Annotated in this window: 43 protein-coding genes and 1 pseudogene (1 of these 44 cut by a window edge); 10 read left to right on the top strand and 34 right to left on the bottom strand. The window is 40.3% G+C overall.

Annotated elements, in window-relative coordinates; translation table 11 throughout:
* Positions 1 to 44: 44 nt before the first annotated feature.
* The 7 genes from HT720_RS06350 to rpsL form a co-directional block, all read right to left on the bottom strand.
* On the bottom strand, positions 45 to 275 hold the full coding sequence (locus tag HT720_RS06350) for a GlsB/YeaQ/YmgE family stress response membrane protein (protein WP_000901572.1): 231 nt from the start codon (positions 273 to 275) through the stop codon (positions 45 to 47).
* Positions 276 to 284: 9 nt separating this feature from the next.
* Entirely contained in the window at positions 285 to 1,526 is a 1,242-nt protein-coding gene (locus tag HT720_RS06345) for an aminopeptidase (RefSeq protein WP_173274987.1), read from the bottom strand.
* A 21-nt stretch (positions 1,527 to 1,547) separates the two neighbouring features.
* Positions 1,548 to 1,700 carry a hypothetical protein gene (locus tag HT720_RS06340; protein WP_000776626.1) on the bottom strand — a complete coding sequence of 51 codons (153 nt, stop codon included), beginning with the start codon at positions 1,698 to 1,700 and terminating at the stop codon, positions 1,548 to 1,550.
* Between the two features lie 18 nt (positions 1,701 to 1,718).
* The gene (locus tag HT720_RS06335; RefSeq protein ID WP_173274986.1) at positions 1,719 to 6,110 is read right to left on the bottom strand and encodes a PolC-type DNA polymerase III; all 4,392 of its coding nucleotides are present in this window, start codon (positions 6,108 to 6,110) and stop codon (positions 1,719 to 1,721) included.
* A 103-nt stretch (positions 6,111 to 6,213) separates the two neighbouring features.
* A complete protein-coding gene (gene fusA / locus HT720_RS06330) occupies positions 6,214 to 8,295 on the bottom strand; it encodes an elongation factor G (protein ID WP_000090345.1) in 2,082 nt (693 codons plus the stop codon).
* A 424-nt stretch (positions 8,296 to 8,719) separates the two neighbouring features.
* The gene (gene rpsG / locus HT720_RS06325; protein ID WP_000087873.1) at positions 8,720 to 9,190 is read right to left on the bottom strand and encodes a 30S ribosomal protein S7; all 471 of its coding nucleotides are present in this window, start codon (positions 9,188 to 9,190) and stop codon (positions 8,720 to 8,722) included.
* A gap of 19 nt (positions 9,191 to 9,209) precedes the next feature.
* The gene (gene rpsL / locus HT720_RS06320; RefSeq protein ID WP_001142332.1) at positions 9,210 to 9,623 is read right to left on the bottom strand and encodes a 30S ribosomal protein S12; all 414 of its coding nucleotides are present in this window, start codon (positions 9,621 to 9,623) and stop codon (positions 9,210 to 9,212) included.
* A gap of 273 nt (positions 9,624 to 9,896) precedes the next feature.
* Here rpsL and HT720_RS06315 point away from each other — a divergent pair.
* Positions 9,897 to 10,057 (top strand): annotated as a pseudogene (locus tag HT720_RS06315) (helix-turn-helix domain-containing protein); the annotation flags it as partial.
* A gap of 265 nt (positions 10,058 to 10,322) precedes the next feature.
* Here HT720_RS06315 and HT720_RS06310 read toward each other — a convergent pair.
* Positions 10,323 to 12,320 carry a thiol-activated cytolysin family protein gene (locus tag HT720_RS06310; RefSeq protein ID WP_173274985.1) on the bottom strand — a complete coding sequence of 666 codons (1,998 nt, stop codon included), beginning with the start codon at positions 12,318 to 12,320 and terminating at the stop codon, positions 10,323 to 10,325.
* Positions 12,321 to 12,900: 580 nt separating this feature from the next.
* Here HT720_RS06310 and HT720_RS06305 point away from each other — a divergent pair.
* Positions 12,901 to 17,025, top strand: a complete 4,125-nt coding sequence (locus HT720_RS06305; RefSeq protein ID WP_240156325.1) for a pullulanase — start codon at positions 12,901 to 12,903, stop codon at positions 17,023 to 17,025.
* Positions 17,026 to 17,377: 352 nt separating this feature from the next.
* On the opposite strand, the gene HT720_RS06290 is transcribed toward HT720_RS06305, so the two are convergent.
* From HT720_RS06290 to ruvB, 9 genes are all read right to left on the bottom strand, one after another.
* On the bottom strand, positions 17,378 to 18,427 hold the full coding sequence (locus HT720_RS06290) for an Atu2307/SP_0267 family LLM class monooxygenase (RefSeq protein ID WP_173274984.1): 1,050 nt from the start codon (positions 18,425 to 18,427) through the stop codon (positions 17,378 to 17,380).
* Between the two features lie 118 nt (positions 18,428 to 18,545).
* Positions 18,546 to 20,354 (bottom strand): glutamine--fructose-6-phosphate transaminase (isomerizing), encoded by a 1,809-nt coding sequence (glmS, locus tag HT720_RS06285; protein WP_173274983.1) that lies wholly within the window; start codon positions 20,352 to 20,354, stop codon positions 18,546 to 18,548.
* Positions 20,355 to 20,545: 191 nt separating this feature from the next.
* Positions 20,546 to 21,925, bottom strand: a complete 1,380-nt coding sequence (gene bglA / locus HT720_RS06280) for a 6-phospho-beta-glucosidase (protein WP_173274982.1) — start codon at positions 21,923 to 21,925, stop codon at positions 20,546 to 20,548.
* Positions 21,926 to 22,023: 98 nt separating this feature from the next.
* On the bottom strand, positions 22,024 to 23,877 hold the full coding sequence (locus tag HT720_RS06275) for a proline--tRNA ligase (RefSeq protein WP_173274981.1): 1,854 nt from the start codon (positions 23,875 to 23,877) through the stop codon (positions 22,024 to 22,026).
* A 12-nt stretch (positions 23,878 to 23,889) separates the two neighbouring features.
* Positions 23,890 to 25,149, bottom strand: a complete 1,260-nt coding sequence (rseP, locus tag HT720_RS06270; RefSeq protein ID WP_173274980.1) for an RIP metalloprotease RseP — start codon at positions 25,147 to 25,149, stop codon at positions 23,890 to 23,892.
* Between the two features lie 21 nt (positions 25,150 to 25,170).
* Positions 25,171 to 25,974, bottom strand: a complete 804-nt coding sequence (locus HT720_RS06265; RefSeq protein ID WP_000189851.1) for a phosphatidate cytidylyltransferase — start codon at positions 25,972 to 25,974, stop codon at positions 25,171 to 25,173.
* Between the two features lie 8 nt (positions 25,975 to 25,982).
* Positions 25,983 to 26,741 (bottom strand): isoprenyl transferase, encoded by a 759-nt coding sequence (locus HT720_RS06260; RefSeq protein ID WP_173274979.1) that lies wholly within the window; start codon positions 26,739 to 26,741, stop codon positions 25,983 to 25,985.
* 334 nt (positions 26,742 to 27,075) lie between these two features.
* Positions 27,076 to 27,648: a nucleotidyltransferase family protein gene (locus HT720_RS06255; protein WP_173274978.1), complete on the bottom strand. Its 573-nt coding sequence runs from the start codon at positions 27,646 to 27,648 to the stop codon at positions 27,076 to 27,078.
* Positions 27,629 to 28,627 (bottom strand): Holliday junction branch migration DNA helicase RuvB, encoded by a 999-nt coding sequence (gene ruvB / locus HT720_RS06250; protein WP_078748265.1) that lies wholly within the window; start codon positions 28,625 to 28,627, stop codon positions 27,629 to 27,631. Before ruvB ends, HT720_RS06255 begins: the two co-directional genes overlap by 20 nt.
* Positions 28,628 to 28,760: 133 nt before the next feature.
* Here ruvB and HT720_RS06245 point away from each other — a divergent pair, with 133 nt between their 5' ends.
* Positions 28,761 to 28,853: a type I toxin-antitoxin system Fst family toxin gene (locus HT720_RS06245; RefSeq protein ID WP_000970382.1), complete on the top strand. Its 93-nt coding sequence runs from the start codon at positions 28,761 to 28,763 to the stop codon at positions 28,851 to 28,853.
* A 341-nt stretch (positions 28,854 to 29,194) separates the two neighbouring features.
* Entirely contained in the window at positions 29,195 to 29,287 is a 93-nt protein-coding gene (locus HT720_RS06240) for a type I toxin-antitoxin system Fst family toxin (protein WP_000970294.1), read from the top strand.
* 848 nt (positions 29,288 to 30,135) lie between these two features.
* Here the strand turns inward: HT720_RS06240 and HT720_RS06235 are convergent.
* The 11 genes from HT720_RS06235 to HT720_RS06185 form a co-directional block, all read right to left on the bottom strand.
* A complete protein-coding gene (locus HT720_RS06235) occupies positions 30,136 to 30,552 on the bottom strand; it encodes a GNAT family N-acetyltransferase (RefSeq protein ID WP_173274977.1) in 417 nt (138 codons plus the stop codon).
* An 11-nt stretch (positions 30,553 to 30,563) separates the two neighbouring features.
* A complete protein-coding gene (locus HT720_RS06230; RefSeq protein ID WP_173274976.1) occupies positions 30,564 to 31,259 on the bottom strand; it encodes a GNAT family protein in 696 nt (231 codons plus the stop codon).
* Between the two features lie 103 nt (positions 31,260 to 31,362).
* The gene (gene leuS / locus HT720_RS06225) at positions 31,363 to 33,864 is read right to left on the bottom strand and encodes a leucine--tRNA ligase (RefSeq protein ID WP_173228904.1); all 2,502 of its coding nucleotides are present in this window, start codon (positions 33,862 to 33,864) and stop codon (positions 31,363 to 31,365) included.
* Between the two features lie 457 nt (positions 33,865 to 34,321).
* The gene (locus HT720_RS06220) at positions 34,322 to 35,410 is read right to left on the bottom strand and encodes a glycerol dehydrogenase (RefSeq protein WP_164226681.1); all 1,089 of its coding nucleotides are present in this window, start codon (positions 35,408 to 35,410) and stop codon (positions 34,322 to 34,324) included.
* 17 nt (positions 35,411 to 35,427) lie between these two features.
* A complete protein-coding gene (locus HT720_RS06215) occupies positions 35,428 to 36,096 on the bottom strand; it encodes a fructose-6-phosphate aldolase (RefSeq protein ID WP_173228902.1) in 669 nt (222 codons plus the stop codon).
* A gap of 18 nt (positions 36,097 to 36,114) precedes the next feature.
* Positions 36,115 to 38,553, bottom strand: coding sequence for a glycyl radical protein (locus HT720_RS06210; protein WP_173228900.1), 2,439 nt, complete (start codon positions 38,551 to 38,553; stop codon positions 36,115 to 36,117).
* A 150-nt stretch (positions 38,554 to 38,703) separates the two neighbouring features.
* The gene (locus HT720_RS06205; protein ID WP_173274975.1) at positions 38,704 to 40,002 is read right to left on the bottom strand and encodes a PTS sugar transporter subunit IIC; all 1,299 of its coding nucleotides are present in this window, start codon (positions 40,000 to 40,002) and stop codon (positions 38,704 to 38,706) included.
* A 16-nt stretch (positions 40,003 to 40,018) separates the two neighbouring features.
* Entirely contained in the window at positions 40,019 to 40,327 is a 309-nt protein-coding gene (locus HT720_RS06200) for a PTS sugar transporter subunit IIB (protein WP_173274974.1), read from the bottom strand.
* Between the two features lie 33 nt (positions 40,328 to 40,360).
* Positions 40,361 to 40,681 (bottom strand): PTS lactose/cellobiose transporter subunit IIA, encoded by a 321-nt coding sequence (locus tag HT720_RS06195; protein WP_000402908.1) that lies wholly within the window; start codon positions 40,679 to 40,681, stop codon positions 40,361 to 40,363.
* Between the two features lie 195 nt (positions 40,682 to 40,876).
* The gene (locus HT720_RS06190) at positions 40,877 to 41,857 is read right to left on the bottom strand and encodes a sugar-binding transcriptional regulator (RefSeq protein WP_001070838.1); all 981 of its coding nucleotides are present in this window, start codon (positions 41,855 to 41,857) and stop codon (positions 40,877 to 40,879) included.
* Positions 41,858 to 41,869: 12 nt separating this feature from the next.
* On the bottom strand, positions 41,870 to 42,616 hold the full coding sequence (locus HT720_RS06185) for a DeoR/GlpR family DNA-binding transcription regulator (RefSeq protein WP_173274973.1): 747 nt from the start codon (positions 42,614 to 42,616) through the stop codon (positions 41,870 to 41,872).
* A gap of 121 nt (positions 42,617 to 42,737) precedes the next feature.
* Here HT720_RS06185 and HT720_RS06180 point away from each other — a divergent pair, with 121 nt between their 5' ends.
* The 6 genes from HT720_RS06180 (at position 42,738) to HT720_RS06155 (ending at position 50,014) form a co-directional block, all read left to right on the top strand.
* Positions 42,738 to 43,514: a glycyl-radical enzyme activating protein gene (locus tag HT720_RS06180; protein WP_000406170.1), complete on the top strand. Its 777-nt coding sequence runs from the start codon at positions 42,738 to 42,740 to the stop codon at positions 43,512 to 43,514.
* Between the two features lie 174 nt (positions 43,515 to 43,688).
* Positions 43,689 to 45,338: a histidine kinase gene (locus HT720_RS06175; protein WP_084928772.1), complete on the top strand. Its 1,650-nt coding sequence runs from the start codon at positions 43,689 to 43,691 to the stop codon at positions 45,336 to 45,338.
* Positions 45,331 to 46,104 carry a response regulator gene (locus tag HT720_RS06170; RefSeq protein ID WP_173274972.1) on the top strand — a complete coding sequence of 258 codons (774 nt, stop codon included), beginning with the start codon at positions 45,331 to 45,333 and terminating at the stop codon, positions 46,102 to 46,104. The genes HT720_RS06175 and HT720_RS06170 overlap by 8 nt, the downstream gene beginning before the upstream one ends.
* Positions 46,105 to 46,215: 111 nt before the next feature.
* Positions 46,216 to 47,262 carry an ABC transporter substrate-binding protein gene (locus tag HT720_RS06165; RefSeq protein WP_050242606.1) on the top strand — a complete coding sequence of 349 codons (1,047 nt, stop codon included), beginning with the start codon at positions 46,216 to 46,218 and terminating at the stop codon, positions 47,260 to 47,262.
* A gap of 12 nt (positions 47,263 to 47,274) precedes the next feature.
* A complete protein-coding gene (locus tag HT720_RS06160) occupies positions 47,275 to 48,366 on the top strand; it encodes an ABC transporter ATP-binding protein (RefSeq protein WP_023939666.1) in 1,092 nt (363 codons plus the stop codon).
* Entirely contained in the window at positions 48,356 to 50,014 is a 1,659-nt protein-coding gene (locus HT720_RS06155) for an iron ABC transporter permease (protein WP_100104102.1), read from the top strand. Before HT720_RS06160 ends, HT720_RS06155 begins: the two co-directional genes overlap by 11 nt.
* 102 nt (positions 50,015 to 50,116) lie before the next feature.
* Here HT720_RS06155 and HT720_RS06150 read toward each other — a convergent pair whose 3' ends face one another.
* From HT720_RS06150 to rpsK, 6 genes are all read right to left on the bottom strand, one after another.
* Positions 50,117 to 50,809, bottom strand: coding sequence for a histidine phosphatase family protein (locus HT720_RS06150; RefSeq protein WP_166731303.1), 693 nt, complete (start codon positions 50,807 to 50,809; stop codon positions 50,117 to 50,119).
* 245 nt (positions 50,810 to 51,054) lie between these two features.
* The gene (locus tag HT720_RS06145) at positions 51,055 to 52,392 is read right to left on the bottom strand and encodes a PFL family protein (protein ID WP_173274971.1); all 1,338 of its coding nucleotides are present in this window, start codon (positions 52,390 to 52,392) and stop codon (positions 51,055 to 51,057) included.
* Between the two features lie 9 nt (positions 52,393 to 52,401).
* Complete coding sequence (locus HT720_RS06140) at positions 52,402 to 52,668, bottom strand: ACT domain-containing protein (protein ID WP_000644126.1); 267 nt, start codon at positions 52,666 to 52,668, stop codon at positions 52,402 to 52,404.
* Positions 52,669 to 52,932: 264 nt separating this feature from the next.
* A complete protein-coding gene (gene rplQ / locus HT720_RS06135; RefSeq protein WP_000331493.1) occupies positions 52,933 to 53,319 on the bottom strand; it encodes a 50S ribosomal protein L17 in 387 nt (128 codons plus the stop codon).
* An 11-nt stretch (positions 53,320 to 53,330) separates the two neighbouring features.
* Positions 53,331 to 54,266: a DNA-directed RNA polymerase subunit alpha gene (locus tag HT720_RS06130; protein ID WP_000568988.1), complete on the bottom strand. Its 936-nt coding sequence runs from the start codon at positions 54,264 to 54,266 to the stop codon at positions 53,331 to 53,333.
* A 42-nt stretch (positions 54,267 to 54,308) separates the two neighbouring features.
* Positions 54,309 to 54,631, bottom strand: the 3' portion of a protein-coding gene (gene rpsK / locus HT720_RS06125) for a 30S ribosomal protein S11 (protein ID WP_001118385.1). It continues 61 nt past the right edge of the window; only the last 323 of its 384 coding nucleotides appear in the window; its start codon lies off the right edge, out of view; the stop codon is at positions 54,309 to 54,311.

Below are 54,631 nucleotides of genomic sequence, written 5' to 3'. Positions count from 1 at the left end.
CCTAGTTTGCTCTTTGATTGTCATTGAGTATCAGATTTAGGAAATTAACTTCCTCGTCTCCAAAAAATCGCTAAGACAATCATGGAACCTAGTACTGCCGGAATGATGGCAGTTCCTGCTATTATCGGTCCCCAAGTCCCAAAAAGCAAATGCCCTATAAAGGCACCAATCCAACCGAGAAACATTTTCCCAAAGCAACCCATTCGCTCTCCACGATTGGTTAGAGTACCTGCTAAAAATCCCACTAGGAGACCAACGAACATACTTCCTAACATATTATCTCCTTAATTTGCCCAATCTCCCTTACGGAAGAGTGGTACACGTGTCCCATCCTCACGGATACCATCGATATCCATTTGACTAGATCCAATCATAAAGTCTACGTGAACATCTGAACGGTTAAGCCCCGCAGCTTCAAGCTCCTCTTCGCTCATCTCCGCTCCACCAACAACGCTAGTTGCATAGGCTGCACCGATAGCCAAGTGATTTGACGCATTTTCATCGAAAAGAGTGTTAAAGAAGGTAATGCCTGACTGAGAAATTGGGCTTGGATCTGGTACCAAGGCACATTCACCCAAGGCACGCGCACCCGCATTTTCAAAGACAAGGTCTTTCATGACCTGATCACCCTTCTCAGCAGTGATATCTACGATTTGTCCATCCTTAAAGGTCACCTTAATACCTTCGATGATATTTCCGTTATAACTAAGCGGTTTTGTAGAGGTTACATAACCATCTGCACGACGAAAGTCAGGCGCTGTGAAGACTTCCTCTGTCGGCATATTTGGCAAGAATCCTTCGCCCTGTGCATTGATTGCACCAGCTGATTCCCAAACGTGGTTCTTCGGCAAGCCAAGGGTCAAATCGGTCCCTGGAGCTGTGTAGTGAAGAGCTGAAAATTGCTCTTTATTAAGCATATCAGCCTTGCTCTTGAGGATAGCTGCATGCTCTTCCCAAGCCTTAACAGGATCTGCTTCGTAGACACGGCAAGTTTTGAAGATTTGGTCCCAAAGGAGATCGACTGCTTCTTCATCGCTCGCAGCATTTGGAAAGACTTTCTTAGCCCACTCAAGTCCAGCAGCGGCTGCTACAGTCCAACTAACCTTGTTGGATTGCGTTGCGATGCGCATTGGCTTCATAGCGAGTCCCATAGCTTTAGCAGAAGCTGAAAGCTTGTCAGCGTCCACACCGTTCAAAGCACCTGGGTCAGAAGAACGAACTCCGAGACGGCTAGCCTTGTTCTCCAAGAGATAGTTCATCTCGGCAATCTTGTATTCTGGTACATTGTCCAGACGCTCCATCGGTGCGTGGAGGAATTTCTCACGGTTAATGACATCATCTGTCCACTGAACGATGACCTCATGCGCACCCAAGGCATAAGCTTCTTTGACGATTAAGTGAGCCAACTCACGTTGCTCCACATCGATAGAGAGAGCCAAAGTATGACCAGGTTGCACGTTAATTCCGTTCGCAACCAACAATTTCGCATATTTTTCTAGATTTTCTTTAAAATTTGGTAAAACCATGTAATTTTCTCTTTTCTATTTTTATTTTTCTTTCAAAGCAGAGAATAATCCTGCTAAAGCAATAGCACCTGACAAGAGTGCTGTTGATAGAAGAATTGTCTGATCAGCAAGTTCTAATTGATATTCAAATACCTTCTCAGCCGGCTTATCTTCCGCAAAAATTCTTAGTTTCATTTTTTTCCCTCCAAGGCCTTAAAACAACTCATCAAACAAACTCAACTGGTTATCCTCTGGCATATTGCCAAGAATACCCATTTCATCCATCTTTTCAACCAAAGTTGAGGAAAGTCCACCACGCTTGCGCAATTCTGTTTTAGAGAGGAATTCTCCCTCTTCACGCGCTCGCACCAACTGCTTGGCAACGTTCTCTCCCAGACCATCCATTGCTACAAATGGCGGAATGAGAGTATCCCCGTCGATGAGGAACTCTGTCGCCTGACTACGGTAGAGATCGAGTTTGCCAAACTTGAAACCACGCTCCCACATCTCATTGACAATCTCAAGAGTTGTATAAAGATCGATTTCCACATTAGAGGCTTCATTGTTCTTCCGTTTTTCAGAGATTTCTTCCATTCTGCGCTTGATAGCATCCAAGCCTGCACCCATAGTCTTAATATCAAAAGCCTTAGCACGAATGGAGAAGTAAGCACAGTAGTAATAAATGGGATGATGAACCTTGAAGTAAGCTACACGCAAGGCCATCATAACGTAGGCTGCCGCATGGGCTTTAGGGAACATGTACTTAATTTTCCCACAGGATTCGATATACCACTCTGGTACCTTATTGCCCTTCATGGCTTCGATATAGCCATTTCTCTCTTCTTCAGAAATCTTCAGCCACAAGCCCTTACGTACGCGTTCCATGATGGTAAAGGCCATCTTAGGTTCAAGACCAGCATGCATGAGGTAAACCATGATGTCGTCCCGACAACCGATAACAGTCGATAGGTCCGCTATTCCTTGCTTAATCAGATCTTGGGCATTGCCCAGCCAAACGTCGGTACCGTGGGACAAACCAGACAGCTGAAGCAATTCTGCAAAAGTTGTCGGATGGGTCTCGTCTACCATTCCACGTACAAAGTTGGTCCCAAACTCTGGAATCCCCAGCATACCCGTCGGTGTTCCGATTTGCTCAGGAGTCACCCCTAGCACATCAGTCCCTGAAAAGAGGGCCATCACACCTTCATCATCCATAGGAATTTCATTAGGATCAATCCCTGACAAATCCTGCAGTTTCCGAATCATGGTCGGATCATCATGTCCCAGTACATCGAGTTTGAGGACGTTCTCGTCTATATCATGGAAGTTAAAGTGAGTGGTCTGCCATTCAGCCGTCACGTCATCCGCTGGATACTGAACAGGCGTGAAATCATAGACATCCATGTAGTTCGGAATAACAACGATTCCCCCCGGGTGTTGGCCTGTCGTTCGTTTGACACCAGCAGCTCCCTGGGCTAGACGTTCCACCTCTGCATCACGATAAAACTTGCCATAATCTCGCTCGTAGCCCTTGACAAATCCATAAGCGGTCTTGGCAGCCACCGTACCAACCGTTCCTGCACGGAAGGCATATTCTTCACCAAAGATATCACGCACATCCAAGTGGGCGCTAGGCTGATCTTCCCCCGAGAAGTTCAAGTCAATATCGGGAACCTTGTCTCCATCAAAACCAAGGAAGGTCTCGAAAGGAATATCCTGTCCGTTTTTACTGAGTTTATAACCACAGTTTGGACAGTCCTTATTGGGCATATCAAATCCTGAACCATACGAACCATCGGTGATAAATTCGCTGTACTGACACTGACCACAGACATAGTGAGGAGAGAGAGGATTGACCTCTGTAATCCCAATCATGGTCGCAACAAAACTAGATCCGACAGACCCACGAGAACCAACCAAGTAACCCCGTTCATTGGAACGTTGCACCAGCATCTGCGATGCCAGATAAATCACGGCAAATCCATTCCCCAGAATAGAGGTTAATTCTTTTTCAATCCGCAAATCAACGATATCTGGCAGCGGATTTCCATAAATCTCAAAGGCCTTCTTGTAGGTCAATTCAGCGACCGTTTCTTCCGCCTTGTCGATGAAAGGCGTGTACAAATCCCCCTTAACAACTTCAACAGGTTCAAAGATTTCTGCCAAGGCATTGGGATTTTCAATAACCAGTTTACGAGCTAATTCCTCTCCCAAGAAGGCAAATTCATCCAACATCTCATTGGTCGTTCTAAAATGGGCTTTTGGCATAGGAGCTGGTTGGGCATGTTCTCCATGACCAATGGTTCGGTTAATCATAGCCCCCTGTCCCAAACTACGGACGATAATTTCACGGTAAATCTCTTCTTCCGGTTCGATATAGTGGACATTTCCCGTAGCCAGAACAGGCTTGCTAAGACGTTCTCCAACCTCTATCAAACTTTTGATAATGGTCTGGAGTTCTTCCATATCCTTGACCTGCTCCTTGGCAATCAAGGGAGCATAGATAGCTGGTGGCATGACCTCGATAAAGTCATAATACTTGGCCACCTCAACCGCCGCATCTACACCTTGAGAAACGACCGCATCAAAAACTTCGCCTTCTGCACAGGCTGATCCTAAAATCAAGCCCTCCCGATGGGCATCTAGAACCGTTCTCGGAATCCGTGGTACCCCTTCAAAGTACTTGGTATTAGACAAGGAAACCAGCTTAAAGATATTTTTTAGCCCTACTTGATTCTTGACATAGATGGTCGCATGCTTAATCCGAGCTTTCTTATAAGAATCTGGACTAATCAAATCAATGTTGAGTCTAGCTAGATCGGTCACACCATGTTTTTCTGCTACTTCTTTGATAAAGATGAAAAGCAGGCGACCAGTAGCTTCCGCATCGTAGTTGGCCATGTGGTGATGTTCTAAGGCCACACCAAAACGCTTGGTCAAAGGGCCCAAACCATGACGTTTATACTCAGGATAGAGGTTTCTAGCAAACTCAAGTGTATCAATAACCGGCTGACTAATCCTTGGAAGACCATGACGCTCATAGTTGGCATTCATAAAGCCAACGTCAAAGGTCGCATTGTGGGCAACTAGGACCGTATCTTTACAAAATTCTTGGAATTCTTGCAAAACTTGTTCCAGTGGCTTGGCATTTTTGACATGGTCATCTGTAATTCCAGTTAACTCAGTAGTAAAAGCTGACAAGGGATGACCAGGATTGATAAATTCATCAAATTCAGCAATGACATTCCCCTTGTACATCTTAGAGGCCGCAACCTGAATCAAATCATTATAGATAGCTGAAAGTCCCGTCGTTTCCACGTCAAAGACCACATAGGTCGCTTCTGACAAGTCCATCCCCACTTCGTTATAGACGATAGGGACACGGTCCTCCACTATATTGGCTTCCATTCCATAGATTAGCTGGATTCCCGCTTTCTTGGCCGCCTTATAGCCATGTGGGAAGGACTGGACATTCCCATGGTCCGTGATGGCAACCGCCTTGTGTCCCCACTTAGCAGCTGTCGCAACGATTTCTTCAACCTCTGGTAGAGCATCCATGGTCGACATATTAGTATGAGCATGAAACTCAACCCGCCGTTCTCCTTCTGGCATCAAATCCTTCCGCTCATAGTGAACAACTTCCTGCACATCCTGCACATTCATAGTCAAATCGCGTGTGAAGTTATTCATCTCCACATTCCCACGCACTCGGAGCCAAGAATTCTTCTTGATAAGGTCAAATTTCTGGGCCTCTTCCTCATTTTTAACCCACTTTTGCATAGAAAAACTTGAAGTGTAGTCCGTCATTTTAAAGTTGATCAAAACACGCCCTGTTCTAGTCACTTTTTGCTCCACATCAAAAACAACTCCTTCAAAGACCAGACGATTTTCCTCCGTCGTCACTTCGATCATAGGAGTAATCTCTGCCTTATCCAGCTTCGGTTTAGCTGCAGCTTTTTTCGTTTGAAAATCAAAGGCTGGTTTCTCTTCCGCTGGAGGAGGTGCCATCTGTTCTAGTTGCTCCATAGCACGGAGCGCTTCCTCATTGGCCACTTGAACAATCTGCTCATTTTTAGCATGAAAGGCCTCTTCCTGCTCTTGGGTCAGCACATCATTCTTCTCGACTTGACAATTAAAAGTTGGAAAACCAAACTTTTCAAGTTGTTTGGCTAAATTAGGAAGGTGATTTTTCTTAAAGTGTTCCTTATCAATCGCCTCAGAGCCTTCAATAAAGAGTTGATTGCCCTCAGCACGAACTTGCAGATTCTGGTAAAGGGACCTAAAACCTTGGCTAGCACATGGCCCTTCAGAGAAAGCCTCCCTATAGTAGGACTGCAAGAGTTGATTTGAAAATTCTTGAGACAGAGCCTTGATTTCAAAAATTGCTTTATTACCTGTCTTAGAAAATTCTTCCCTCAAACCTTTCTTTAATTCTAAAAAGATTTCAATCGGTAAAATATTAGAAAATACGAAATGAAACTCCCATACCTTACTAATTTTATGAACCACAACTCGCTCAATATCAGCCTGCGCTAAAGCAGGAGCCTGTCTTATCTCAGCAGGCATCCCCAGTTGATTCATCAAAATTTCAAAACTATTTGACATTCATTTTCCTCACATTATTCTTCTACTATTTTACCATACTTAGAGGCATTTTCTAAAGACAAAAGGAAGCCACTAAGTGACTTCCTTCTAGAGTGAGGACAGATTAGTCTTCACCTTTGTTTTTCTTAATGATTTCTTCTTGTACTGACTTAGGTACATCTTCGTAGTGGTCAAATACCATCATGAATGTACCACGTCCTTGAGATGCAGAACGAAGAACTGTTGCGTAACCGAACATTTCAGCAAGTGGAACGTAAGCACGAACAATTTGGCTGTTACCGTGTGCTTCCATACCATCTACACGTCCACGACGAGCAGTTACGTGACCCATAACATCACCAAGGTTTTCTTCTGGAACAGTGATTGTTACAAGCATCATTGGCTCAAGGATAGCTGGTTGTGCTGATTTAGCAGCTTCTTTAAGAGCAAGTGAAGCCGCGATCTTGAAGGCAGTTTCAGATGAGTCGACATCGTGGTATGAACCATCGTAAAGCTTAGCTTTAACGTCAACCATTGGGTAACCTGCAAGAACACCGTTAGCCATAGATTCTACCAAACCTTTTTCAACCGCTGGGATAAATTCACGAGGAACCACACCACCGACGATTGCGTTTTCGAATTCGAATCCTTTACCTTCTTCGTTTGGAGTAAATTCAATCCATACATCACCAAATTGACCTTTACCACCAGACTGACGTTTGAAGAATCCACGAGCTTGAGTAGAAGCGCGGAATGTTTCACGGTAAGATACTTGAGGAGCACCTACGTTTGCTTCAACTTTGAACTCACGACGCATACGATCAACAAGGACATCAAGGTGAAGCTCACCCATACCAGAGATAACTGTTTCACCAGTTTCAACGTTTGTTTCAACGCGGAATGTTGGATCTTCTTCAGCCAATTTTTGAAGGGCGATACCCATCTTATCTTGGTCAGCTTTAGATTTTGGTTCAACCATCAATTGGATAACTGGTTCTGGAACGTTGATTGACTCAAGGATGATTTTAGCTTTTTCATCTGTCAATGAGTCACCAGTTGTAGTATCTTTCAAACCAACGGCAGCAGCAATATCACCTGAGTAAACAGTGTCGATTTCTTGACGGCTGTTAGCGTGCATTTGAAGGATACGTCCGATACGTTCACGTTTACCTTTAGAAGTGTTCAATACGTAAGAACCTGATTGAAGAACACCTGAGTAAACACGGAAGAATGTCAAACGACCTACGAATGGGTCAGTCATGATCTTGAAGGCAAGAGCTGCAAATGGCTCTTCGTCAGATGCTGGACGAGTTTCTTCAGCGTCTGTATCTGGGTTAATACCTTTGATTGCTGGGATGTCAAGTGGGCTTGGAAGGTAGTCGATAACCGCATCAAGCATCAATTGAACACCTTTGTTCTTGAAGGCAGAACCACACAATACTGGGAAGAATTCAACGTTGATAGTCGCTTTACGGATACCAGCTTTCAATTCTTCGTTAGTGATTTCTTCACCTTCGAGGTATTTCATCATCAATTCTTCGTCAGTTTCAGCAACTGCTTCGATCAATTTTTCACGGTATTCTTGAGCTTGGTCAAGGTATTCAGCTGGAATATCTTCTTCAAGGATATCTGTACCAAGGTCGTTCGTATAGATTTCAGCTTTCATCTTGATCAAGTCGATGATACCACGGAAGTCATCTTCAGAACCGATTGGCAATTGGATTGGGTGTGCGTTTGCTTGAAGACGATCGTGAAGTGTGCTTACAGAGTAAAGGAAGTCAGCACCGATTTTGTCCATTTTGTTGGCAAATACGATACGTGGAACTCCGTACTCAGTTGCTTGACGCCAAACTGTTTCAGTTTGAGGCTCAACACCTGATTGTGAGTCAAGAACGGTAACCGCACCATCCAATACACGAAGAGAACGTTGTACTTCGATTGTGAAGTCCACGTGTCCTGGTGTGTCGATGATGTTTACGCGGTGGTTATTCCATTGAGCTGTTGTCGCAGCAGATGTGATCGTGATACCACGCTCTTGCTCTTGCTCCATCCAGTCCATTTGTGACGCACCTTCGTGAGTTTCACCGATTTTGTGGATTTTACCAGTGTAGTAAAGGATACGCTCAGTTGTAGTTGTTTTACCAGCATCGACGTGAGCCATGATACCGATATTACGAGTTTTTTCAAGTGAAAATTCGCGTGCCATGAGGTTTGTTTCTCCTATTTATTTTTGATTTCTATTCTATTATAACACGATTTTAATAAAAACGGATAGGCAGGACCTACCCGTTCTCAATGTTTTCATGATATTGTTGGTTTCAACTTACGAGTTGGTAAGTTGAGTTATAGCTAATACTAATCGATTTAGCTAATTTGAACCTGGGCTAAAGTTAATTAGCCGATTTGAGTCGGAACGGGATGCTGTGTGAAAAAGATAAACTTCCTTGTATTCGTCGAATACTGCGTCAGTTTTCTATTTTCACCTTACATCCTTACCGTTCCTAGCATCATGATATAGTTGAGCTCAAGCTAAAAGTCTGGAGAAAAAGATGAATCTCATTGGTTGCAATCGCAACCTGCTTCGATTCCCTATTTTCTCTGGGACTTTCTTAACGCTTTCGCATCCTATCTTACCAACGGAAGTGTGCGAATGCACGGTTAGCTTCAGCCATACGGTGAGTGTCTTCACGTTTCTTAACAGCTGCACCAGTGTTGTTAGCAGCATCCAAGATTTCTTTTGCAAGACGGTCTTGCATTGTGTGTTCACCACGAAGACGAGCGATTGTTACCAACCAACGAAGTCCAAGTGTTGTACGACGTTCTGGACGAACCTCAACTGGGACTTGGTAGTTAGAACCACCAACACGACGTGCACGTACTTCAAGTACAGGCATGATGTTTTCCATAGCTGTTTCAAATACTTCAAGTGCATCGTTTCCAGTAGCTTCTTTGATTTGCTCAAAGGCACCGTAAACGATTGAAGCAGCTGTACCACGTTTACCATCAAGCATAACGCGGTTGATAAGACGAGTAACTAGTTGTGAATTGTAAAGCGGATCTGGCAATACGTCACGTTTTGGAGCTCTATTTTTACGACTCATTTCTCTTTATCCCCTTTCCTTATGCTTTTGGACGTTTAGTACCGTATTTAGAACGGCCTTGTTTACGATCGTTAACACCTGCAGTATCAAGTGCACCACGGACGATATGGTAACGTACCCCTGGAAGGTCTTTTACACGTCCACCACGAAGAAGCACCACGCTGTGTTCTTGCAAGTTGTGTCCGATACCTGGGATGTAGGCAGTAACTTCGATAAGGTTGCTCAAACGTACACGAGCGAATTTACGAAGGGCTGAGTTAGGTTTTTTAGGTGTCATTGTTCCAACACGAGTTGCAACACCACGTTTTTGTGGTGAAGAAACGTTTGTTTGAACTTTTTTATGACTGTTGTAACCAACGTTCAAAGCTGGTGATTTAGATTTTTCTACTTTTGATTTACGCGGTTTGCGAACCAATTGGTTAATTGTAGGCATCTACATTCTCCTGTGTTTTTTTATTTTTGGTGATGATACACTTGGTGACAGCTATCATCTGTGTGTACTTTTGCAACATTTGTCAGCACGTCCCTGTACACTCTTGAGAGACCAAAAGTAAAAAGTACCGTCTATTATTGTAACAAAATTTTCCCTTGCTTGTCAAGATATTTTTCTTTTTTATTCTTAATTTTAGCTCTGCTAACTTCTCAAAGTAACTTCCACTTGCCTAACCAAAGTGGAAATTAGTCTAAAACGAATTTTTATGGTGGAATTAAGTGTGAGACTTTCCGTTCCATCATTGAGAAGATGGGAAAAGACCCGTCAACGATTTCAAAAGAAATCAAGCGCAATCGCATCATGCATCCAACATCCATCAAATCTGATTGCACGGATTGCCCACTTCTCAAAAAGCTCCTTATGTCTGTAACAACGCGTTTTTCTCATACTAAAAGCTAGGTTGTGGAAAACTGGAAGTTAGTTTTATATTGAATTGAAATAAGACATGAACAAATCTATTGGGAAAGTCAACTTAATTTCTAGAAATGTTTTAATAGCAACAACGTACTATTCTAGTTTCAATCTGCTATAGAAGTTACCCTTTTCATCTTTTCATTCTCTCAAAAGTCAATCATAAAAGAGGAGAAATCGAAGTTCCTCCTCTTCACTGTTTACTATCGAATCAAGTAAATCAAATCGTTACTCATTCACAATTTTTTCATCAACTTTAGGGTTTAGAGTTGTTCCCCAATGTGTAATTGTACGTTGTTGTACTAGTGGTAAGTCTGTGCGGTTGTAAACTGTACGCCATGGTTCCCATACAAGACCTGTCTTTTCTTGAACCTTGATGCGAAGATTACGGACATTTCCTCTAAATTGAATCTCTGTTTGGAAGCCTGAAGTTCTGTTTTTTCCGTTATCTTCCCATTGACGTGAACGGATTTCTGGATTTCCTTGTTCATCATATGTAATTTCATCCCAATAGATGTAGTAACGCGCAACATAAGCACCCTTATGATGAAGTTTCAAGAAGCCATTTTTGTAAGAAGTAACCTTCGTTTCGATATAGTCTGTACTATTTTGTAAAGTTGCTTGGGCATTATCTTTTAGGAAGGCAGTCTTATATGAGATTGGCACAGCTGGACTTTGAGCGCTAAAGTTAGCTCCTTCTCTGATGAGTTCCTTCAAGTTTTCGACTGTTCCTGTGACAACTTTGGCGGCACCGCTAGCATTACCTCCTACAATTACCGCTGTTACAGAAGTATTCTTCAATAGACGGCTCCATTCAGAATTTGGAGCAATTGTTGCGCCTTTAATAACCGCATTAATAGCTGCTTTTAATTCAGTAGACTTACTTGCTGACTCAAACTTAACATAGATTTGACGTCCGTAAGAAACGTTTGATACATATACAGGTGGAGTTTGTGAATCAACACCTCTTTGTTTTAAATCTTCAGGTGTCACACTCTTGTCAAATACAGCCGCTGGATTGGTCGGTGCATCAAATGTCGCTGTATAGTAGATTTGTTTAAAGTTTACAACTTCAATTTGCTTTTCACCCTTTTGCACAGCCTCAAAGTCAATCTTGAGCGGTGCACCTGCTTTTTCAAAGTCTGCACCAAATTTTGCTTTCAATTGATTCATGCTATAGGCTGTAGTTGATTCATACTGAACACGGGCAGGAACGGAATGGCTAGATGAGTAATTCTTTGTCCATCTTTCAACCAAGGTATTCATCGCAGACTGCATACCACTAGTTGTAGGATCTGCTTCAATTCGGCTGTCAGACTGAATCATACCAGGTAAATCGACGCTGACTGTCCCCTTTGCACGGGCAAGACTAATCAATTCTGGCTGATTTTCTAGCAGATTTTGGTTTGCTTTATACAAGCCACCTAGGAAGACATTTTGATTTCCATTGATGGAAACATCTGCTGTGCCTGTAGAGAGGGTTTTCTTGATTTTTTCTACAACGACAAACTCTCCATTTTGTTCCTTAGCACTTGTGTTGTAGCGATTTTCTAAGGTTTCTCCCTTGCGAATTAAAATATCTAAAGGATTATAAGTTAAGCCAAAAAGGTAGTCTTTCAATGCTGATGTTTGATCTACTACTGGTGCAGTTCTATCCTGTCCAACTTGAGTTGTTGCTGAACGAAATACTTCCACTTCTGCCAAGCTCAATGGGGTATTTTTAGTTTTCAACTCCACTTTTACATAACGAGCGCCTTTGGCTGTGAAGAAAACTTCAAGTTCTGGCTTCCCACTCAAACTATCAAAGTGTTGACGAGCAACTTCTTGTTTTGCTTCATTTAACAAAACAACATCAAAATTAGAAAGACGATTAGCTACATTCCCATCTCCACGATTGTAAAGTTTAACTTTTCCAACATTCTCTGTTTTTCCAAGATCGACTTGCCACCAAGCATTGTCTTCAAAGTTTGTATGCGTTACAGAATGGTGCCCATAGTCACTATCAACATTACCATCCACTGCTCGTGTAGCAGCTCCTCCATAAGCAGTAGAACTTTGACTAGCTTGTTTTCCACGAGCGATGTTTTCTGTCTCAACTGGACGATTCCCTTGCTCTGTAGCCAAAGCTACTCCCTGAGCGCTCAATAAAAAGGCCGCAACAACAGCACTACACACACCGAGTCCACACTTTTTGACAAAGCGATGCAAACGTTTTTCTTGATTCATTCCTTATTCCTCCGTTTTTAAATGAATACGTTTTCCTATTTGTCTATAGTTTATCAAATTTCAAGTAAAAGTCAAGCACAAATCAGCAAAAAAGTCAAGAAAATAAGAAGAAAACGTTTGCTGAATTTTTCTGATATTTTCTTTAGATTTCCAGTAAATACTATAGTTTGGAAACTAGATAAAACTTGAGAAGGGCTAGCTTTTTCTCTTCCTATTTATAGTTTCACTAGATGAACTTTTTAAAGAAATATTAGAGAGCAATTTCTGAATAAAAATAGCTGGGAACATATCCTCTTCCTAATAATACGTCTTGTCTTATGTGACATTTTTATACTCTTCGAAAATCAAATTCAAACCACGTCAACGTCGCCTTGCCGTACTCAAGTACAGCCTGCGGCTAGTTTCCTAGTTTGCTCTTTGATTTTCATTGAGTATTATTTCCATTATTTATACTGATATATAAAATAATACGGAAAACTTCTCAAAAGTAAGAATTTCTTTGACAAACCAAAGAAAACGCTTGCATATTATTTTGCTACATGCTATACTGATATAGAAATTTATTGATTGGAGAATCATTATGAGAAAAACACCATCTCAAACTGAGAAAAAAATGGTCTACAGCATCCGTTCCCTCAAAAATGGAACTGGTTCTGTCCTTATCGGCGCAAGCCTTGTCCTACTTGCTATGGCTACGTCAACTATCTCAGCCAACGAAAGTACACTAACCACTAACGCAAGTAATAGTGAAACCACTACTGCCCTTGCCCAACCTCTTACTGATGCAACAAACATCGCTGGCAAGAACGAAAGCGATTTTTCTTCACCTAATAATGCAAACGCTTCCCTAGAGAAAACAGAAGAAAAACCTGCAACAGAGCCAACAACTCCTGCTGCAACTTCAGCCGATTCAGCACCACAAACCGGACAAGATCGTTCAAATGAGCCAACTACTTCTACTAGTCCAGTAGCAACTGAAACTAAGGCAGAAGAGCCAATCGAAGACAACTACTTCCGTATCCATGTCAAAAAACTTCCTGAAGAAAACAAGGATTCTCAAGGACTATGGACTTGGGATGATGTTGAAAAACCATCTGAAAATTGGCCAAACGGAGCCTTGTCCTTTAAGGATGCCAAAAAAGACGACTACGGCTACTACCTAGATGTCAAATTAAAGGGAGAACAAGCTAAGAAAATTAGCTTTCTCATCAACAATACAGCTGGAAAAAATCTAACCGGCGATAAATCTGTAGAAAAACTGGCACCAAAGATGAATGAGGCTTGGTTAGACCAAGATTACAAGGTCTTCTCTTACGAGCCACAACCTGCAGGAACTGTTCGCGTCAACTACTACCGTACAGATGGCAACTATGACAAGAAATCTCTCTGGTACTGGGGAGATGTGAAAAATCCAAGTAGCGCTCAATGGCCTGACGGAACAGACTTTACTGCTACAGGCAAATACGGCCGCTATATCGACATTCCTCTTAAGGATGCCGCCAAAGAATTTGGATTTTTACTATTAGATGAGAGCAAACAAGGAGACGATGTGAAAATCCGTAAAGAAGATTATAAGTTCACAGATTTGAAAAATCATAGCCAAATTTTCCTAAAAGACGATGACGAATCGATTTACACAAATCCATACTATGTTCATGATATCCGTATGACAGGTGCCCAACACGTAGGCACTTCTAGCATTGAAAGTAGTTTTTCAACACTTGTTGGTGCTAAAAAAGAGGATATCCTCAAGCACTCCAACATCACTAATCACCTAGGAAACAAAGTAACTATCACCGATGTTGCAATCGATGAAGCTGGTAAGAAAGTGACCTACAGCGGAGATTTCTCTGACACAAAACATCCCTATACTGTTAGCTACAATTCCGACCACTTCACTACCAAAACAAGCTGGCGTCTGAAAGATGAGACTTATAGCTATGATGGCAAACTTGGAGCCGATCTCAAAGAAGAAGGAAAACAGGTTGATTTGACCCTCTGGTCACCAAGTGCTGATAAGGTTTCTGTCGTTGTCTACGACAAGAATGACCCTGACAAAGTAGTTGGAACTGTCGCTCTTGAAAAAGGAGAAAGAGGAACTTGGAAACAAACTCTAGATAGCACAAACAAATTAGGAATCACAGATTTCACTGGCTACTATTATCAATACCAAATCGAGCGTCAGGGTAAAACTGTTCTTGCACTCGATCCTTACGCTAAATCCCTCGCTGCTTGGAATAGTGATCTTGCAAAAACAGACGCTTCCCATAAAGTGGCTAAAGCTGCCTTTGTAAATCCAGCCAAACTAGGACCTCAAGACTTAACTTATGGTAAGATTCACAACTTCAAGACTCGTGAAGATGCCGTTATCTACGAAGCTCATGTGCGTGACTTCACTTCAGATTCCGCTATCGCAAAAGACTTGACCAAACCATTTGGTACCTTTGAAGCCTTTATCGAAAAACTAGACTACCTCAAAGACTTGGGTGTAACCCACATCCAGCTCCTTCCAGTCTTGTCTTACTACTTTGTCAATGAATTGAAGAACCATGAACGCTTGTCTGACTATGCTTCAAGCAACAGCAACTACAACTGGGGATATGACCCTCAAAACTACTTCTCATTGACTGGTATGTATTCAAGCGATCCTAAAAATCCAGAAAAACGAATCGCAGAATTTAAAAACCTCATCAACGAAATCCACAAACGTGGCATGGGAGCTATCCTGGATGTAGTGTATAACCATACAGCTAAAGTCGATATCTTCGAAGACCTAGAGCCAAACTACTACCACTTTATGGATGCAGATGGCACACCTCGAACTAGCTTTGGTGGTGGACGTTTAGGAACAACCCACCATATGACCAAACGAATTCTAGTTGACTCTATCAAATATCTAGTTGATACCTACAAAGTGGATGGATTCCGCTTCGATATGATGGGAGACCACGATGCGGCTTCTATCGAAGAAGCTTACAAGGCTGCACGCGCCCTCAATCCAAACCTCATCATGCTTGGTGAAGGTTGGAGAACCTATGCTGGCGATGAAAACATGCCTACTAAAGCTGCTGACCAAGATTGGATGAAACATACCGATACTGTCGCTGTCTTCTCAGATGACATCCGCAACAACCTCAAGTCTGGTTATCCAAACGAAGGTCAACCTGCCTTTATCACAGGTGGCAAGCGTGATGTCAACACTGTCTTCAAAAATCTCATTGCTCAACCAACCAACTTTGAAGCAGACAGCCCTGGAGATGTCATCCAATACATCGCAGCCCATGATAACTTGACCCTCTTTGACATCATTGCCCAGTCTATCAAAAAAGACCCAAGCAAGGCTGAGAACTATGCTGAAATCCACCGTCGTTTGCGACTTGGAAACCTCATGGTCTTGACAGCTCAAGGAACTCCATTTATCCACTCTGGTCAGGAATATGGTCGCACTAAACAATTCCGTGACCCAGCCTACAAGACTCCAGTAGCAGAGGACAAACAACCAAACAAATCTCACTTGTTGCGTGATAAGGACGGGAATCCATTTGACTATCCTTACTTCATCCATGACTCTTACGATTCTAGCGATGCAGTCAACAAGTTTGACTGGACTAAGGCTACAGATGGAAAAGCATATCCTGAAAATGTCAAGAGCCGTGACTATATGAAAGGGTTGATTGCCCTTCGTCAATCTACAGATGCCTTCCGACTTAAGAGTCTCCAAGATATCAAAGACCGTGTACACCTCATCACTGTCCCAGGTCAAAATGGTGTAGAAAAAGAGGATGTAGTAATTGGCTACCAAATTACTGCTCCAAACGGTGATATCTACGCAGTCTTTGTCAATGCGGACGAAAAAGCTCGTGAATTTAATTTGGGAACTGCCTTTGCCCACCTCAGAAATGCTGAAATTTTAGCAGATGAAAACCAAGCAGGGCCAGTCGGAATTACCAACCCTCAAGGACTTGAATGGACTGAAAAAGGCTTGAAATTGAATGCCCTTACAGCTACTGTTCTTCGAGTCTCTCAAAGTGGAACTAGCCATGAGTCAACTGCAGAAGAGAAACCTGACTCAACCCCTTCCAAGCCTGAACATCAAAATGAAGCTTCTCACCCTGCACATCAAGATCCAGCTCCAGAAGCTAAACCTGATTCTACTAAACCATCTGCAACAGTAGCTGATTCAGAAAATAAACCTAGCCAAGCTACAACTGATTCACAAGCTTCACAACCACATAAAGACAATAATACTCAATCACTTCCAGCTACTTCTACACAAGCTATTGTAACTTCCTACACCCCAGCTTATACAAATAAGAAACCGGAAACTCCAAATCAGGCAACTAAAGCTAGTTGGAAACAAGAAAATGGTATCTGGTATCTCCATAAAGCAGATGGTTCTCTAGCTACTGGTTGGGTGAAAGATGGAGATACTTGGTATTATCTAAAAGATGATGGCTCTATGGTAACTGGTTGGGTGAAAGATGGCAATGTTTGGTACTTCCTAAATAGTAACGGCTCTATGTCAACTGGTTGGGTAAAAGATGGAGATACTTGGTACTATCTAGATCCATCAGGAGCTATGAAAGAAAATCAATGGTTTGAAGTTTCTGGCAAATGGTACTATGTTGATTCATCAGGTAAACTTGCAGTTAATACAAGAGTTGAAGGATATTTGGTCAATGAAAACGGTGAATGGGTTAGCTAAAACTGCTACTGTATAACCTTTGCATAGCTAGATATAACTAATCCAAATACAGGAAGCTCAACGATAACAAATTCCTGTTGGCAGGAATCAACCTCCTTGCCCTTCTAGGTCTCGGATTCTTGCTAAAAAACAAAAAAGAGAACTAAAACTCAATGAAAATCAAAGAGCAAACTAGCCGCAGTCTGCTCAAAGCACTGCTTTGAGGTTACAGATGGAAACCGACGTGGTTTGAAGAGATTTTTGAAGAGTATAAACTAGCCCTCCTATAGAACAATCCCCCAAGTCTTAACGCTCGGGGGATTGATTTTTGTACAATATTTATTGTCCTAATAGGCCTGATGAGGATTTTTTATTAAGCCTCTTTCATGGCAAAGTAAGCCCGTACTTTTGGTGCCACTTGTGTGCCGAAGAGTTCAATAGCTCTCAGGACTTGTTCATGAGGCATAGAACCAAGAGGTAGGTGCAACATAAAGCGGTCCAAACCTAAATCCTTAATCATGCGAATCAATTTTTCTGCCACCTGATCTGGATTGCCCACAAACATGGCGCCATTTGGTCCTACTTGCTCTAAATATTGCTCATAACGCAATTCCTGCCAGTGCGGACGGTCTTTAGAAATAGCATCCACCACTTGCTTGGTCGGATGGAAATAATCTTTCACCGCCTGCTCGCCATCCTCAGCAATCCAACCCCAAGAATGAGCCCCAACCTTTAGTTCCTGACTGGCATGGCCCGCTTCGCTCCCAATCTCACGATAAGCCTGAATAAACTTTTTAAAATAACGAGGATTGCCACCGATAATGGCATAGACAATCGGTAGACCTGCCTGAGCAATCTTCACTGTTGATTCGACATGACCACCTGTCGCTATCCACAAGGGTAATTTGTCCTGAACTGGACGAGGATAAACTTCTTTACCAGCAATCGTTTGGGTCAATCGACCTTGCCAGTCTAACTTGGTCTTTTCATTGACTAATTGAAGCAAGTCTAATTTCTCATCAAAAAGGGCTTCGTAGTCTTTCAAATCATATCCAAACAAGGGAAAAGATTCCGTGAAAGAACCCCTTCCAGCCATAATCTCCGCTCGTCCATTTGACAAAGCATCGATAGTGGCATACTGTTGGAACAAACGAATCGGATCCATGCTCGAGAGAATGCTGACTGCGCTGGTCAAACGGATTTTCTTGGTATTGACTGCCCCAGCTGCCAGGATAATCTCTGGGGCTGATACCGCAAAATTCGCTCGATGGTGCTCGCCAATCCCATATACATCCAAACCAACCTTGTCAGCCAGTTCAATCTCCGCCACCAACTGGCGAATGCGTTCGGCATGACTGTAAGTCTGGCCAGTCCCTTCAAGTTCCGTTGTTTCCCCAAATGTTGAAATTCCCAATTCTACCACAGTGATTCTCCTTGTCTACCTCTGTCCTTCATTTTGAAAAATTATTCTAACACTAATCTTGAAGACAATCAACCGATTTGCTCACAAGAAAAAGCCTAGATAACTAGACTTTTTTAGCTTATTCTACCGTTACTGATTTAGCAAGGTTACGTGGTTTGTCCACATCAAGTCCACGGTGAAGGGTTGCAAAGTAAGCGACCAATTGCGTTGGTACAACCATTGAAATTGGTGAGAGGTATGGGTGTACAGTCGTAAGCACGATGTCGTCTGTCTCTTTGGCAACATTCTCTTCTGCGATAGTGAGAACCTTGGCTCCACGGGCTGCGACCTCTTGGATATTTCCACGAGTATGGTTGGCAAGGACTGGATCTGACAAGAGGGCCAAGACAGGTGTTCCTTCTTCAATCAAGGCAATAGTTCCGTGCTTGAGTTCTCCTGCCGCAAAGCCTTCACACTGGATGTAAGAAATCTCTTTGAGTTTAAGGCTTGCTTCCATAGCTACGTAGTAATCTTGACCACGCCCAATATAAAAGGCGTTGCGAGTTGTTTCAAGAAGTTCACGAACCTTGGCTTCAATGGTTTCTTTCTCTGAAAGAGTTGATTCGATAGACTGGGCTACGATTGACAACTCATGCACCAAATCAAAGGCTTGCGCTTTAGTATTACCATTTGCTTCTCCGACTGCTTTTGCAAGGAAGGCAAGGGCTGCGATTTGCGCTGTATAAGCCTTGGTTGAGGCTACGGCAATTTCAGGACCTGCATGAAGGAGCATGGTATGGTTGGCTTCACGAGAAAGAGTTGAACCTGGTACGTTTGTCACTGTCAAGCTTGGGATACCCATTTCATTAGCCTTAACCAAAACCTGACGGCTATCCGCTGTTTCACCAGACTGACTGATAAAGATGAAGAGTGGTTTCTTGCTGAGAAGTGGCATACCATAGCCCCACTCAGATGAAATTCCAAGTTCTACTGGTGTATCTGTCAATTCTTCCAGCATCTTCTTAGAAGCAAATCCTGCGTGGTAAGATGTTCCAGCTGCAAGGATGTAGATGCGGTCTGCGTCTTGAACAGCCTTGATGATAGCTGGGTCTACGACAACTTGACCAGCCTCATCTGTGTAGGCTTGGATGAGTTTACGCATAACCGTTGGTTGCTCATCGATTTCCTTGAGCATGTAGTAAGGGTAAGTTCCCTTACCGATATCTGACAAGTCAAGTTCAGCAGTGTAACTAGCACGCTCACGACTATTGCCATCATAGTCTTGAACTTCCACACTATCAGCCTTGACGATGACCAACTCTTGGTCATGAATTTCCATGTATTGGTTGGTCTCACGAATCATAGCCATGGCGTCTGAGCAGACCATGTTGTAGCCTTGTCCAAGACCAATCAAAAGTGGTGATTTATTCTTAGCCACATAGATGACTTCAGGAGTTTGTGAGTCAACCAAGGCAAAGGCATAAGAACCACGGATGATGTGAAGAGCTTTTTTGAAGGCTTCAAGAACTGACAAGCCATCTTCTTCTGCAAATTTTCCAATCAAGTGAACGGCGATTTCCGTATCTGTTTGCCCTTTGAAGTGGTGACCTGCAAGGTATTCTTCCTTGATTTCAAGGTAGTTCTCAATCACCCCATTGTGAACCAAGACAAAACGTTCTGTCTCAGAGCGGTGTGGGTGAGCATTGTCTTCCGTTGGTTTCCCGTGAGTAGCCCAACGAGTATGTCCGATACCAGTTGTTCCCTCAACTTCAGCTGTCTTGGCAGACAATTCGGCGATACGACCGACAGCCTTGACTAGGTGATTTTCAGCACCACCTAGGACAAAAATTCCCGCAGAATCATAGCCACGGTATTCGAGCTTTTCAAGCCCTTGAATCAAAATATCAGTTGCATTTGTGTTTCCAACAACACCAACAATTCCACACATAGTATATACGACACAGACCAGCTGTGCTTTCTCCTTAAAATTGGTATAGTCTAATTCTTCTTTTATAGAATCAGCAAAAACAGTATATACTTGTTTCTTTCACTTGTCAAGAGCAAAAATTGGTATAGTTCAAATTAAGCTCCTGTAACCAAAAAACTCTGACCAATTAGGATAATCAGTCAGAGTCCTTTTTAAAATCCATTATTATCGCTTAATTCCTTGAACCAGTACCCTGACTTTTTCAGACGACGTTCTTGCGTTTCCAAGTCAAGCTCAACTAGACCATATCGGTTTTTATAGCTATTGAGCCATGACCAACAATCAATAAAGGTCCAGATTAAGTATCCTTTACAGTTGGCTCCATCTTCAATAGCACGGTGAAGTTCACGAAGATGACCTTTTACAAAGTCAATACGGTAATCATCTTGAACCATTCCATTCTCACGGAATTTTTCTTCCCCTTCAACACCCATACCATTCTCTGTCAACATCCACTCAATATTGCCATAATTTTCCTTGATATTTTGGGCGATGTCATAAATCCCTTGCTCATAAATCTCCCAGCCACGATGAGGATTGATTTTACGTCCAGGCATCACATAAGGCTCGTAAAAATGTTCTGGTAAGAGTGGACTCTCTGGATGCTTAGCAAATCGAGGAGCCATAACACGCAAAGGTTGATAGTAGTTGACACCAAGGAAGTCCACTGTATTGTCACGAATGACTTCCAACTCCTCCTCCGTAGCATCAGGCAAGAGACCGTATTCATGTAAGATTTCTACCAACTCCTGTGGATAAGTCCCCAAAACAGACGGATCTAAGAAAGATTGGGCCTGAAAGAGGTCCGCAATATGAGCAGCCTTGACATCAGCAGGATGCTGGCTACGTGGATAAGCCGGTGTCAAGTTGAGGACAATCCCAATCTTGGAGTCTGGCAAAAGTTCATGACAAGCCTTAACCGCCTGACTGCTAGCTAATTGTGTGTGATAGGCTACTTTAACCGCCGCTTCTGCATCCACCTTATGTGGATAATGGGCATCGTAAAAATATCCAAATTCTACTGGAACGATGGGCTCGTTAAAGGTAATCCATTGATCTACTAAATCTCCATAAGTCTCAAAACAAAAACGAGCATAGTCTTCATAGGCTGAGACTGTCGCCTTATTTTCCCAACCATCACCAGCTTCTTGAAGGGCAAAAGGCAGATCAAAATGATAAAGATTGACTAAAAGACGAATTCCCTTAGCCTTAATAGCCTCAAAGACCTTACGATAAAAATCCACACCTTGAGAATTGACTTTTCCACGCCCTTGTGGAAAAATCCGTGACCACTGAATAGAAGTCCGAAAGGCTGTGTGACCAGTTTCTACCAGTAGCTCAATATCCTTTTCCCAGTTTTCATAAAAGGTCGATGTCTTATCTGGACCAATCCCATTATAGTAACGATTTGGCTCCACTTGGTACCAATAATCCCAGAGATTATCTCCCTTACCGTCACCAGCTATACGTCCTTCTGTCTGCGGCCCAGAAGTAGAGGATCCCCAGACAAAATCCTTTGGAAATCTTAGCATACATTTACCTCTTTATCTACTCATTTTTCCCATTATACAGAAAAAACAAGGCAAAAACTAGTTACATTTTTTCCTTGTTTTTCTTCTGATTATAGTTTTTATTTCTTGCTGAGGATTTCAAGCGTTTCAAGCACGTTATCTGCATGAACTTCGATGGTATCACCAGTCGCTTTAATCTTAACTTCTACGATGCCATCGGCCGCTTTTTTACCAACAGTGATACGGATTGGCAATCCAATCAAGTCGCTATCGCTGAACTTAACACCGACACGTTCGTTACGGTCATCTGTCAAGACTTCGTAACCAGCTCCCATCAAGCTTGCTTCAAGCTTTTCTGTCAAGGCTTGCGCTTCTTCATCCTTGACATTGACAGTAATCAAGTGCACATCAAATGGTGCCAATTCTTTAGGGAAATTGATTCCCCAAGCGTAACGGTATTCACCTTTTGGCGTTTTGTTAACAAAGAGACGAGCGTGTTGTTCCATCACTGCTGAAAGGAGGCGGCTGACACCGATACCGTAACATCCCATGATGATTGGCACAGCACGGCCATTTTCATCCAAAACATCTGCTCCCATGCTTGCTGAATAGCGAGTGCCGAGTTTAAAGATGTGACCAATTTCGATACCACGCGCAAAGTTAAGGACACCTTGTCCGTCTGGGGAAATTTCACCCTCACGAACTTCACGGATATCCACATATTCTGCAGTAAAATCACGACCTGGATTCACACCCTTCAAGTGGTAGCCATCTTCGTTAGCACCGACCACTGCATTGCGAACATCTTGCACCTTACGGTCTGCAATAATTTTAATATTCTCTGGCAAACTAACTGGTCCAAGTGAACCAAATCCTGCTTGAACAAGATTCGCCACTTCTTCTTCACTAGCAACGTCAAAGAAATCTGCTCCCAAGTGGTTTTTCAACTTAACTTCGTTAAGCTGGTCATTTCCAACTAGAAGGGCTGCAACAAGCTCACCATCAGCCATGTAGAAGAGGGTTTTAATTGTTTGTTCTTCTGGGACGTTTAGGAAGGTTGCAACTTCATCGATTGATTTAACATCTGGCGTTGCAACACGAGTCACTTCTTCTTCAGCGACAACACGGTTGCTTGGTTTGTACTCGTTTGTTGCCATTTCCAAGTTAGCCGCATAGCTAGACTCACTTGAGTAAGCAATGGTATCTTCACCAGAAACCATCCATTTGAGCAATTCTGCCTTGATTTCTTCTTGCACTTCTGCAGGAATTTCGTCAAATGAGGCAACTGACTTGTCCAAGACAACCCAGCGGTCAAGGTCTGTACGAGCAGGTGTAATGGCCATAAATTCTTGGCTGTCCTTACCACCCATGGCTCCACCGTCACCGATGATAGCCTTGAAATCTAAACCACTACGAGTGAAAATACGCTCATAAGCAGCCTTATACTCATCATAAACACTGTCCAAGCTATCATAGTTAGCGTGGAAACTGTATGCATCCTTCATGATAAACTCACGTGTACGGAGAAGTCCATTACGTGGGCGTTTTTCATCACGATACTTAGGTTGGATTTGGTAAAGGTTGAGTGGCAATTGCTTGTAAGACTTAACAGAATCACGGACAATAGCTGTAAATGTCTCTTCGTGGGTTGGACCTAGGATAAAGTCTGATTTTTCACGATTTTTTAGTTTATAAAGGTCTTCACCGTAGGTTTCATAACGGCCAGATTCACGCCAAAGATCGGCACTAAGAAGAGCTGGAGCCAACATCTCAACAGCCCCAATCTTGTCGAATTCTTGGCGCATGATATTTTTAGCTTTCTCAATAACACGGTTAGCAAGTGGTAAGTATGAATAAACACCTGCTGATACTTGACGAACATAACCAGCACGCAACATAAGAGCGTGACTAATAACTTGAGCATCGCTTGGCATTTCGCGAAGCGTTGGGATAAGCATTTTACTTTGTTTCATAATATTCCTCGATTATCTAAAAAAGAGTCGCATAATGTCATTCCAAGTCACAGCAATCATCAAGACAACCATGATGACCACTCCGGCCAAGGTGACATAGGTTTCAATTTCTTGTTTCAATGGTTTGCGGCGGATGGCTTCTAGGATATTGAGCACAATCTTACCACCATCCAATGCTGGAATCGGAATAAGATTAAAAATCCCAATATTGATGGAAATCATTGCCAAGAAGTACAAGACATTCTCAATTCCATTTTTAGCGGCATCACTACTTGCCTTAAAGATGGCAACAGGTCCACCTAGCTTGTTCAAATCCGGTTGGAAAATCAAATTTTTCAGAGCTGATAAAATTCGTAGGGCCGAGTCAGCAGCAGTTGTAAAACCACCTACAAACATGGATAGAAAATCTGACTTAATCCCCGGTTGAACACCTAGAAGGTAACGGCCTTGACTTTCTTCCGGAGTAACCGTAACTTGTTTGTCACTACCATTTTCAAAAATAGTCACATCCAAGGTCGGGGTCGTCTTATCTTTGGTTTCTGATTCCACAGCCTGGATCAAACTTTCCCAGTTGCTAATCTCATGTGAGCCAATCTTGGTAATCTGAGCCGTTTCTGGCACTCCTACCTTAGCCAAAGCACCTTGGGGCATAATATGGAACTGGTTGGTATCGACATCTCTGACACCACCCTGCATGAAGATTAAAATCCAGAAAACAACGACACCTAAGATAAAGTTGTTCATAGGGCCTGCAAAATTAGTAATGAGTTTCCCCCAGATAGTCGCATTTTGATATTGAACATCTAAAGGTGCAATCCGAACCTCCGTTCCATCTGCTTCCACAACCGTTGCATCGTGATCCACTGCAAATGTTTTTTCTTCTTCCAGAACCAAGCCCTTGATGAAAAGCTTGTCTTCAAAATCAAATTGGGTCACCTGCATAGGGAGGGCCGTTTGATCCAACTTTTTACCAGAAAGATTGATGCGTTTAACCTTACCATCATCAGTAAGTGTCAAACTGACAGGAGTTCCTGTCTTGATTTCAGTTGTATCATCACCCCAACCTGCCATACGAACGTAGCCTCCCAGAGGCAAGATTCGAATAGTGTAGGCTGTCCCATCCTTACCAATGTGAGCAAAGATTTTGGGCCCCATACCGATGGCAAATTCACGCACTAGAATCCCTGATTTCTTGGCAAAGTAGAAGTGTCCGAACTCGTGCACCACCACAATAATCCCGAAAACCAGAATAAAGGTTAAAATTCCGAGCATAGTATTTCCTCCGTCTTTTGATTAAAAGAGTCCAAACAAGTGCATGATTGGAAATACAAGCAACATACTATCGAAACGATCCAAAACACCACCATGTCCAGGGATAAATTTCCCAGAATCCTTGACACCAAAGTGACGCTTGATCGAACTTTCTAGTAAATCACCAAATTGTCCAGCCACACTAAAGAAAATAGCAAAGACCGACATCTTGTAAATTCCATACGGAAGAGCAACTGTACTGTCAACTATCATAAAGATGATGGTTACTAAAATAGCACCTAAAATACCACCCAAGGCACCCTCAAAGGTTTTATTTGGAGAAACGGTCGGAGCTAATTTTCGTTTACCATAGTTCATCCCAACAAGATAGGCACCACTGTCTGTTGCCCAAACAATACACAAGGCTAATAGCGCCTTATCTAAACCTGCAATTCTAGCATCTAATAGAGCATTAAAACCAAAGCCCACATAGAAACTCATAGCAAGAGGGAAAACCGCATCCTCAATCGTATACGACTTGCTAAACACAGTCGTTCCTAACATGATTGAAATCAAAACACTATAGGCAACCACATTCCCATCAACTGGCAAAAAAGTCAGGTAATTCTCCAAGGGAATGGTCAAAGCAAAGGTTGCAAAGAGGGTCAATAGGCCCTCCATCGTCATGGTCTCTAGACCTCTCATCTTCAAAAGTTCATGCATGGCTAGCATGGCTATGATTCCAATTGCTATCTGAAGCAAGAGTCCCCCAATCATTAAAATCGGTAGGAAAATAGCCAGGGCAATCCCTGCAAACAAGGTTCTTTTCTGTAAATCCTGTGTCATATTTCCTCCTAAACTCCTCCAAATCGGCGATGACGACGATTGTAGGCAAGAATGGCTTCCTGCAAGGCCGCCTCGTCAAAATCAGGCCACAAGGTATCCGTAAAATAGAGCTCACTGTAGGCTCCCTGCCATGGAAGGAAATTGCTCAAACGCAATTCTCCACTGGTACGGATAATCAAGTCTGGGTCTCGTAAGTCCTTAGGCAAATGCTGGGTGAAGAGATAGTTGCCAATCAATTCCTCTGTGATGTCACCTGGGTTGATTTTGGCATCTAACACATCCTGAGAAATCAACTTAAGAGCCTGTGTAATCTCAGCACGTCCACCATAGTTGAGGGCAAAATTAAGAATCAAACCTGTGTTGTTCTTAGTCAATTCCTCAGCCTTGGTCAGAGCTTCAAAAGTTTGCTTAGGCAGGCGTTCTGTCTCCCCAATCATTTGAATCTTAACATTATTCGCATGCAATTCCGGGACATAATTATCATAAAACTCTACTGGCAAGTTCATGATAAACTTGACTTCCTGATCTGGACGGGTCCAATTTTCCGTAGAAAAAGCATAGACCGTAATCACCTTAACGCCTAGTTTGTTGGCTGCCTTGGTCACAGTTTGCAATGCTTCCATGCCCGCCTTGTGTCCAAAAACTCGCGGTTGCATACGTTTTTTAGCCCAACGGCCATTGCCATCCATGATGATGCCGATATGAGCAGGAACCTGTGTCGGAACCTCTACTTCCACAGCCTTATCTTTCTTAAAAAATCCAAACATGATCTTATTCCTATTCAAAAATCTATCGTTTCATTATACCATATTTCCCTATTTTCTTCTATCACTAAGCTATTTATACTATTCGAAAATCTCTTCAAACCATGTCAGCTCTATCCGCAACCTCAAAACAGTGTTNNGGCTAGCTTCCTAGTTTGCACTTTGATTTTCATTGAGTATTATTCTTAGGCACCAAGCTCATTTTTCAAAAAAATAAGTCGCCTGATTGGGCGACTCTATTTTTTATAGGGAGATTATTATGAAAAAGTTTTAGGAGTTTAAGTTAAGGTCTTCTTAACTTATGTACTTAGTATACACTTCCTAGCTTAAAGTTTCCTTAAGTATTTTTAAAAATCAAATTTTTCCATTTCGCCCGCCAATTTTTCTTGGATAGACGTGTTCGATAAAGTTCCATTCGGTCTTCATTTTCTAAGAAATGAGGAGTTGGACGAACTTGAAAATTCAAAATATCCTCGAGTCCGTAAGGAGTAAAGAGTTCCAAAGCGGATTCTTCAGTCAAGCGCAGTCCAACAGCCGTACATCGTTCTGGATACTTACTCATAGCATCACGGGAACTGGTATAGGGAGCAGTATGAGGGCTGTGCTGGTGCATATAGACTTGATTTTTCAATTCCCACTGGTACTGAGGAAAGTCCTCTCTCAGCTTTTTCTCTAGGGACAAGGTTTCCTCGTAAGAAATATCTGAATCAAAGAAAATCACATCTACATCTGTTTCACAGTCAAAGGGGGATTTGTCTGACAAGAGATTCCAGATGAAATTTCTGACAGAACCTGCTGCCAACCAGGAATCTTTCAACTCCAAGTTTCGGATGACAGTCAGAATAGCCATCATATCTGGATTTTTTCTAAAAGCTTCTAGAATTTCTTGCTTATTTTTCATTATATTCATAACCTAAGTGATCATATGCTTTAGCAGTCGCTACCCGTCCAGAACGTGTCCTCATGATAAAGCCTTTTTGAATCAAGTAGGGTTCATACATGTCTTCAACTGTCTCACGCTCTTCTGCTATGTTAACAGAAAGAGTTCCTAGACCAACAGGACCACCACCGTACATCTCAATCATGGTGCGAAGGATTTTTTGATCCACATAGTCTAGACCTTCATGGTCAACATCCAGCATGGTCAGAGCCTTAGCGGTAATAAGATCATCGATAACCCCATTCCCCATAATCTGGGCAAAATCGCGCACGCGCTTGAGGAGACGATTGGCAATACGAGGGGTTCCACGACTACGCAAGGCCAACTCAGATGCCGCCTCATGAGTGATTTCCATCTCAAAAATATCTGCTGTCCGCTCAACAATTTCTGTCAAGTCAGCATGGGCATAATACTCCATATGACCTGTGATCCCAAAACGTGCCCGTAGCGGATTGGAAAGCATACCAGCCCGAGTCGTAGCACCAATCAAGGTAAAAGGTGGCAACTCCAAATGAACACTGCGACTGCCTTCACCAGCACCAATCATGATGTCAATGTAGAAGTCCTCCATGGCACTATAAAGCACCTCTTCCACCGACATGGGCAAGCGATGAATCTCGTCAATAAAGAGGACATCCCCAGGCTCTAAGTCATTCAAAATCGCTACCAGATCACCAGCTTTTTCGATAACAGGACCCGACGTCTGCTTGAGATTAACACCCAGTTCGTTTGCAATAACAAAGGCCATGGTCGTCTTCCCCAAACCTGGAGGCCCAAATAAGAGCACATGATCCAGCGCTTCATCCCGCATTTTAGCAGCTTCGATAAAGATTTGAAGCTGATCCTTAACCTTATCCTGCCCAATATATTCACGTAAATACTGAGGACGGAGCGTGCGTTCTACTAACTCCTCATCCCCCATTATCTCATTGTCTAAAATTCTACTCATGGCTCTATTATATCAAAAATCCAAGCCACAAACAAAAAAGCCACCCGATTGGGTGACTCCTAAGTTTAGCATGTATGTGGTATAATATTTTACGACACTGCTACACCGCCTACGAAAGGAGGTGAGATAGCCCATGATGGAATTAGTACTCAAAACTATCATCGGACCAATTGTGGTCGGTGTCGTTCTTCGATTAGTCGATAAATGGCTAAACAAGGACAAATAGTGTCAAAAAAGACCTCAAGCTTATTTGGTCGTGAGCTTGGGGTCTTTTCTAGCCTATGATATAGAACTAGTACTCAATTCCTGTTTATTATCCCATAGTTCACAAAATTTGTCAAAGGTTTATATCTTCATCAATTCAGCTTCTCCAACTTTAGAATCTGTCCAATAAAGTTTATAAGATTAAGTAAAAGTTATCGGAAAATGATGTTTAAAATAGTCCCCAAAAGCCTGAAATAGAGCAAAAAAACTCCACCAGATTGGGTGACTCCCGACTTTAGCACTTATGTGGTATAATATTCTACGGCACTACTACACCGCCTACGAAAGGAGGTGAGATAGCCCATGATGGAACTAATCCTTAAAACTATCATCGGACCGATTGTGGTCGGTGTCATCCTTCGTTTAGTCGATAAATGGCTAAACAAAGATAGATAGTGTCAAAAAAGACCCCAAGCTTATTTGGACGTGAGCTTGGGGTCTTTTCTAGTCCATGATATAGAACTAATCCTTAATTCCTCTCCATTATCCCACAGTTCACAAAATTTGTCAAAACTTTACATCCTCAGCTTCTCAAGCTTTAACCGCTTTACAACAAGACTTTCAAGTTTAAGAGAAAATTAGGGATTCTATCAATTTCATAGAAATTTTGATTTAGTAAACGAATAGACAACCTTACATGTCACTCCTCATTTAATACGCCACTACTGGACAAGCAAAATCATTATTACAGCAGTTTCAGTCCTTCAATTAACAGTCGCTTACAATCAAATTGAGTTTGAAATAGCTGAAGCGACAACAGACCTATTTCTTAGCCATATTCGCTAAAAAATCCCCGCCAAAATCTCAAAAAGTCCCCGCCAATTCCCCGACCAAAATCCGAAAAATATCGAAAAATATCGGAAAATGATGTTTAGAAAACTCTCCAAAAGCCTGAAATAGAGCCAAAAAACTCCACCTGATTGGGTGGAGTTAAGGGAGATTATTATGAAAAAGAAAAGTTTAGGATTTTATTAAATAAAGTTAGGAGGTCTTTATTTAATAACTATATGATACTAGACAAAGCTTAAAACTAGCTTAACTTTTCTCATATTTTACTATTTTACAAAAAAATTCTATTACCATCACCTCACCCCACAAAAAAGTCACCTGATTGGGTGACTTCATTAGGAGATTATGATGAAAAAAAGTTTTAGGATTTCATTAAATAAAGTTAGGAGGTCTTTATTTAATAACTATATAATACTAGACCATCCTTAAACTTTGCTTAAGAAAAACAAGTTTTATTATTTTTCTCGATTCATCCAAGTCATTCCTATACAATTATAGGTGGATAAGATTTCAAAGCCCATAGAACGATAAAATCCCACGTTTTTTTCTGTCTCTTCTGTCACCAGCTGGACTTGATAGGCATCTTTGTAATACTCTAAAGCCTCTTTCATCAAGGCACTACCAATCCCTTGACGCTGATAGCTAGGCAAAACAATCAAATCCTGTACAAAAACTGATGAAAAACCATCTCCAACCAAACGAATCAAGCCCACTACAGCATCACCATCAAGTGCCAGATAAATTACTAATGAATGAGATAAGGCCTGCTCCAGCATCTCTGGTTGATGGGTATAATTTGTCCAACCGACAGCCTGATAGAGATGCAAAACATCCTCTAGCTTGACAATTTCTTGCTTTTTAATAGTAATCATCTCAACACCTCTTAAAGCTCTCTCAAGCTCTTGTACTGCTGTCCATTTTTATCAAAATTTTCAGGAGCTAACCATGTTTCCAAACGAGCTTTGACTTGAGGCCAGTCCTTATCAATCATAGACAACCAATCCGTATCCCTCGTCCGTCCCTTATAAACCACTGCCTGACGGAAGGTTCCTTCATAAATAAAGCCTAAACGTTCCGCTGCTCGTCTGGATGGCAGATTTAAGGCATCGCATTTCCACTCATAACGACGATAGTTCAGCTCCTCAAAGACATAGCGAGCCAGTAAATACTGGGCTTCGGTTCCAATCCGAGTCCCCTTGAGCTCTGGAGAAAAAGTGACAGCTCCCACTTCTATTACTCGGTTATTCTGGTCAATGCGCATGAGAGAAAAAGTTCCCAAAGCCTTACCAGTTGCCTTGTCTACAATCGCATAGTAAAAACGATCCTTACGAGCCAACATCTGGTTTAAAAGGCTAACCAACTCCTCCATATCTGCTACTGGCTCCTGAAAGAAGTAAGTCCACATCTCCCGAGGCGTATCAGGGCCATAAACAGCTAGCAAATCCTCCGCATGTTTTTCTACCGAGAGAGCCTCTATCCGAGCATAACGCCCTTCTAAGAAATCAATAGAAGGCAGTGCACCGGATGTATAACCTTCCATTGACTCCCCAATCATCTGACCATATTCATTTACTGGCATAGCTTTCTCCCTAATTTCAAACTTTATAGTTGCCCATAGTATACCATACTTTCATAAGAAGATTCAAAAAATCCCCCAGATTCTACTCTGAAGGATTCCTATCTTATTTCACAACAATGTTGACAAGCTTGTTCGGTACCGCAATCACTTTCACGATTTCCTTACCGTCAATTTCTGCCTTGACTTTTTCGTCAGCCAGAGCAATTTCTTGCAATTCTTCGCGTGATAGGTCTTTGGCTACCATGAGTTTAGCACGGACTTTTCCTTTGATTTGGACAACGATTTCAATTTCGTCTTCAACTAATTTGCTTTCATCCCAAGTTGGCCAAGCTACATAAGAGATAGATTCTCCTGTTGCTGCAACTCTTTGCCAGAGCTCTTCTGCCAAGTGAGGAGCAAATGGCGCAATCAACTGGATAAAGCCTTTGGCGTAGTCTACATAAAGCTTATCTTCCTTGTTAGCCGCATTGACAAAGACCATAAGTTGGGCAATGGCTGTGTTGAATTTCAATGATTCGATTTGTTCTGTGACAGCTTTGACTGTTTCGTTGTAAACCTTGTCAAGAGCGCCATTGTTTTCCGCAACAATTTCCTTGCTTGTAATCAAACGGTAAACACGGTCAAGGAATTTACGGCTTCCTTCCAGACCTTCTTCTGACCAAGCGATTGAAGCATCAAGTGGTCCCATGAACATTTCATAGACACGAAGGGTATCGGCACCGTATTGTTCCACTACATCGTCTGGGTTGACAACGTTCTTAAGCGATTTAGACATCTTAGCTGGTGCTTGCTCCAACTCCTCTCCTGTTTCCACATGGAAGAAAGAACCGTCACGTTTTTCAACCTTATCGGTTGCCACAAGAGCGCCACGGTGGTCACGGTAGCTTGTTCCCAAAATCATTCCTTGGTTAAAGAGTTTTTGGAATGGTTCCTTAGTCGGAACAACACCGAGGTCATAGAGGAATTTGTGCCAGAAACGAGCGTAAAGCAAGTGAAGAACAGCATGCTCTGCACCACCCACGTAGATATCTACTGGCAACCATTGTTTGAGAAGATCCTCATCGGCCAATTTCTCAGTGTTGTGTGGATCGATATAGCGGAGGTAGTACCAGCTTGAACCTGCCCATTGTGGCATGGTGTTGGTTTCACGACGACCTTTGACACCATCTTCACGAGTCACTTCAAGCCAGTCTGTCAAGTTAGCTAGTGGACTTTCACCAGTCCCTGAAGGACGGATGTCCTTGGTTACTGGCAAGACGAGTGGCAATTCATTTTCAGGAACAGCTGTTGAAGTTCCATCTTCCCAATGAATGATAGGAATTGGCTCTCCCCAGTAACGTTGGCGGCTAAAGAGCCAATCGCGGAGACGGTAGGTAACCTTCTCCTGACCACAGTCGTTTTCTTCCAACCAAGCCACAATCTTAGCAATTGCGTCTTCTTTGTTGAGTCCATCTAGGAAGTCTGAATTAACGTGAAGACCATCTTCTGTGTAAGCAGCTTCTTCAACGTTTCCACCTTCAAGTACTTCGACGATTGGAAGGTCAAATTGTTTGGCAAATTCCCAGTCACGTTGGTCGTGGGCTGGCACAGCCATTACTGCACCTGTACCATAGCTAGCAAGGACGTAGTCCGCAATCCAGATTGGAATTTCTTTGCCATTGACAGGGTTGATGGCATAAGCACCAGTCCAAACCCCTGTTTTTTCTTTAGCAAGGTCTGTACGAGCCAAGTCTGACTTGAGGCTGGCTTGATGTTTGTAGTCTGCTACTGCTTCTGCTTGCTCTGGACTTGTGATAGCGTCAACCAAATCATGTTCAGGAGCCAAAACGGTGAAAGTCGCACCGAAAAGGGTATCAGGACGAGTTGTAAAGACTGTAAATTCCTTGTCTGTTCCTTTTACTTTAAAAGTTACATTAGCACCAGTTGATTTCCCAATCCAGTTGCGTTGCATGTCTTTGATAGACTCTGGCCAGTCCAGGTCATCCAAGTCACTGAGCAAGCGCTCTGCGTAAGCCGTGATTTTGAGCATCCATTGACGCATTGGTTTGCGGACAACTGGATAGCCTCCACGCTCAGAAGTTCCATCAGGAAGGACCTCTTCGTTGGCAATGGCTGTTCCCAATTCCTCAACCCAGTTTACTGGCACTTCCGCTTCATAGGCCAAGCCTTTTTCATAAAGCTTGGTGAAAATCCATTGCGTCCACTTGTAGTAGTCTGGATCTGTTGTGTTGACTTCACGATCCCAGTCGTAAGAGAATCCAAGCGCATTGATTTGGCGTTTGAAGTTAGCAATGTTTTCAGCCGTAAATTCTGCTGGGTCATTACCAGTATCCATAGCGTATTGCTCTGCAGGCAAACCAAAAGCATCCCAACCCATTGGGTGAAGGACATTGTAGCCTTGCGCACGTTTGTAACGACTGAGGATATCGGTTGCAGTATAACCTTCTGGGTGTCCTACGTGCAGACCCGCTCCAGATGGATAAGGGAACATATCAAGAGCATAAAACTTCGGTTTTGATGCATCTGTTCCTGTCTTAAATGTATGATGTTCTGCCCAGTAGCCCTGCCACTTAGGCTCAATTTCTTTATGATTGTAAAAACTCATGGTCTCTCTCCAATTTTGTGATGTTACTATTATACCATTTTTGAGGGAATTTGAAATGTGTTAAAAGAAAAAACTGTATACTGTATTTCATTAATTTTGATGACTCTGATACTCTTCGAAAATCAAATTCAAACCACGTCAACGTCGCCTTGCCGTACTCAAGTACAGCCTGTGGCTAGTTTCCTAGTTTGCTCTTTGATTTTCATTGAGTATGAATTGCTCTATCACCCACTTTTTTATCTTATTGTTATGCGGGAAATCAAAGAGCACAACAAGAAGCTTATCTCTTATAATACAAAATACTAATTTTAGACCGAAGATAAGACTGGAATACTAATTAATGTATTTACAATAAATAGCTGAACAACCTGTATTGCTTTCTGATTTATAAAGAGCTTCGGATACAATACGAGGATCAATAAAAGACTACCATTTGGAAAACAGTAGTCCTTATTGTTTATTTTGAATTTACATAGGCGTCTACAGCGATGATAGCTTGAGCAACATCTGAAGGCGAAATCTTAAACGGCATCTGATGGATTGTCTCACCCTCCATAGTTGCTTGTTTACCAACTTTTATTAAATCATCATATCCAACTTGATCTAAATGCATTTCTTTTAGAGTTGTTGGCATACCAATTTTTTTGTAAAACTCAATATACTTATCAAGTTCTTCTTTAGGTCTATTTTCCAATAAAAGTTGTACCAAAGTTCCATAAGCTACTTTTTCACCATGTGTTAAATGATGAATGTCACCTGTCAATGCAGTAAAACCATTATGAATTGCATGCGCCGCAGCTAATCCTCCACTTTCAAAACCTAGGCCACTCAATAAAGTATTAGCTTCAACAATATTTTCTAATGCTGGTGTCACCACTTTAGCTTCACAAGCTGCCATAGCCTGTAAACCATCTGCAAACAGCGTTTCTTCACATTTCTTCGCAATTGCAACTCCAGCCAACGTTTGCTGTTGTCCTAACATAGTTTTTCCATTTGCCTGCATAACCGCACGCGCCTCAACCCAAGTTGCTAAACCATCTGCAATACCAGACGCTAATAAACGCTTAGGGGCTTGTGAAATAACTTTTGTATCAACCAAAACTAAATCTGGATTTTTAGAATAAAATAGATAATGATCAAATGCACCTTCATCTGTATAAATAACAGATAAAGCAGATACAGGTGCGTCGGTCGATGCAATTGTTGGAGCAATAATAACAGGCTTTTCAATCAAATCTGCAATAGCTTTTGCGCTATCAATCGTCTTTCCCCCACCAAGACCGATAATACTATCACAATTTTCTTTCTCAGCCAAGGCAACAACTCGATTGATTTCATTGTCAGAAGCTTCACCATTAAACTTGGCTAGAACAATATGGAAACCATACCTATGTAGGTAATCTTCAAATCGTTTTCCAACAATATCATAAACCAACTGATCGCATAATAGAATAGGACGATTCCCCAAATCCAATATTGATTTGGCATTTTCGAACAAGGCATTTTCCCCTTGAATATATCTCGAAGGACTAGCAAAAATTCTCATGTTTGTTTCCTTTCTACCTAAATGGAACGACTATGTTGAGTAACAAACCAGTCGTCAGAAAAATCATCAACCGCCTTTTGGATAGATGGCATGGCGAAAGCTGATTCAAAAACATCTGCTCCTGCTGTAACAGCATGCGCACCTGCAGCTAAAGCATTATTTACTTGTGCTACATTTTTAAAGGATGCAGCTAAAATCTTACTAGGAGAGTTCTGTCTATCAATAGCAAGAGCTAATTGACGAATGACAGAATTTGAATCAATGTTCAGATTTTCCATTCTATTATAATATGGAGCTAGGTAATCCGCTCCTGCTTCGATAGCTAATAATCCCTGAATAACTGTATAAATAGCTGTTGCAGTGATATGGTAGCCCTCTTTTTTTAGCACCTTTATTGCATGTAATCCAGCCGGAGTAACAGGTACTTTGATAAATATATCATCTCCTGCTTGTCTACGAATTTCATGAGCATCCTTTAAGATGCCTTCAAAATCTTGAGAAATCACCTGAACATGAATAGAGGGTGCAGAGCCAATCAATTCTCTTACATCTTTGATTCGTTCAAAAAAATTAATAGAACCCTCTCTTTTTGCAATAGTGGGATTTGAAGTTACCCCAGCTAGCGGTAAAATTTCAGACCATTTTTTAATCTCATCTAAATTTAATGTGTCAAGCATAAATTCCATAAAAAGAACCTCTTTATTTTACAATGTATGCTCAGTACGTCCTATAATATCATCTTGGGTTGCCTTAGAAAGAACATTGAAGAATGCAGAGTATCCTGCAACACGAACAATTAAATCTCTGTGTTTTTCAGGATGTTTCTGAGCGTCAATCAACGTCTCTCTGGAAACAACATTGTATTGAATATGGTACCCATGTAAACGATTAAAGAAGGTTCGTAACAAAGCAATTAGTTTTAATTTATCTTCTTCTTTGGCTAACGTTTGAGGATTTACTTTCTGATTTAAGAGAACCCCACCTACGATTTCATCTGTTGGTAATTTTGAAACAGATTTTAAAACAGATGTAGGGCCGTGTTGATCCATATTATGTGATGGTGAACAACCCTCTGCTAACGGTGTACCCGCGTTGCGTCCATCTGGCGTTGCTAATGTTCCACGTCCCTGTCCTACGTTGGCTGAGATAGAAGATGTCCCTGAATAACGAATTCCTCCAATAGGACCTCTTCCATAACGTGTATTAGGATATTTAGCAATTTCATCAACATAAATGTCATAAGCAGCAGTAACCAATTTGTCAGCATAATCATCATCATTACCGTACTTAGGTGCATCATGAATCAACATTTCTTGAATGACCTTACCTTCTTCTCCGGCATAATCTGTTTCCAGTGCATACCAAAGCTGACTTGGGCTTATACGTTCTTCCTCAAATACCAATTTTTTAATTGCAGCTAATGAATCCGACAAATTTGCAATTCCAACTTGCAAACCTGATATATAATCATATACTGCTCCACCTTCTTTAAGGTGTTTTCCACGACCAATACAATCATCAGTCAATGCTGAACATAGAATATCAGGAACTTCTCGTTCCAATGATAAATCAATAGAATTTTCAACAATAACACTCATTCGTGTCAAATATCTTAGTGTTTTATCCCAAGCATTTTCTAATTCAGAAAAGTTCTTCATATCCTTAAAATGACCAAAGCTTGGTGCAAACCGTTTACCCGAAGCCGGATCAATTCCATCATTCATCGTGATAAGTAGAACCTTAGGGAAGTTCATATAACTCATACCTGTGCAACGATAGCCCCATTTCCCTGGAACTGCCGTTTCAACACATCCAATGGCACTGTAATCATAAGCATCATCTTCCAATACTCCTTTTGCAATAAAAGAAGGAATGATAATCTCATCATTATTAAATGCAGGCATACCAAAACCAAGTTTCATCACTTCAATACACTCATTCATGAAACGAGCATCTAAACCTGCATGGTAACGTACAGTTAGATTAGGTTGCGGTAGATGGGTTTGTGCAACTGATTTTAATACCAAATAAGATAATGGGTTAACAGCATCCTTCTTATCTCGAGTCTGTCCACCAATTGTAACATTTTGATATAAAGGACTTCCTGCTGAAGAAAATGTATGTGCTTGACTGCGGACCTTATTAATTGTAATGGTTTTAATCCAAAGATTTGTCAGACGTTCAACAATGCTATCTTCTGTTTCTTTACCACTTTCTAAATCAGCCTTCATATATGGATACATATATTGATCAAAACGGCCATATGAAAGAGAGTGGCCATTAGATTCAATTTGTAAAATACATTGAATAAACCAAACTGATTGAATAGCTTCTGCAAAAGTAGTTGCCGGTTCATATGGGACTCGAGAACAAATATCTGCAATCTCAAGTAATTCTTTCTTACGTTTAGGATTTGCATTTTCGGCTAAACTTTTAGCAAGATCAACAAAGCGATTTGCATATACTTTAATAGCATCGATTACGATAAATATAGAGTCGTAAAAATGATATTTATCAATACTTGCTGGATCTGTTAAATCTAGTGCTGCTTTCGCTTTACGAGCCCGCTCTTCAAAACCTCTTAAACCAAATTGCAACAGTTTCTGATAGTTAACTGCTAAGTGAGCATCTCCAGAGTTCATCTTACCTTCCATACCGAAGAATCCTGTTTCCATATAAACAGACACTTCTTCAGGTAACAAGGCACCAGCTCTCGCACGTAAATTATTATTTTCCCAAAACGGAGCAATACTTCTAAGTTGTTCTTTTGTTTCTTCAGTAATATAGAAAACATCTCCATCACGCTTTTCAAAAAGATCCAACTCATTGAGAACAAATTCTAGCGTATATTCTGGAAAAATAGGAGCATCTTTATTGGAAGAAGCCTGATTTCCCGCAATCATAGATTCTTCTTCGATATAGATAGTCATATTTTCCAAAATTTCTTTGAGCATATAGGCGCGTTTTAGGACATTAGGTTGTTCCTTATATCGATCATAAGCGCGTGTTGCTAGAACTGCTCTTTCAGCATCAATATAAGGTTTTTTATTTAAAACATCTTCTCGATATTTGTTCATCCTTTCAGTAAGGCTGCCAAAATATTCTGTCTTGATTGTTGTTCTTGCTACTTCTTTATTTACCATCGTAAGCACCTTTCTTTCGAAAATATTTTTGTTTCTTTCGAAAATATAATACCTAATTTTTTAGAGAATTTCAAGCTTTTAACTAGAAAAACTCTAACTCCCTAATTTTTAGCACAAATGTGTGAGTTTAACAGTAACACACAAATGCCTCTAAGATTGTTTGATTTCATTTTGGTAAGCTAAACGATCTTGTATCTTAAAGAATGGAAAATAAACCACTGTAGACATCGCCAATACTAATAACTGAGTCACAACACCTTGCCATCCACCAACCATAAATCCTGATATAATAGCTGGGGTGCTCCAAGGTAAGGTAACTCCTGAAAATGGCTGCATGAAACCTGTTGCAATAGCTCCATATACTATAACAGCTGCAAGTACAGGAACAAGAATGAAAGGTACAAACATAACTGGATTCATGACAATCGGAAATCCAAATACAACTGGCTCATTTACGTTAAATATTGCTGGAAAAGCTGCTACTTTCCCTAACGCTTGGTACTGTTTAGATTTTGCTGCAAAAAGCATGGCAACTACAAGACCAAACGTAATTCCTGAACCAGATAGAATTAAAAATGAATCTAAAAACTGTTGAGTAACAATATGTGCTCCATTTTCTAATGATAGATTCCCAGAGGCTAACATAGCTTTATTAGCATCAAGATTAGATAAAAGCAGAGCTGTCACTACTCCATTTACTACCGATTGCCCATGAACACCAAACCACCACAAAAATGATATAAAGAATGCAATTCCAATAGCACCATACAAAGATCCAGTTAAACCTTGCAACGGAACTTGAATAGCAGAATAAATCATTTCTATGAATGTTCCGCCATTAGTCAGTGACTTCGCTAAAATATATACAATCATAGAAAATAAGAAAATTACAAATGCTGGAATCATTGCTTCAAACTGTTTGGCAATAGCTTGTGGAACTTGTTCTGGCATCTTAATAACAATTTTTCTCTTTATAAAGAAGGTATAAATACTTCCTACTACCAAACCTATAATGATAGCACCGATAATTCCTTGACCTCCAAACCAAACTTTACTAATAGCGTCCCCAATCGCCTCACCTTGTTTAGGGATATAAGACGATCTTAGCAAAATAAAGAATGCAGATACAGAAAGAACCCCAGCTGGCAATGCCTCTACTCCGCTATTCTTAGCATAAGAATAGGCAATTGAAAAACAAGAAATTAGACCCATAATAGCAAAAGTTCCTGAATAGACTTGCATAAAAGGCTCTGTCCAATTTGCTCCAAATACACTAGCAATGCTCTTGTTTAATCCTTCAAAGGGTAATTGCCCCATAATTAAGAACAAACTCCCAACTACTGTCAATGGCAAAATTGCTAACATACCATCTTTTAGAGCTATAATACCACGCATATTCACAAACTTCATCATAGGTGCAATGATTTTTTGAACATCTACCTTTGCCATAATAAATCTCCTTTTCTTACCCACTAATTAAAGATAGGGCTAAATCTAATACTTTTTTCCCATCTAACATACCATAGTCCATCATCGGAATAACAGCTATCGGAACATCACACTTATCACAAATTTCTTTTGATTTATCTAATGTATAAGCAATTTGAGGCCCCAACAGTGCAACATCTAGATTTGGGGCATAATCCGCTAATTTAGACTGAGAAAACGCCTCTATTTCTGCCTCAACTCCACTAGATTGAGCTGCAATTTTCATATTATTTACAAGCATACCAGTAGAAAAGCCTGCTGCACAAAACAAACCAATCTTCACCATTATATTTTCCTCCTCTATGTTAATACTCTAGTATTATTTTTTATGAAGTTCTTTTCTCAAACTAATAATTTCTTTGATTAAATTAATCTCCGTCATACTAGTCATGAGATGATCTTGTGAATGAACAAAGAGAGCTGTTATTTCTGTCTTTGTACCAGACGCTTCCTGTGCCAAGAATTTTGTTTGTAGATTATGGGCTTCTAATAAGGCTGCATCAGCTAACTGGATTTCTTCTTCACATCGTTCACATGTACCGTTTTTTATATAATCTAACGCTTTATAAATATGCTGTTTCGCATCGCCAGCATATAAAATTAAACCCATGATAATTTGATCTGGAACAATAATTTCCATAAATTCCTCCTCATTTCACTATGTAAAAAGCTTTTTTCATTTGAAATTTTAAAATTTTCTTTTGTAACTATAGAATACAACTACATAAGAAACTTGTCAATCCAAAAATCAACAAATAAACAATTTTTATTTATATAAGCACAAATGTGCAATTAGCTAAAAAGAAAAAACGATAAACTGATCAGTCTATCATTTTCACTCGCATAAAATATTTCGAAAAGAAAAATCACCATCTTCTTCTAAAACTTTTAAAATTGTATTTTTATCTGTAATCAGATGATTTACTAGATTAGCACGTAAGACAGAAAGAATCGCAGATACTTTCGTATCACCGTAAGCAACAGCTAAACTTTGAGGAATATTTTTTAAATCTTCCAAAGAGATCGCTATCGTTCTTTCCTGTAAGTTCTCATAAACTTCTTTACCTTTTGAATCAAAGAATCGACAACAAATTTCCCCTACAGTTTTAACTTTTGTCAATTCTTTAAAGTCATCCTCTGTAAGCATGTCTAACCATTGATGTTTTCCTTTATTACTAAAATCACCAATCCCAACCACAACTATATCTAAATCTTTCCAACTATTTTTCAAATCTTCAAAATATCTTGATTGCAAAATACCATCTGCTAACAATTTATTTTCTTGCACAATTGTTGCATTCATAAATGTACACTCTCCATGAAATTTTCTAGACATTTCATAAATCAGTGTATTCACATGGTATTTAGCGTGTATGTGACTAGGACCACCTGCTAGAGGATAGAAGTGAACATTTCGGACACTTTTGCTGTGGATTAAATCTACTAAATTACTTAAACTTTTCCCCCAAGAAAAGCCAATTTTCATATTATCATCAATTAAATTCCTAAGGACACCTGCTGCAACTTGAGAAATTCTTTCAGATAAAATTGTTGGATTATCATCAAATTCATTTGGAATAATTTCCAAACTTTCCAGACCATATTTTTCTTTTACATAATTTTCCAACTTAAACATATTGGTATCAAAATTCTCTATTTCAATTTTAACAATTCCTGCATTCCTTGCTTCTGTTAACATTCTACTAATAGAGGTTCTATAAATTCCTAATTTTGCTGCTATTTGTGACTGATTTAAGTTTTCAATATAATACAGATAAGCAATTTTAGAGAGCAGTTTATTCCTATCTTGATTCATACACTTAACCTCTTACGAAACTATCTTAACCATTATCCCAGCATTTTCTAATGTAGCTATATTTTGTTTAGAAAGTTTTTCGTCTGTTATTACTTCATAGACTTGACTTAAAGCAAATCTTCTTACTGTACCCCTTTTATCAAATTTACTTGAGTCAGTTAGCACAATGACTTTATCCGACGCTGCTGAAATATATTGAACTACCTCACTGCGCATTAAATCTTTTCCTGTAAAACCCATCTCTTTATCGTAGCCATCTGTCCCAACAAAAGCTTGACGCACATGAAAAGTCTGTATCATTTCTTTTAATAAAGGTCCTACGGTAACCTGTGAATCTTTCTGAAACTCTCCACCAAGAACAATAACACGACATGAATCATAACCTCTTACAAAATTTGCTATAAAAAATGAATTTGTTACAATAGTGACATTTCTTTTTTGCTTGCAAATTTCCTCAGCAAGTAAAGCACAGGTTGAACCAGATTCTATCATTATTGTTTCATTATCTGATACCAATTTTACTGCTTCTTGAACAATTTTTCTCTTAATTTCATAATTAATTGACAAGCGTACATTTAAGTCATCTCCACTATTTAACACAGCACATCCATGCTCTCTGTGTAATAATCCTTTTGACTCTAATTTATCTAAATCTTTTCTAATCGTTACTTTCGATACATTTAATTTTTCCGATAATGTATTAACATCAATCTTTTCATATTCTGATACTAATTTAATAATTTGTTCCAATCTTTTCATTTTACACCTCCGTTTTATTCTACCAAAATAAAAAGCAAAAAACAACAAATTAAACTTTCGTTCGTAATTGTTTTTCTTTCGTTTTTGTGATAGGATAGAATTATAAAGAGGAGGAACTCTTATGGAAATATCTAAAGGAATTATTTTTAATATTCAACACTTTTCAATTCATGACGGCCCGGGTATTCGTACAACTGTTTTTTTAAAAGGATGTCCTCTGCGCTGTCCATGGTGTTCTAATCCTGAATCTCAAAGAATGAAACCTGAAAAAATGAAAGATGCTCAACGAGAGAAATTCACCTTAGTCGGTGAAGAAAAGACTGTAGAAGAAATTATTACAGAGGTATTAAAAGACAAAGAATTTTACGAAGAATCCGGTGGAGGTTTAACTTTATCAGGAGGTGAAATATTTGCTCAGTTTGAATTTGCTAAAGCCATCTTAAAATCAGCTAAAGAACATCACATACACACTGCCATTGAAACTACTGCCTTTGTTGATCATGAAAAATTTATTGATTTAATTCAATATGTGGATTTTATCTACACAGACCTAAAACATTATAATTCTATAAAACATAAAAAAGTGACTGGGGTTTTTAATCAAATGATTATTAAAAACATTCATTATGCTTTTTCTCAAAATAAAACTATCGTTTTAAGAATCCCAGTTATTCCTAATTTTAACAATAGTTTAGAGGATGCAGAAAAATTCGCTACTCTATTTAACTCATTAAATATCGACCAAGTTCAACTACTCCCTTTTCATCAATTTGGTGAAAACAAATATCGTTTATTAAATCGGAAATATGAAATGGATGGAATCAACGCACTTCATCCTGAAGATCTTATTGATTATCAAAAGGTATTTCTGAACCACCATATTAATTGTTATTTCTAGTTTATTTCCTTGAAATGCTCTAGCTATTTGCAGATAACAAGCATCTATAATACATACTTAACTTTTCAAAAGGTTTAGCTAAAAAATTTTAGCCAAACCTTTTCTATTTTACCTTGCTCTAGAATTTTTAAACTGCTATACTTATAACAGAAAACCCTTCCAAGGAGGTAGCGGATGTCTCATTCCTTTAAAAAATCTCTCCAAAAAGAAATTCTCCATAGAAGCTCTATCGCAGCCTTTGTGACCTCTCTTTTACTACTCATTTTACTTTTTGGTTTTTCCTATTTTTTACAAAAGCAACAACTCTCCAAAGACACGAGACAGATTGTCAAACAAGTTCAAGAGATGAAAGAAGCAAATAATGAGCTCCTGACTACTATGAACTATAAAATGATTCCTGGATTTTTGGATGGCAAACACACAGAGAGAGAAGTTTTTAGCTTATTTTACGAGACAAAAGCTAAATTAAAACTTAGTTCTGACCTCATTATCCTAAGTGATACAGGTGAATTACTATTTAGTACCAATCGAAATCATCAAGAAAGTATTTTATCTCCCTACTATCTAAAACTGCTCATTCAAAATCCTTCTCAAGATAAAGTTACAGAAAAAATTGCACTCTCTTCAGATAAGCAACATTACACACTCTTTATCAAACCACTACTTCAAAACCAACGAGTTAAGGCCTATACTATTACTTTCGTAAATGAGAATGATTTCATCTCAAGTTTCCCAATGATAAATTCTAAATACATCATTACCGATAGCTTTGGAAATATGTTTTCCAACAATACAAATCAGTTTACTCGTTCCACTCTTGAAAAATTTGATGAAAAACTCCTACACTCTCGCACCCACTGGTATGCGAATGAACCGCTTATTGTTCAAAAAGAAAAAGTCGGTGCTATTTTTTCAATCTATACTTTTCAATCCTTTTTTCCCATTCCTAGCTTACTTGGTCTAGCCTCCATTCTCACCTTATGTATATTCTTCCTCTACTTCTGGCAAGCAAGACGAATTGCTCATAAGATTGCTACACACAACGCTGTTCCTATTGAAAGTTTGGTTTACCAACTTCAAGAAATTCCTAAACAAGCAGAAAAAAGGCTTTATCTACAAACAGGTGATGAGTTTGAGTTTATGGCAGAAAAAATCAACAATATGTTGTACGAATTAGATCAACTTCATCAAAAAATGTTGACCATCGAAAAAGAAAAGTGGATTTTTGAAAGAAAAATGCTGGAAGCTCAGTTCAATCCTCATTTTCTCTACAATACACTTGAGACGATTAAAATCACTTCTTTAATGGATGCCGCTCTCACACAAGACCTGATTCAAAACCTCACGCGCATTCTTCGCTACAGTATCACGGATTTAGAAAAAGAAACAACCATTTGCCAAGATTTAAAGATTATAGAGGATTACCTTATTATTCATAAGATTCGTTTTGAGCACTTTTCCTATGATATTGTCTGCCCAGAAACTGTCGATAATCAACCTATTCCTAAACTTTTCTTGCTTCCTCTAGTAGAAAATGCTATAAAATATGGGATGCAATACCGTATTGATCTTCATATTGATATCCAAATTACCTTGGAAGCAGATTCTCTAACTTTTTTAGTCAAGGATAATGCTGGAGGACTCACAAAACAAGAGCGACTCGCTATTTTAGACTCTTTAGAAAGCCCTCATACCCAGCATGGCATCGTTAACAGCTATAAACGATTGAGCAATTTCTTTTCTGATGTCCAGCTAGATTTAGGAGTCAATCGCCGAGGAGAAACTTGGGTCAAATTTATAACGAAAGGACTAACTCATGTTTAAGCTCATTATCGTAGAAGACGAACACCTCATTCGAAAATGGCTAGAGATTGCCGTAGACTACTCTGCCTTAGGTATCCAAGTTGTAGGAACTGCTAGTCACGGTCAAGAGGGAATGAAACTCATCCAAGAAAAAGAACCTCATATTGTCTTAACAGACATCACAATGCCAATTATGGATGCTTTCATGATGTTCGAAGCCACTCGTACCCTTTCTTATGAAAAAGTTATCTTATCAGGTTATAACGATTTTCAAAATGCCAAAAAAGCCATGCAATATGGAGCAGTTGATTTCTTATCCAAACCAATTGATACCAAGGAGTTGACAGAATGTCTTCAAAAAATTGTTTTGCGATTACGAGTTAGCACTTATCAAGAAACTCCTTTTTTAGAAGAATATCAAACTTTACTCACCTCCATCCAACAAATTGATACACAAAACCAAATCATTCAGCAAATTCTTGAATTTGTGCATCAACACTACTACATGCACTTTACCATTTCTACCATTGCAGAGAATCTTGGATACAGTGAAAGCTATCTATATAAGGTTATCAAAGAATACTTCCCAATGACGCTAAATGAATATATCTTACGCTACCGCCTCAAGCAAGCTATAGATAAAATGGCTGAATCTCCCAACTCCCCTCTAAGCGACATCTCTGATCAAGTTGGATTTTCAGACTATAAATATTTTGCTAAAGTATTTAAAAAGTATCTCCATATTTCCCCAAAGGAATTGAAATCACTCGGAAGAATAGTAAAATAAGCTATTCTTCTTTTTGTAGAGAATTTTACTCTAATAGAATAGAATTGTCGGTTTTAAAAACGCTTACATTGTTTTAAAATAAACTTAAATAACACAACGGAGGTATCCATCATGAAAAAGAAATGGATGTATTATGCTGCTTGCGGACTAGCTCTTTTTGGTCTTGCTGCTTGTTCTTCTAATGAATCTGCCGATGGCGGTTCATCTGATAAAGAAGACGGTGGTTCGCTAGTCGTTTATTCACCAAACTCAGAGGGCTTAATTGGAGCAACTATTCCTGCCTTTGAAGAAAAATATGGTATCAAAGTAGAACTGATTCAAGCTGGTACTGGAGAACTTTTCAAAAAACTAGAATCAGAAAAAGAAGCTCCTGTGGCCGATGTTATCTTTGGTGGTTCTTACACACAATATGCTACCCACGGAGAACTCTTTGAAAACTATACTTCAAAAGAAAATGATAATGTTATCAAAGAATATCAAAACACAACTGGCTACTCTACTCCTTATACACTAGATGGTAGTGTTTTAATCGTCAATCCTGATTTAACGAAAGGCATGAACATTGAAGGATATAGCGACCTTCTCAAACCTGAACTAAAAGGAAAAATCGCAACTGCTGACCCAGCAAACTCTTCTAGCGCCTTTGCTCAATTAACAAATATGCTACAAGCTCAAGGTGGTTACAAAGACGATAAAGCATGGTCTTATGTAAAAGATCTCTTCACACTTATTGATGGTAAAATCGGATCAAGCTCATCTGGTGTCTATAAAGCAGTCGCTGACGGAGAAATGGCTGTTGGTCTCTCTTATGAAGATCCAGCAGTTAAACTCTTAAATGACGGGGCTAATATCAAGGTAGTCTATCCAAAAGAAGGAACCGTCTTCCTACCTGCTAGTGCTGCTATCGTTAAAAAAGCGAAAAATATGGAAAATGCCAAGAAATTTATCGATTTTATTATTTCTCAAGAAGTACAAGATACACTTGGTACAACTACTACTAACCGTCCTGTTCGTAAAAATGCTAAAACAAGTGAAAATATGAAACCAATTGACAAAATCAAAACACTCACTGAAGATTATGATTATGTCATCAAGAATAAATCAGATATTGTTAAGAAATACAACGAAGTCTTTACAGATATCCAATCTAAACAGTAAAAGAGGTTCACTATGAGTGAGATCAAAATTATTAACGCCAAAAAAATCTACCACGATGTCCCTGTTATTGAGAATTTGAACATTACAATTCCAAAAGGAAGTCTCTTTACCCTTCTTGGACCTTCAGGATGTGGGAAAACGACCCTTCTTCGTATGATTGCAGGTTTCAACAGTATCGAAGGTGGAGAATTTTACTTCGATGATACAAAAATCAATAATATGGAACCCAGCAAACGCAATATCGGCATGGTTTTCCAAAACTACGCTATTTTCCCACATTTGACTGTCCGAGACAATGTTGCTTTTGGTCTTAAGCAAAAGAAGGTCCCAAAAGAAGAATTGATTCAACAGACCAACAAGTATCTTGAACTCATGCAAATTGCTCAATATGCGGATCGGAAGCCCGATAAACTCAGTGGTGGACAACAACAACGTGTCGCCTTGGCACGCGCCTTAGCCGTTAATCCAAGTGTTCTCCTCATGGACGAGCCACTTAGTAACCTAGATGCCAAACTTCGCTTGGATATGCGTCAAGCCATTCGAGAAATCCAACACGAAGTGGGAATTACAACCGTCTATGTAACCCATGACCAAGAAGAAGCCATGGCTATTTCAGACCAAATTGCTGTTATGAAAGACGGAGTCATCCAACAAATCGGTCGGCCAAAAGAACTCTATCATAAACCAGCTAATGAGTTTGTAGCAACCTTTATCGGACGCACAAATATTATCCCTGCCACTCTTGAAAAACGGAGCGACGGCGCTTATATAGTCTTTTCAGATGGCTATGCTCTTCGAATGCCAGCTCTTGATCAGGCTGAGGCACAAGCTATTCATGTAAGCATTCGTCCTGAAGAGTTTATCAAAGATGAATCTGGAGATATTGAAGGAACTATTAGCGATAGCGTCTATCTTGGACTAAATACTGAATATTTCATCGAGACAGGCTTTGCCTCAAAAATTCAAGTTAGCGAAGAATCAACTTTTGAAGAAGATCTACAAAAAGGCGATCGTATTCGTCTACGAATCAATACTCAAAAATTAAACGTCTTTTCTGCAGATGGTTCGCAAAACCTGATAAAAGGAGTCAACCATGGAACGTAAAAAACTAAATATTTGGACAGCCTCCTCTTTCTTCATCTTTCTTACCTATCTTGTCTTTCTCGTTTATCCTATCGTTACCGTGCTCAAGCAAGCACTCATACATGAGGGACAATTTTCACTAGCTAATTTTGTCACTTTCTTTAGTAAAGCCTACTACTCTGAGACACTTGTCAACAGTTTCAAGGTTTCCATTACCGCTACTGTCACTTCCTTAGTTGTAGGAACCCTATTAGCTTATCTCTTCTCTATGTATGACTTCAAGGGGAAGAAATTTCTACAAATATTGATTATCATTGCTTCCATGTCAGCTCCTTTCGTGGGAGCCTACTCCTGGATTCTCTTGCTGGGACGAAATGGGGTCATTACTAAATTCCTGACAAATACCCTTCATCTTCCAGCTATCGATATTTATGGATTCAAAGGAATTGTACTTGTCTTTACTCTGCAACTATTCCCACTGGTATTTCTATACGTTGCTGGGACAATGAAAAGTATTGACAATTCTCTACTTGAAGCTGCTGAAAGCATGGGGTCCTTCGGATTTAAGCGTATCGTAACGGTTGTTTTACCTCTCCTAGTTCCAACCTTACTAGCTGCTGCCCTACTTGTATTTATGAGAGCATTCTCAGACTTTGGAACGCCTATGTTAATTGGTGAAGGATATCGGACTTTCCCCGTCTTGATTTATACCCAATTCATTAGCGAAGTTGGAGGAAATTCTGCTTTTGCATCTGCTTTAGCCATTATGGCGATTATCATTGCCTTGGCAATTTTCCTTATCCAAAAACACATTGCAAACCGCTACAGTTTCAGCATGAATTCGCTCCATCCAATTGAGCCTAAAAAAACTACAAAAGGAAAAATGGCTGCCATTTATGCAACAGTTTACGGAATTATCTTTATCTCTGTTTTACCTCAAATCTACTTAATTTATACCTCTTTCCTAAAAACATCAGGTATGGTATTTGTCAAAGGTTATTCTCTAAACAGTTACAAGGTAGCTTTCAATCGTATGGGCTCTGCTATTTTCAATACCATTCGTATCCCTTTGATTGCCTTAGTCCTAGTTGTCCTATTCGCAACATTTATCTCCTACCTAGCCGTTAGAAAACGGAATTTGTTTACAAACTTAATTGACAGCCTCAGTATGGTTCCTTATATTGTACCAGGAACCGTTCTAGGGATTGCCTTCATTTCTTCCTTCAATACTGGTCTATTTGGAAGTGGATTTCTTATGATTACAGGGACTGCTTTCATCTTGATTATGTCTCTATCTGTCAGAAGATTACCTTATACTATTCGTTCATCTGTTGCTAGCTTGCAACAAATAGCACCAAGTATTGAAGAAGCCGCTGAAAGCTTAGGAAGTAGCCGTCTCAATACCTTTGCCAAGATTACAACTCCAATGATGCTATCTGGTATTATTTCTGGAGCCATCTTATCTTGGGTCACAATGATTTCAGAACTCTCTACTTCTATCCTCCTCTACAATGTCAAAACAAGAACAATGACTGTAGCCATTTATACAGAAGTTCTCAGAGGAAATTACGGTGTAGCCGCAGCCTTGTCAACTATCCTGACTGTTCTAACAGTAGGTTCCTTGCTCTTGTTCATGAAAATCTCTAAAAGCAACAGCATTACACTTTAGTTTTCCCCATCAAAAACAGCCGAAAGGATTACCCTCGGCTGTTTTTTCTTATCTTGATATTCTTATCAAATCCCTAGTTCAGAGCAAGCAAGTCTAAACTGATTAAATAGAGGCTTCCTCCATCTTCTCACGTCCTAGTTCCCGGTAACTACGGTCGCCGACAACTTCTACGCTAAACTGGCCGTCCTCATATTCAAGGATCGTCACGCTACCATTATCAAGACCATGTGGATGCATACCATTGATCAGATAAACAATGGTTCCAATAGTCATTCCGTGGCTGACAACGAGGGCATTGCCCCCACCTTGTTCTTCCATTTCTTTGGCAATTGCTTCAAAACCTTCCTTGATTCGGCCACTGAGTTTTTCCCAGCCTTCAGCCCAACCAGCTGTATCGACCTCTACCAAACCCTCAGCCAGTTCAGCATAAGACAATTGGTGAACGTGGTCCACATTAAAGATACGAGGAATAATGCCCATGAAAAGATCACCATCATAAGCTCCGTCAAAGCTACCAAAACACCATTCTCTGATCCGCTTGTCCATTCGATAAGGGATTTTTTCCTGCAAACCAAGTTCATCAAGGATAATTCCCATTGTCTGAATGGTGCGGCCAGAATCACTGGAATAAGCGCGCTCAAACTGCAAACCAGATTCTCGCAAACCGATTCCTAATTCTTGAATCCCTCGCTCACCTTCAGCTGTTAAGGGAGTGTCGCTCCAACCTTGCGCGCGACCAATCGTGTTAAACATGGTCTTGCCATGACGTACCAAATACAATCGTACTTTTACCATTTTCCGTCCTCCGTTTGCTTCTATTATATCATGGATGATAAAACAAAAGCCACCCATACAGGCGACTTTTGCAGGAGATTATTATGAAAAAGTTTAGGAGTTCTATTAAATAAAGATATTAGATGAAAATCAAATTCAAACTAAATCAGTATTATCTGTTTCAAATAATATTAGGAGGTCTTTATTTAATGATTATAGTATACACATCCAACCTTAAATAGAGCTTAAAATTTTCTCCTATTTTCTTAATTTTTAAAACTATGAATTGGTGCTGGGATTTGTCCACCGCGAGAGATGAAATCAACAGACGAAGCTCTATTGACTTTCATTACTGGAGCCGTACCTAATAGGCCACCAAACTCAATCATATCGCCTTCTTTTCCTTTTGGAATGATACGAACAGCTGTTGTTTTCATGTTAATGACACCAATTGCCGCTTCATCTGCAATCATAGCCGCAATGGTTTCAGCAGGTGTATCCTCCGGAATTGCAATCATATCCAAACCAACGGAACAGATAGCCGTCATGGCTTCTAGTTTTTCCAAATTAAGAGAGCCATTTTGCACTGCAGCAATCATCCCCTCATCCTCGGAAACAGGAATAAAGGCACCAGACAAACCACCGACTTGGTTGCAGGCCATAACTCCACCCTTCTTAACTTGGTCGTTCAAGAGAGCCAAGGCAGCCGTCGTTCCATGCGTACCAACTGTCTCTAGCCCCATTTCCTCAAGGACACGTGCTACAGAATCTCCAACCGCAGGAGTTGGCGCCAAACTCAAGTCCACAATACCAAACTCCACACCCAGCCTCTCACTGGCCATTTGACCAACCAATTGACCGATACGAGTGATTTTAAAGGCAGTCTTCTTAACGGTTTCGGCTACTACATCAAAGCTCTGTCCACGAACTTTTTCCAAGGCACGTTTCACCACACCAGGACCAGAAACTCCGACATTGATGATAACATCTGCCTCCCCAACACCATGGAAGGCACCCGCCATAAACGGATTGTCCTCAACAGCATTAGCAAATACAACCAATTTAGCTGCCCCCATATCAGACAGATTTGCCGTTTCCTTGATAATTCGTCCCATATCTGCCACAGCCGTCATATTAATACCAGATTTGGTTGAGCCGATATTGACTGACGAGCAGACCTTGTCCGTTTCGGCCAAAGCGCGAGGAATAGAATTGATGAGAATCTCATCTCCCTTTTGATAACCCTTTTGTACCAAGGCTGAAAAACCACCAATAAAGTCCACACCAATCTCTTTCGCAGCCTTATCAAGCGCTTTTGCCAGAACTATGTAGTCCGTCGCATCTGTCGCTGCCCCAATCAGAGAAATGGGTGTCACCGATACACGCTTATTAACGATTGGAATTCCCAACTCCGCTGCAATTTCATCACCAACAGTCACTAAATTAGCCGCCTTGGTCGTAATCTTTTGATAAATTTTCTCTGCAGCACGATTGATATCTGGATCGATACAGTCCAGAAGGGAAATCCCCATGGTAATAGTTCTGATATCGAAGTTTTGCTCCTCAATCATAGCAATGGTTTCAGTAACTTGTCTAATATCCATATGCACCTCCTAGATATTATACATAGCTTCGAAAATCGCTGCACTCTGAATATTGATTTTCACATTCAAAGTTTGCCCAAAAGTTTCAAACTCATTTCGCAGATAAGTAAAATCCTGCTTTTCATCACTAGAGACAACAGCCATCATCGTGAAATATTCATCCAAGACAGTTTGAGAGATATCATCAATATTCAAACCCAATTCTGCAATTTTACCAGAAACACCTGCAACAATTCCAGATTTATCTTTACCAACAACAGTTATAATCGCTTTCATAAGCAAACTCCAATTCTTCTTTTAATAGGAAACCTGAACATTAAACAGGATTCTTTTCAAATAGTATAGCATAATTCTAACTAAAATACTCAAAAACGCCTGCTTACGAAGTTGTTCTTAAGAAAAAAACAATTTCGTAAACAAGCGTCTACTATCCCAACTTATGATGAGTGTTCCCGCTAGGACCGAAATCCTAGCGGTAGACCAGAGCTAGACTAAGAGCACAAGACTCCATCATCATAACACTCAACAAAATTGATGATTTTATACTAATTCGATGATCGCCATTGGCGCTGCATCACCACGACGTGGTTCAGTTTTAAGGATACGAGTGTATCCACCGTTACGTTCAGCATAACGAGGTGCGATTTCTGAGAACAATTTTTGAAGTGCTGTAGTAGAAGTGTACTTATCAGTTGCTTCATCATAGTTTTCAGATGCGATTTCATTACGTACGAAAGCAGCTGCTTGACGACGTGCATGCAAATCACCACGTTTACCTAGAGTAATCATTTTTTCAACAGTTTTACGGATTTCTTTAGCACGAGCTTCAGTTGTCACGATTGATTCGTTGATCAAAAGGTCAGTTGTCAAATCGCGAAGCATTGCTTTACGTTGTGAGCTAGTGCGTCCTAGTTTACGGTAAGCCATGTATTCCTCCTTTATTTATCTTTTAATCCAAGACCCAAATCAATGAGTTTGAGTTTCACTTCTTCCAAACTCTTGCGTCCAAGATTTCGTACTTTCATCATCTCTGCTTCAGATTTTTCTGTCAAATCATGCACAGTATTGATACCGGCACGTTTCAAACAGTTGTATGAACGCACAGACAAGTCCAGTTCCTCAATCGTACGATCCAAAATACGGTCGTCAGATTCAGTATCAGCTTCTTTCATCACTTCAGTTGACTTAGCAATCTCAGTAAGATTTGTAAACAAATCAAGATGTTCTGTCAAAATACGTGCTGAAAGCCCTAAAGCATCTTCTGGAATAATTGTTCCATTTGTCAAGATTTCAAGGGTTAGTTTGTCAAATCCATCATTGCTACCTACACGAGCAGGTTCCACTTGATAGTTGACTTTTGTAACTGGTGTATAAATAGAATCTACAGCAAGTGTTCCAACTGGTGCATTATCCTTTTTATTTTCATCAGCAGGTACATATCCACGACCACTGTTAACAGTCATAGTCGCTTTTAGGGAAGAACCTTCACCGATTGTAAAGAGATAATGATCTGGATTTACAATTTCAATATCGCTATCTGTCAAAATGTCACCAGCTGTTACTTCAGCAGGACCTTCAACATCCAGTTCGATGATTTTTTCGTCTTCAACGTACGATTTCACTGCAATTCCTTTAATGTTCAGAATGATTTGCATCACGTCTTCACGAACACCTGGAACTGTGTCAAACTCATGTAACACACCATCAATGTTGATAGATGTCACAGCTGCTCCTGGTAGAGAAGCTAGAAGTACACGACGAAGAGAGTTACCAAGAGTTGTACCGTAGCCACGTTCAAGTGGTTCGATTACAAACTTGCCATAATCTTTATTTTCATCAATTTTTGTTATATTTGGTTTTTCAAACTCGATCATTTAGTTACTCCCTCTTAAACGAAAAGCAGTGTAATGCGATGATTATACACGGCGACGTTTTGGAGGACGAGCACCATTGTGTGGCACTGGAGTCACATCACGAATTGCTGTTACTTCAAGACCAGCGGCAGCAAGCGCACGAATAGCTGACTCACGACCAGAACCTGGACCTTTTACAGTAACTTCAACTGATTTAAGACCGTGTTCTTGTGCAGATTTAGCAGCAGCTTCAGAAGCCATTTGAGCAGCGAATGGTGTAGATTTACGAGAACCTTTAAAACCAAGAGCACCAGCTGATGACCAAGCAATTGCATTACCATGCACATCAGTAATCATAACAATAGTGTTATTAAATGTAGCGTGAA

Source organism: Streptococcus sp. 68 (assembly GCF_013277415.1).
Taxonomy (GTDB): domain Bacteria; phylum Bacillota; class Bacilli; order Lactobacillales; family Streptococcaceae; genus Streptococcus.
Note: the sequence above shows the minus strand (reverse complement) of the source record. Positions and strands in the feature narration are given on the sequence as shown.

Bases quoted from the DNA above. Each gene is read 5' to 3' on its own strand.
- HT720_RS06205 (WP_173274975.1), bottom strand. From the start codon at position 40,002: ATGGCAAAGGTAGATGTTCAAAAAATCATTGCACCTATGATGAAGTTT.
- HT720_RS06170 (WP_173274972.1), top strand. From the start codon at position 45,331: ATGTTTAAGCTCATTATCGTAGAAGACGAACACCTCATTCGAAAATGG.
- bglA (WP_173274982.1), bottom strand. From the start codon at position 21,925: ATGCTAAGATTTCCAAAGGATTTTGTCTGGGGATCCTCTACTTCTGGG.
- HT720_RS06245 (WP_000970382.1), top strand. From the start codon at position 28,761: ATGATGGAATTAGTACTCAAAACTATCATCGGACCAATTGTGGTCGGT.
- HT720_RS06150 (WP_166731303.1), bottom strand. From the start codon at position 50,809: ATGGTAAAAGTACGATTGTATTTGGTACGTCATGGCAAGACCATGTTT.
- HT720_RS06305 (WP_240156325.1), top strand. From the start codon at position 12,901: ATGAGAAAAACACCATCTCAAACTGAGAAAAAAATGGTCTACAGCATC.
- HT720_RS06235 (WP_173274977.1), bottom strand. From the start codon at position 30,552: ATGATTACTATTAAAAAGCAAGAAATTGTCAAGCTAGAGGATGTTTTG.
- rpsL (WP_001142332.1), bottom strand. From the start codon at position 9,623: ATGCCTACAATTAACCAATTGGTTCGCAAACCGCGTAAATCAAAAGTA.
- HT720_RS06350 (WP_000901572.1), bottom strand. From the start codon at position 275: ATGTTAGGAAGTATGTTCGTTGGTCTCCTAGTGGGATTTTTAGCAGGT.
- HT720_RS06240 (WP_000970294.1), top strand. From the start codon at position 29,195: ATGATGGAACTAATCCTTAAAACTATCATCGGACCGATTGTGGTCGGT.
- HT720_RS06275 (WP_173274981.1), bottom strand. From the start codon at position 23,877: ATGAAACAAAGTAAAATGCTTATCCCAACGCTTCGCGAAATGCCAAGC.
- HT720_RS06200 (WP_173274974.1), bottom strand. From the start codon at position 40,327: ATGGTGAAGATTGGTTTGTTTTGTGCAGCAGGCTTTTCTACTGGTATG.
- HT720_RS06140 (WP_000644126.1), bottom strand. From the start codon at position 52,668: ATGAAAGCGATTATAACTGTTGTTGGTAAAGATAAATCTGGAATTGTT.
- HT720_RS06340 (WP_000776626.1), bottom strand. From the start codon at position 1,700: ATGAAACTAAGAATTTTTGCGGAAGATAAGCCGGCTGAGAAGGTATTT.
- rpsG (WP_000087873.1), bottom strand. From the start codon at position 9,190: ATGAGTCGTAAAAATAGAGCTCCAAAACGTGACGTATTGCCAGATCCG.
- HT720_RS06310 (WP_173274985.1), bottom strand. From the start codon at position 12,320: ATGAATCAAGAAAAACGTTTGCATCGCTTTGTCAAAAAGTGTGGACTC.
- HT720_RS06130 (WP_000568988.1), bottom strand. From the start codon at position 54,266: ATGATCGAGTTTGAAAAACCAAATATAACAAAAATTGATGAAAATAAA.
- HT720_RS06260 (WP_173274979.1), bottom strand. From the start codon at position 26,741: ATGTTTGGATTTTTTAAGAAAGATAAGGCTGTGGAAGTAGAGGTTCCG.
- HT720_RS06160 (WP_023939666.1), top strand. From the start codon at position 47,275: ATGAGTGAGATCAAAATTATTAACGCCAAAAAAATCTACCACGATGTC.
- HT720_RS06195 (WP_000402908.1), bottom strand. From the start codon at position 40,681: ATGGAAATTATTGTTCCAGATCAAATTATCATGGGTTTAATTTTATAT.
- HT720_RS06265 (WP_000189851.1), bottom strand. From the start codon at position 25,974: ATGACACAGGATTTACAGAAAAGAACCTTGTTTGCAGGGATTGCCCTG.
- ruvB (WP_078748265.1), bottom strand. From the start codon at position 28,627: ATGAGTAGAATTTTAGACAATGAGATAATGGGGGATGAGGAGTTAGTA.
- HT720_RS06230 (WP_173274976.1), bottom strand. From the start codon at position 31,259: ATGCCAGTAAATGAATATGGTCAGATGATTGGGGAGTCAATGGAAGGT.
- HT720_RS06335 (WP_173274986.1), bottom strand. From the start codon at position 6,110: ATGTCAAATAGTTTTGAAATTTTGATGAATCAACTGGGGATGCCTGCT.
- HT720_RS06165 (WP_050242606.1), top strand. From the start codon at position 46,216: ATGAAAAAGAAATGGATGTATTATGCTGCTTGCGGACTAGCTCTTTTT.
- HT720_RS06220 (WP_164226681.1), bottom strand. From the start codon at position 35,410: ATGAGAATTTTTGCTAGTCCTTCGAGATATATTCAAGGGGAAAATGCC.
- fusA (WP_000090345.1), bottom strand. From the start codon at position 8,295: ATGGCACGCGAATTTTCACTTGAAAAAACTCGTAATATCGGTATCATG.
- glmS (WP_173274983.1), bottom strand. From the start codon at position 20,354: ATGTGTGGAATTGTTGGTGTTGTTGGAAACACAAATGCAACTGATATT.
- HT720_RS06175 (WP_084928772.1), top strand. From the start codon at position 43,689: ATGTCTCATTCCTTTAAAAAATCTCTCCAAAAAGAAATTCTCCATAGA.
- HT720_RS06185 (WP_173274973.1), bottom strand. From the start codon at position 42,616: ATGAAAAGATTGGAACAAATTATTAAATTAGTATCAGAATATGAAAAG.
- HT720_RS06180 (WP_000406170.1), top strand. From the start codon at position 42,738: ATGGAAATATCTAAAGGAATTATTTTTAATATTCAACACTTTTCAATT.
- HT720_RS06345 (WP_173274987.1), bottom strand. From the start codon at position 1,526: ATGGTTTTACCAAATTTTAAAGAAAATCTAGAAAAATATGCGAAATTG.
- HT720_RS06210 (WP_173228900.1), bottom strand. From the start codon at position 38,553: ATGGTAAATAAAGAAGTAGCAAGAACAACAATCAAGACAGAATATTTT.
- HT720_RS06255 (WP_173274978.1), bottom strand. From the start codon at position 27,648: ATGAATATAATGAAAAATAAGCAAGAAATTCTAGAAGCTTTTAGAAAA.
- HT720_RS06155 (WP_100104102.1), top strand. From the start codon at position 48,356: ATGGAACGTAAAAAACTAAATATTTGGACAGCCTCCTCTTTCTTCATC.
- HT720_RS06190 (WP_001070838.1), bottom strand. From the start codon at position 41,857: ATGAATCAAGATAGGAATAAACTGCTCTCTAAAATTGCTTATCTGTAT.
- HT720_RS06215 (WP_173228902.1), bottom strand. From the start codon at position 36,096: ATGGAATTTATGCTTGACACATTAAATTTAGATGAGATTAAAAAATGG.
- HT720_RS06145 (WP_173274971.1), bottom strand. From the start codon at position 52,392: ATGGATATTAGACAAGTTACTGAAACCATTGCTATGATTGAGGAGCAA.
- rplQ (WP_000331493.1), bottom strand. From the start codon at position 53,319: ATGGCTTACCGTAAACTAGGACGCACTAGCTCACAACGTAAAGCAATG.
- rseP (WP_173274980.1), bottom strand. From the start codon at position 25,149: ATGCTCGGAATTTTAACCTTTATTCTGGTTTTCGGGATTATTGTGGTG.
- leuS (WP_173228904.1), bottom strand. From the start codon at position 33,864: ATGAGTTTTTACAATCATAAAGAAATTGAGCCTAAGTGGCAGGGCTAC.